Annotated in this window: 42 protein-coding genes, 1 tRNA gene and 2 pseudogenes (2 of these 45 cut by a window edge); 29 read left to right on the top strand and 16 right to left on the bottom strand. The window is 68.0% G+C overall.

Annotated features, from left to right (window positions below; translation table 11 throughout):
- The 7 genes from C9I47_RS10740 to C9I47_RS10710 all read left to right on the top strand — a co-directional run.
- Nucleotides 1–172 carry the end of a chromate resistance protein ChrB domain-containing protein gene (locus tag C9I47_RS10740; RefSeq protein WP_111266737.1) on the top strand. The gene continues 812 nt to the left of window position 1, outside the view, so the window shows 172 of its 984 coding nt (coding positions 813–984); the start codon falls outside the window, past its left edge; its stop codon occupies nucleotides 170–172.
- A 22-nt stretch (nucleotides 173–194) separates the two neighbouring features.
- The gene (locus C9I47_RS10735) at nucleotides 195–914 is read left to right on the top strand and encodes a ferric reductase-like transmembrane domain-containing protein (RefSeq protein ID WP_190238481.1); all 720 of its coding nucleotides are present in this window, start codon (nucleotides 195–197) and stop codon (nucleotides 912–914) included.
- Nucleotides 915–992: 78 nt separating this feature from the next.
- Entirely contained in the window at nucleotides 993–7,430 is a 6,438-nt protein-coding gene (locus tag C9I47_RS10730) for a FlgD immunoglobulin-like domain containing protein (protein ID WP_190238480.1), read from the top strand.
- Between the two features lie 41 nt (nucleotides 7,431–7,471).
- The gene (locus C9I47_RS10725) at nucleotides 7,472–8,356 is read left to right on the top strand and encodes a TolB family protein (protein ID WP_190238479.1); all 885 of its coding nucleotides are present in this window, start codon (nucleotides 7,472–7,474) and stop codon (nucleotides 8,354–8,356) included.
- On the top strand, nucleotides 8,353–9,600 hold the full coding sequence (locus C9I47_RS10720) for a FlgD immunoglobulin-like domain containing protein (protein ID WP_111266733.1): 1,248 nt from the start codon (nucleotides 8,353–8,355) through the stop codon (nucleotides 9,598–9,600). The genes C9I47_RS10725 and C9I47_RS10720 overlap by 4 nt, the downstream gene beginning before the upstream one ends.
- Before the next feature lie 4 nt (nucleotides 9,601–9,604).
- The gene (locus C9I47_RS10715; RefSeq protein ID WP_111266732.1) at nucleotides 9,605–10,081 is read left to right on the top strand and encodes a tetratricopeptide repeat protein; all 477 of its coding nucleotides are present in this window, start codon (nucleotides 9,605–9,607) and stop codon (nucleotides 10,079–10,081) included.
- Nucleotides 10,078–14,364 carry an RHS repeat-associated core domain-containing protein gene (locus C9I47_RS10710; protein WP_111266731.1) on the top strand — a complete coding sequence of 1,429 codons (4,287 nt, stop codon included), beginning with the start codon at nucleotides 10,078–10,080 and terminating at the stop codon, nucleotides 14,362–14,364. The genes C9I47_RS10715 and C9I47_RS10710 overlap by 4 nt, the downstream gene beginning before the upstream one ends.
- A 751-nt stretch (nucleotides 14,365–15,115) precedes the next feature.
- Here the strand turns inward: C9I47_RS10710 and C9I47_RS10705 are convergent.
- Both C9I47_RS10705 and rnd read right to left on the bottom strand, forming a co-directional pair.
- Nucleotides 15,116–15,191: transfer RNA gene (locus tag C9I47_RS10705), tRNA-Ala, on the bottom strand.
- A 144-nt stretch (nucleotides 15,192–15,335) separates the two neighbouring features.
- A complete protein-coding gene (rnd, locus tag C9I47_RS10700) occupies nucleotides 15,336–16,430 on the bottom strand; it encodes a ribonuclease D (protein ID WP_111266730.1) in 1,095 nt (364 codons plus the stop codon).
- Between the two features lie 253 nt (nucleotides 16,431–16,683).
- On the opposite strand from rnd, the gene C9I47_RS10695 reads away from it, so the two are divergent.
- Nucleotides 16,684–18,627 (top strand): SUMF1/EgtB/PvdO family nonheme iron enzyme, encoded by a 1,944-nt coding sequence (locus tag C9I47_RS10695; protein ID WP_407067521.1) that lies wholly within the window; start codon nucleotides 16,684–16,686, stop codon nucleotides 18,625–18,627.
- Nucleotides 18,628–18,680: 53 nt separating this feature from the next.
- Nucleotides 18,681–19,598 (top strand): M48 family metallopeptidase, encoded by a 918-nt coding sequence (locus C9I47_RS10690; RefSeq protein WP_111266729.1) that lies wholly within the window; start codon nucleotides 18,681–18,683, stop codon nucleotides 19,596–19,598.
- A gap of 422 nt (nucleotides 19,599–20,020) precedes the next feature.
- Here C9I47_RS10690 and phaR read toward each other — a convergent pair whose 3' ends face one another.
- The 3 genes from phaR to gluQRS form a co-directional block, all read right to left on the bottom strand.
- On the bottom strand, nucleotides 20,021–20,521 hold the full coding sequence (phaR, locus tag C9I47_RS10685; RefSeq protein ID WP_111266728.1) for a polyhydroxyalkanoate synthesis repressor PhaR: 501 nt from the start codon (nucleotides 20,519–20,521) through the stop codon (nucleotides 20,021–20,023).
- A gap of 374 nt (nucleotides 20,522–20,895) precedes the next feature.
- Nucleotides 20,896–21,636 (bottom strand): acetoacetyl-CoA reductase, encoded by a 741-nt coding sequence (gene phbB / locus C9I47_RS10680; RefSeq protein ID WP_111266727.1) that lies wholly within the window; start codon nucleotides 21,634–21,636, stop codon nucleotides 20,896–20,898.
- Between the two features lie 74 nt (nucleotides 21,637–21,710).
- Nucleotides 21,711–22,628: a tRNA glutamyl-Q(34) synthetase GluQRS gene (gluQRS, locus tag C9I47_RS10675; protein WP_111266726.1), complete on the bottom strand. Its 918-nt coding sequence runs from the start codon at nucleotides 22,626–22,628 to the stop codon at nucleotides 21,711–21,713.
- Nucleotides 22,629–22,706: 78 nt separating this feature from the next.
- Between gluQRS and htpX the strand changes: the two genes are divergently transcribed.
- On the top strand, nucleotides 22,707–23,618 hold the full coding sequence (htpX, locus tag C9I47_RS10670) for a protease HtpX (RefSeq protein WP_111266725.1): 912 nt from the start codon (nucleotides 22,707–22,709) through the stop codon (nucleotides 23,616–23,618).
- 756 nt (nucleotides 23,619–24,374) lie between these two features.
- Here htpX and C9I47_RS10665 read toward each other — a convergent pair.
- Complete coding sequence (locus C9I47_RS10665) at nucleotides 24,375–26,450, bottom strand: EAL domain-containing response regulator (RefSeq protein ID WP_111266724.1); 2,076 nt, start codon at nucleotides 26,448–26,450, stop codon at nucleotides 24,375–24,377.
- A gap of 154 nt (nucleotides 26,451–26,604) precedes the next feature.
- Nucleotides 26,605–27,647 (bottom strand): annotated as a pseudogene (gene epmB / locus C9I47_RS10660) (EF-P beta-lysylation protein EpmB).
- 224 nt (nucleotides 27,648–27,871) lie between these two features.
- Between epmB and efp the strand changes: the two are divergent.
- The 8 genes from efp to C9I47_RS10620 all read left to right on the top strand — a co-directional run bounded on the left by efp (nucleotide 27,872) and on the right by C9I47_RS10620 (nucleotide 36,250).
- Nucleotides 27,872–28,438, top strand: coding sequence for an elongation factor P (efp, locus tag C9I47_RS10655; protein WP_111266723.1), 567 nt, complete (start codon nucleotides 27,872–27,874; stop codon nucleotides 28,436–28,438).
- Nucleotides 28,439–28,597: 159 nt separating this feature from the next.
- Nucleotides 28,598–29,941 (top strand): TRZ/ATZ family hydrolase, encoded by a 1,344-nt coding sequence (locus C9I47_RS10650; protein ID WP_111266722.1) that lies wholly within the window; start codon nucleotides 28,598–28,600, stop codon nucleotides 29,939–29,941.
- Nucleotides 29,942–30,160: 219 nt separating this feature from the next.
- On the top strand, nucleotides 30,161–30,877 hold the full coding sequence (ubiG, locus tag C9I47_RS10645; protein ID WP_223250099.1) for a bifunctional 2-polyprenyl-6-hydroxyphenol methylase/3-demethylubiquinol 3-O-methyltransferase UbiG: 717 nt from the start codon (nucleotides 30,161–30,163) through the stop codon (nucleotides 30,875–30,877).
- A 2-nt stretch (nucleotides 30,878–30,879) separates the two neighbouring features.
- A complete protein-coding gene (gph, locus tag C9I47_RS10640; RefSeq protein ID WP_111266720.1) occupies nucleotides 30,880–31,587 on the top strand; it encodes a phosphoglycolate phosphatase in 708 nt (235 codons plus the stop codon).
- Entirely contained in the window at nucleotides 31,584–32,348 is a 765-nt protein-coding gene (locus tag C9I47_RS10635) for a phytoene/squalene synthase family protein (protein WP_111266719.1), read from the top strand. The genes gph and C9I47_RS10635 overlap by 4 nt, the downstream gene beginning before the upstream one ends.
- 136 nt (nucleotides 32,349–32,484) lie before the next feature.
- Nucleotides 32,485–33,414 carry a GTP cyclohydrolase FolE2 gene (gene folE2, locus C9I47_RS10630; protein WP_111266718.1) on the top strand — a complete coding sequence of 310 codons (930 nt, stop codon included), beginning with the start codon at nucleotides 32,485–32,487 and terminating at the stop codon, nucleotides 33,412–33,414.
- A 145-nt stretch (nucleotides 33,415–33,559) separates the two neighbouring features.
- A complete protein-coding gene (locus C9I47_RS10625) occupies nucleotides 33,560–35,206 on the top strand; it encodes a sensor domain-containing diguanylate cyclase (protein WP_111266717.1) in 1,647 nt (548 codons plus the stop codon).
- An 84-nt stretch (nucleotides 35,207–35,290) separates the two neighbouring features.
- A complete protein-coding gene (locus tag C9I47_RS10620; protein WP_111266716.1) occupies nucleotides 35,291–36,250 on the top strand; it encodes a C40 family peptidase in 960 nt (319 codons plus the stop codon).
- 470 nt (nucleotides 36,251–36,720) lie between these two features.
- Here the strand turns inward: C9I47_RS10620 and C9I47_RS10615 are convergent.
- The 3 genes and pseudogenes from C9I47_RS10615 to yidD all read right to left on the bottom strand — a co-directional run.
- Nucleotides 36,721–37,476, bottom strand: a pseudogene (locus C9I47_RS10615) (M23 family metallopeptidase); the annotation flags it as partial.
- 155 nt (nucleotides 37,477–37,631) lie between these two features.
- The gene (locus C9I47_RS10610) at nucleotides 37,632–39,002 is read right to left on the bottom strand and encodes a dihydroorotase (RefSeq protein WP_111266714.1); all 1,371 of its coding nucleotides are present in this window, start codon (nucleotides 39,000–39,002) and stop codon (nucleotides 37,632–37,634) included.
- On the bottom strand, nucleotides 38,978–39,262 hold the full coding sequence (gene yidD, locus C9I47_RS10605; RefSeq protein WP_111266713.1) for a membrane protein insertion efficiency factor YidD: 285 nt from the start codon (nucleotides 39,260–39,262) through the stop codon (nucleotides 38,978–38,980). The genes C9I47_RS10610 and yidD overlap by 25 nt, the downstream gene beginning before the upstream one ends.
- A 109-nt stretch (nucleotides 39,263–39,371) precedes the next feature.
- On the opposite strand from yidD, the gene dksA reads away from it, so the two are divergent.
- Nucleotides 39,372–40,565 carry an RNA polymerase-binding protein DksA gene (dksA, locus tag C9I47_RS10600; RefSeq protein WP_111266712.1) on the top strand — a complete coding sequence of 398 codons (1,194 nt, stop codon included), beginning with the start codon at nucleotides 39,372–39,374 and terminating at the stop codon, nucleotides 40,563–40,565.
- A gap of 170 nt (nucleotides 40,566–40,735) precedes the next feature.
- On the opposite strand, the gene C9I47_RS10595 is transcribed toward dksA, so the two are convergent.
- From C9I47_RS10595 to cysS, 3 genes are all read right to left on the bottom strand, one after another.
- Nucleotides 40,736–41,974 (bottom strand): MFS transporter, encoded by a 1,239-nt coding sequence (locus tag C9I47_RS10595; protein WP_111266711.1) that lies wholly within the window; start codon nucleotides 41,972–41,974, stop codon nucleotides 40,736–40,738.
- Complete coding sequence (locus tag C9I47_RS10590; RefSeq protein WP_223250098.1) at nucleotides 41,971–42,414, bottom strand: SufE family protein; 444 nt, start codon at nucleotides 42,412–42,414, stop codon at nucleotides 41,971–41,973. The genes C9I47_RS10595 and C9I47_RS10590 overlap by 4 nt, the downstream gene beginning before the upstream one ends.
- A gap of 258 nt (nucleotides 42,415–42,672) precedes the next feature.
- Complete coding sequence (cysS, locus tag C9I47_RS10585; RefSeq protein WP_111266709.1) at nucleotides 42,673–44,046, bottom strand: cysteine--tRNA ligase; 1,374 nt, start codon at nucleotides 44,044–44,046, stop codon at nucleotides 42,673–42,675.
- Between the two features lie 201 nt (nucleotides 44,047–44,247).
- Between cysS and C9I47_RS10580 the strand changes: the two genes are divergently transcribed.
- From C9I47_RS10580 to C9I47_RS10535, 10 genes are all read left to right on the top strand, one after another.
- Nucleotides 44,248–44,715 carry a hypothetical protein gene (locus C9I47_RS10580; protein WP_223250097.1) on the top strand — a complete coding sequence of 156 codons (468 nt, stop codon included), beginning with the start codon at nucleotides 44,248–44,250 and terminating at the stop codon, nucleotides 44,713–44,715.
- Nucleotides 44,716–45,021: 306 nt separating this feature from the next.
- The gene (locus C9I47_RS10575) at nucleotides 45,022–46,026 is read left to right on the top strand and encodes an N-acetylornithine carbamoyltransferase (RefSeq protein WP_111266708.1); all 1,005 of its coding nucleotides are present in this window, start codon (nucleotides 45,022–45,024) and stop codon (nucleotides 46,024–46,026) included.
- A 64-nt stretch (nucleotides 46,027–46,090) separates the two neighbouring features.
- Nucleotides 46,091–47,293 (top strand): argininosuccinate synthase, encoded by a 1,203-nt coding sequence (locus C9I47_RS10570; protein WP_111266707.1) that lies wholly within the window; start codon nucleotides 46,091–46,093, stop codon nucleotides 47,291–47,293.
- Between the two features lie 12 nt (nucleotides 47,294–47,305).
- Nucleotides 47,306–48,418: an acetylornithine deacetylase gene (locus C9I47_RS10565; RefSeq protein WP_111266706.1), complete on the top strand. Its 1,113-nt coding sequence runs from the start codon at nucleotides 47,306–47,308 to the stop codon at nucleotides 48,416–48,418.
- A gap of 8 nt (nucleotides 48,419–48,426) precedes the next feature.
- Complete coding sequence (locus C9I47_RS10560; protein WP_111268088.1) at nucleotides 48,427–49,800, top strand: acetylglutamate kinase; 1,374 nt, start codon at nucleotides 48,427–48,429, stop codon at nucleotides 49,798–49,800.
- A complete protein-coding gene (locus tag C9I47_RS10555; RefSeq protein ID WP_111266705.1) occupies nucleotides 49,797–50,420 on the top strand; it encodes a GNAT family N-acetyltransferase in 624 nt (207 codons plus the stop codon). Before C9I47_RS10560 ends, C9I47_RS10555 begins: the two co-directional genes overlap by 4 nt.
- Before the next feature lies 1 nt (nucleotide 50,421).
- Nucleotides 50,422–51,408, top strand: coding sequence for an N-acetyl-gamma-glutamyl-phosphate reductase (gene argC, locus C9I47_RS10550; RefSeq protein WP_111266704.1), 987 nt, complete (start codon nucleotides 50,422–50,424; stop codon nucleotides 51,406–51,408).
- Nucleotides 51,405–52,700: an argininosuccinate lyase gene (gene argH, locus C9I47_RS10545; RefSeq protein ID WP_111266703.1), complete on the top strand. Its 1,296-nt coding sequence runs from the start codon at nucleotides 51,405–51,407 to the stop codon at nucleotides 52,698–52,700. The genes argC and argH overlap by 4 nt, the downstream gene beginning before the upstream one ends.
- A 108-nt stretch (nucleotides 52,701–52,808) precedes the next feature.
- Nucleotides 52,809–53,954: a glutamate 5-kinase gene (proB, locus tag C9I47_RS10540; protein ID WP_111266702.1), complete on the top strand. Its 1,146-nt coding sequence runs from the start codon at nucleotides 52,809–52,811 to the stop codon at nucleotides 53,952–53,954.
- Nucleotides 53,951–55,240 (top strand): glutamate-5-semialdehyde dehydrogenase, encoded by a 1,290-nt coding sequence (locus C9I47_RS10535; protein ID WP_111266701.1) that lies wholly within the window; start codon nucleotides 53,951–53,953, stop codon nucleotides 55,238–55,240. The genes proB and C9I47_RS10535 overlap by 4 nt, the downstream gene beginning before the upstream one ends.
- On the opposite strand, the gene pgaD is transcribed toward C9I47_RS10535, so the two are convergent.
- The 3 genes in view from pgaD to pgaB are tightly spaced (at most 9 nt apart) and all read right to left on the bottom strand, a layout consistent with a single transcriptional unit that may run on beyond the window.
- On the bottom strand, nucleotides 55,229–55,729 hold the full coding sequence (gene pgaD / locus C9I47_RS10530) for a poly-beta-1,6-N-acetyl-D-glucosamine biosynthesis protein PgaD (protein ID WP_190238478.1): 501 nt from the start codon (nucleotides 55,727–55,729) through the stop codon (nucleotides 55,229–55,231). The two genes, C9I47_RS10535 and pgaD, sit on opposite strands and share 12 nt — an antisense overlap.
- Nucleotides 55,726–56,973, bottom strand: coding sequence for a poly-beta-1,6-N-acetyl-D-glucosamine synthase (gene pgaC, locus C9I47_RS10525; RefSeq protein WP_111266699.1), 1,248 nt, complete (start codon nucleotides 56,971–56,973; stop codon nucleotides 55,726–55,728). Before pgaC ends, pgaD begins: the two co-directional genes overlap by 4 nt.
- Before the next feature lie 9 nt (nucleotides 56,974–56,982).
- On the bottom strand, nucleotides 56,983–57,671 hold the end of the coding sequence (gene pgaB, locus C9I47_RS10520; RefSeq protein ID WP_111266698.1) for a poly-beta-1,6-N-acetyl-D-glucosamine N-deacetylase PgaB. The gene runs 1,219 nt beyond the window's last position; 689 of the gene's 1,908 nt are visible here — the last part of the coding sequence; its start codon lies beyond the right edge, outside the window; the stop codon is at nucleotides 56,983–56,985.

The raw sequence follows: 57,671 nt of genomic DNA, 5'->3' as shown, positions 1-57,671 counted from the left end.
AGCGGGTGTCCAGAATGCGGTCATTCTGCAGCCATACGGAATGAAAGGCTGGTTGTCTCAGGGGCTCCCAATGGCCGGTTCCGAGGCAATGGGCGAGATCGATGCGCAAAGGCAGATGGCCGAGTGCATTTCGGCGCCGGGTCGTTGCCTCTCCAAGGAAAGTACACGGTAGTCACCAAGAGACGATTCTCCATATGTCTGCAGGGAAGCTGAAAAAGGTTCTTGTTTGTATGGTGTTTGCGGCCGTGCTGCTGGCGCCTGTTGTTGTGTGGCTGGTTTCCGTGGGTAATCCACTGGACTATCTGGACCACACGCTGCCGCCAGGTCAGGCCCTCTATGTGACTTCGAAATTCGCCGCGCTGCTGGCGTTGAGCTGCTTCTGGGCGCAGTGCCTGCTTGCGCTTGCGCGGCGCACTCCCGTGCTCAATGGGATCCCGCCGGCGCCGCTCAAGCTTCATCGGCGACTTGGGTGCGCGACACTTGTTCTGGTCTTGGCCCACGTCGGCCTGTTTTTCGTTGCCGCATCTCTTCGCGGTGGCGTGCCGGCATGGAGCCTGCTGCTGCCCAACTTTGGACAGGGCTACTACAACGCCTTCGTGAGCCTGGGGCTTCTGGCCTTCTGGTGCCTGCTCCTTGTTGCATATGCCGGGTGGAGGGTTTCAAGAGGTCGGCAACGTTGGAAGCTTGTGCATATGCTGTGGTTCGTCGTTTTTACCCTGGTATTCCTGCATGCCTATGCGATCGGGAGCGAATCCCGGTTCGGAGCCATGCGTTACGTATTGTTGTTTGTTGCGACAAGCTTGGTGGCCGCCTCCTGGTCAAGGTTGCGGGTGGCCATGAAGGGGCGGCGTCCCGCTATCGAGCAGCCGGCCGGAGTTGCGTTGGAGCAAGTGCGGGAACGAGAGCGTGTCTGAGCTCAATCTCTCTCGTCAGTCACGGGTGGCGATGGTTGCCCATGAAGGTGCAATTAGGCAATGCGGAGATCGAGGACGATGAACAAGCGTTTTTCGCCCGCCGTTATGGCGATCCTGATGATTGCGGCTACATGGGTTGTCGCAAGCATTCCCGCATCGTCGCAGACATCGTCTGGAGAAGGGGAGGTTCTGCTCTATTCATTGCCTGACACGCATTACGAGCCGTTGCTTCGAATCACCGGCATGGCCGAGCCCGATCAGCCGATCCGTGTCGAACTCAATCAGAACACCGTCGCCTGGACCCAGACCAATGGCAGCGGCGATTTTGCCGCGCAGGTCCAGCTTCAGCCGGGCTCCAATGAGCTAAGGGTCTGGGGTGATGAGACGCGTGTGCCGCCTCCATCCTCCGTGGCGCAGAATGTGTTCTATCGTCCGACAAGTGCGCCGTCGCTCAATGCCACCAGCGCGACCGCGACCACTGCCGGGCCGCCTGCACCGGTACTCGATGTTCCACCTTCGACGACGGCCGATAACCCGCTCTCGATCAGTGGCTCGGTGTCTGTTGGAGGCGCCGTCAGCTTTTATGTGAACGGACGCTACACGCGCACGGTAGACGTCGCGACGGGCGGAAATTTTGCCGCCTGGGTACCGCTGGAGGATGGTGCCAACAGCGTCTATGCCGTGATCAGCGACGGAACCGGTCAGAGCCCTGTTTCCAATACGGTCGATACGGTCTACACGAACCAGCTATCGAGAAGCCAATCCGGGACAGTGGTTGCGGATACGGTCTGGACGGCCGGCGATGGAACGCCCTACTCAATCGACGGGCACCTGGTCGTCGACAGCGGGGCGACGCTATGGATACAGCCCGGTGTTCAGGTGAACGTGTCCGGCAGTTACAAACTGACGGTGCAGGGCGAGCTGGTGGTTTCGGGCAGTGCGTTGGAGCCGGTGGTGTTGCGGCCGATCTCCTCGGCTTGCGACGGCGTCTCGGTCAGGCGTCAGGACTGGCAGGGGATCGAGATACAGGTCGGCGCAAGCGCGAACGTCGAGTACGCCGAGATCCACTGTGCAAGCAACGGCTTGCACTTCGACGGTGGGGACGGCTCGGTCCGGCATTCGAAGTTGCTGAACAACTTGGTCGGTATTCGGATGCTGGCGGCGTCGCCGACAGCCCGGATTGCTCCTCAGGTAACGGCGGAGAATGAAGTTCGTGGCAGCTTGTACGGCCTGCATGTCGGTATCAACAGTGCGCCGGTCGTAAGTGGTGGCAACGAGATCACCGACAATCATCGCGGCCTGTACGTATATGGAAACCATGACGCCGCCCAGAATCCGGCACCGGTGGTAACGGGGAACCGACTGTACGGAAATAGCAGCGACAACTATTTCGCAGATTACTTTGGCGATTCGGCTGCGACGGTGCTGGACGCTTCGGGGAACTGGTGGGGAACCGTCGATCCGGCGAGCATCGCGGCGGGCATTCGCGACTGGAACGATGATCCCGGAGATGCTCCCGTTGTGGACTATCACGGCTATCTGGACGGTCCCGGCGGTGCGCCTGTCTACGTGGGTGAGACCTTGAACGGCCCGATAGCCTCGGACCGGACGCTGTCCGCAACGGAGTATCTGCTGCTGGGGCATGTGACGGTGGCCTCGGGGGCGACGCTGACGCTGGATGCCGGCACCCAGCTGAACGTACCGGGCAACTACACACTGACGGTGCAGGGCGGCCTGGTAGTGGCGGGAAGCGTCTCGCAACCGGTGGTGCTGCGGCCGACTGCGTCGGCGTGCGATGGCGTGTCGACCCAGCGTCAGGACTGGCGTGGCATCGAAGTGCAGGCAGGCGCAACAGCGAGTATCGAGTACGCCGAGATTCACTGCGCCAACAAGGGCGTGTACTTCGATGGCGGTGATGGTGCGGTCCAGCACTCGAAACTTCTGAACAACTACACAGCTATTCAGATGTCCGCTGCATCGCCAGAGACGCAGATCGCCCCGCAGATTGTGGCCGGGAACGAGATTCGCGGCAGCAACTATGGTCTATATGTGGGTATCAATAGTGCGCCACTGGTGAGCGGCGGCAACGAAATTGCGGGCAACCATCGCGGCATATATGTGTATGGGAATCGCAATGCAGCCCATAATCCGGCGCCTGTGGTGACCGGGAATCGGTTGTACAACAACAGCAGCGACAGCTATTTCGCGGACTACTTCGGAAACTCTGCCTCGACAGTGCTGGATGCTACCGGGAATTGGTGGGGGTCCACCGATCCGGCGAGCATCGCGACGGATATCCGTGACTGGAGCGACGATTCAGGTGATGCGCCGGTCGTGGATTATAGCCATTATCTGGACGGCCCCGGTGGTGCGCCGGCTTATGTGGGCGAGACATTGAACGGTCCGATCACGGCCGATCGGACTCTATTGGCGACGGAATACTTGTTGCTGGGGCAAGTCGTCGTGGCTTCGGGGACGACGCTGACGCTGGAGGCCGGCACCCAATTGAACGTGTCGGGCAACTACAAGCTGACGGTGCAGGGTAGCCTGGTGACGGTTGGAAGTGCGTCTCAGCCGGTGGTGCTGCGACCGACTGCATTGGCGTGCGATGGCGTGTCGACCAAGCGCCAGGACTGGATGGGAATTGAAGTGCAGGCAGGCGCGACTGTGGATATCGAGTACACCGAGATCCACTGTGCGTACAGGGGCGTGTACCTCAATGGCGGCGATGGCACGATCCAGCATTCGAGGCTGCTGAACAACAACACCGGCATCCAGATGTCCGCGGCATCGCCGCAGACGCAGATCGCTCCACAGATCACAATGGGTAATGAGATTCGTGGTAGCGACTATGGCTTGCATGTCGGCATCAACAGTGCGCCGGTGGTGAGCGGTGGCAACGAAATTACGGGCAATAACCGCGGCATATATGTGTATGGAAATCGCAATGCGGCCCATAATCCGGCGCCTGTGGTGACGGGGAATCGGCTGTACGGAAACGTCAGCGACAATTACTTTTCGGACTACTTTGGTGACGCATCTTCGACGGTGCTCGACGCCACCGGGAACTGGTGGGGAACGGTTGATCCGGCGAGCATCGCCGCCGACATTCGTGACTGGAGTGATGACTCAACCGATGCGCCGGTCGTGAATTACCATGGTTATCTGGATGGCCCTGACGGTGCGCCGGTCTATACGGGTGAGACGCTGAACGGTCCGATCGCCGTCGATCGTACGCTCTCGGCATCCGAATATTTGCTGTTGGGGCAGGTAACCGTGGCCTCGGGGGCGACGTTGACACTGGGCGCTGGCGCCCAACTGAACGTGCCAGGCAACTACAAGCTGACGGTACAGGGCGGCTTGGTCGTTACAGGCACTGCCTCGCAACCGGTCGTGCTGCGACCGACTGCGTCGGCCTGCGACGGCGTGTCGACCAAGCGCCAGGACTGGCTGGGCATCGAAGTACAGGCAGGTGCGGCCGCGGATATCGAGTATGCCGAGATCCACTGTGCCAACAGGGGCGTGTACTTCAATGGCGGTGATGGTGCGGTCCGTCATTCGAAGCTGCTGAACAACTACACCGGCATCCAGATGTCGGCGGCATCGCCGGCGGCGAAGATCGCTCCGCAGATCACCTCTGGAAACGAGATCCGGGGGGGGCAGTACGGCCTGCATATTGGCATCAACAGCGCGCCCGTAGTGACCGGAAGCAATGAAGTTACAGGCAACTTTCGTGGCATTCATGTGTATGGCAACCGCAACCCCGATCACAATCCAGCACCGGTGGTAACCGGGAACTGGTTGTACGGGAACGATAGTGTGGACTACTACACGGACTACTTTGGCGATTCGGCCTCGACGGTGCTGGATGCCACCGGGAACTGGTGGGGAACGGTCGATCCGGCGAGCATCGCGGCGGATATCAATGACTGGAGCGACGACCCGACCGATGCGCCGGTCGTGGACTATCGCAGCTATCTGGATGGCCCCGACGGTGCGCCGGTCTATACGGGTGAGACGCTGAACGGGCCGATTGCGGCCGATCGTACCCTGTCGTCCACGGAATATCTGTTGCTCGGACATGTGACGGTGGCCCCTGGTGCGACGCTGACGCTGAGCCCTGGCACCCAGCTGAACGTGCCGGGTAACTACAAGTTGAAGGTGCAAGGCGGCTTGGTGGCGGCGGGTTCAGCCACACAGCCAGCGGTCTTGCGGCCGAGCACCTCGGCCTGCGATGGCGTGTCGACGCGACGCCAGGATTGGCAGGGCATTGAGGTGGTGGCGGGAGCGACAGCGAGTCTCGACTATGTCGAGATCCACTGCGCCAACAGGGGGCTGTACTTTAATGGCGGTGACGGTACGGTCAGGCACTCAAGGTTGTTGAACAACTACACAGGCATCCAGATGTCGGCGGCCTCGCCGGCGTCGCAGATCGCCCCGCAGATCACGGAGGCGAACGAGATCCGCGGCAGTAACGACGGTCTCTATGTGGGTATCAATAGCGCACCTCTGGTGAGTGGTGGCAATGAGATCACCGGTAACTATCGCGGCATATATGTGTACGGCAACGCAAACGTCGCAAACAATCCGGCGCCGGTGGTGACCGGGAATCAGCTGTATGGAAACAGCGGCGAGGATTACCACGCGAACTACTTCGGCGATTCGGCGTCGACGGTGCTGGATGCCACCGGGAACTGGTGGGGCAGCGTGAATCCAGCGAATATCGCCGCCAGTGTGCGTGACTGGAATGATGATCCCTCCGATGCTCCGGTTGTGGACTACGGTAGCTATCTGGATGGCCCCGGGGGGGCGCCTGTCTACGCAGGTGAATCCGTGCAGGGCGTGATCCTCGCGGACCGCACCCTGCCGGCGGGGGAACACCAGATGCTCGGAAACGTGGTTGTGTCGCCTGGCGTGACGCTCACCCTGGCTGCGGGCGCGCGATTGGACGTCGTGCCTGGTCAAAAACTGCAGGTCGCCGGTACGCTGATCGTGCAGGGGGACATGGCCAACCGCGTGGTGTTCGGTTCAACCGCCCCCACGCCCGCAAAGGGCGATTGGTATGGCATCGAGGTGACCGAAACCGGCGTGCTGGACATGCAGCATGCCCGTATCGAGTACGCCAGCTACGGCGTGGATTTCGATGGTGGTGAGGGCACGATTCAGCAGTCGTTGTTCCGTCACAACACCTACGGCATCTACGTGCGTGCAGGCAGTTCGCCGCAGATCACCAACGGCAACGAGATCACGGCCAACAACTACGGCATCTACGTGCGCGGCAACGAGGCCGAGGCGCAGAATCCCGCCCCGGTGGTTCATGGCAGCAACATCCATGCCAATCAAAACTACAACGTATACGCCTCCTATTTCGGCAATCCTGCTGCTGCCGTGCTCGATGCAACGGGGAACTGGTGGGGCAGCAATGACCCGGCCGTCATCGTGACCACGATCTACACCGGTCATGAAACGTCGCCCAATGTTGACTACGGCAGCTTCCTCTCCGCCCCCAACGGCGAGCTGGCGGTGGTCGTGAGCGATGTCCAGTTGAGCGCGAGCCAGATCCAACCACTGGATGGCGAGTCCGCCCAGGGGGTGTTCACGGTGAGTCGTCCGGCAACGGTGACGGTGCAGATCCGTCGCGAACGCGACAATGCACTGCTGTACACGGACAGCAATGCGATTGCGACGGCGGGGCAGCATGCGTTCTCCTGGAATGGCAAGGACTCCCAGGGGGAGAACGTCGGACCCGGGCTGTATCGGGTCGTCCTGATCGCGGACGACGGCCGTGATCCGTATCTGTTCGATGCCTTTGCCCCAAGCGGAGTGGGCAGCGTGGCCGGATCCGTTCCCAGCCGATATGCGGCCTACAAGAACGAGTTCTACAGGATATCGGTGACGATGACTTACCCGGGGCTGTTGAGCATGCAGGTCACCCCTTCGGGTGAGAATGCCTTCTATGCCTTCCAGGATGTCTATTACGAGGCAGGCCAGCACTGGCTCCATTGGGACGGGCGGCGGCCCGACGGCAGCATCGTCGATGGTCCGGTCTCGATCTACTATCCGGCCCCGGCGCGGGTGCGCCCCACGGCAATCCATGTGCTGGACGACGCGCCGATCGTTACCGGCCCCGGCGCGGCGCCCGACATCGAGGTCAAGGCGGATCCGTATCTGATATCCCACAGCTACGAGCAGGTCACGCGCATGGCGTATCGGATCAGTCAGGAAGCGTACGTGCGGTTCGTTCTGCTGCCTCCAGGTGTGGCCGACCCCAACGATCCGTCGGCGATCGTTCTGGTGGATGACCAGTTACTGCAAGCCAATGACGCCGGTGGCAATCCGCTGGATCACGTGGTCGAGTGGCGCGGCTATGACACGCAGGGTGCCGGCGGCCAACCGACGTCCGTGAATCAGGTGCTGGTTTCCGAAGAGGGCGCGTACACCTTCGCCATTCAGGCCCGATCGGCCGAGAACCAGAGTGCGTCCCTGTATCGGGGCGTGGTGAATCTGTACCGCTAGCCAAGGAATAGCGTTCGATGTCATCGGTTTCGAGAGAGAACATGCGTTCACCCAAACCACGAATCTTGACCCTGGCCGGCCTGTGCCTGGCGCTGATGTCGGGCTGCCGATCGGAGGCGCCGGAGTCGATTGCGTTTCTGGCCGTTTCGGACGGCTACTGGGAGGTCTGGGTGACCGATGACGAAGGCCGCTCGCCGCGCAAGCTCAGTGACTTCAAGGCCGATGTCTCCAGGATTTCCTGGTTTCCGGATGGCAACACGCTGCTGGTCAACCTGCACGACGGCCGAATGTTCAGGCTCGATGCCGACAGTGGCGAAGCCTCCGCAGTCCAGGCGCCGATGCCGGGCATTCTGGATGCCGTGGTTTCCCCCGATGGGCGACAGGCAACGTTCTCGCTCAGTACCGCGGACAGTATCGACAACAACGACATCTGGACCTTCGATCTGTCCACCGGTGGTCTCAACAAGTTGACTTCGATGGCCCGCCTGCAGCACGAGCCGACCTGGTCGAGCGACGGCGCGCAGGTTTACTTTCTTTCCGGACGGGGCGGGCAGACGCACGACATCTGGCGGGCGGATGTCGCGACCCGCGAGACCGAGCAGCTGACCGTCAACGCCCTCTATCACTTCGATCTGGCCGCCCGGCCCGATGGCGCCCTCGCGTATTCGGGCAATCAGACCGGCAATTACGACCTGTGGATCCGCCATCCGGACGGCCGCGCCGAGCAATTGACCGACGATCCCGAGCTCGACGCGCGCCCGACCTGGTCGCCGGACGGGAAGGCGCTGGCATTCGAGTCCACGCGTGACGGCAATATCGACATCTGGCGGTATGACCTGGGATCCAGCGAGCTCAAGCGCCTTACCGAGATGCCCGAGGGCGCGCGACATCCGGTCTGGTCGCCAGTCCACGGAGGCGAGCGATGAGTCGGGGGCGGCTGCGGATCGCGCTGATTCTTGTCACGCTCTGTCTTGCGGGGTGCGCAGAGCAGAAGAACACCGATGGCGCCCGACAGGCCGAAGAGCAGGAAGGCCCGCTCACGCCGGTGGCCGTTCCCGCCGCATCTGACCGGCCCGAGGCCGAGACCGACGAGGCGGCTGAGCCCGCCGCAGTCAGGATTACCCAGGTGCGGGCGGATCAATTGCGCTTCGATCCGGAGCGTGGTGAGACCGCCACTGTCCACTTCAGGATCGATGTCCCGGCGGAGGTGACCCTGGTGATCTACGACGGGCGCGACAGGCGCGTCCGCGAGGTCGAAGGCGGTCGCCTCGAAGCCGGAGAGCACAGCCTGGCCTGGGATGGGCAGGATGGCAGGGGGCGCCAGGTGCCGGCGGAGGCCTACGTCTACACCCTGGAGGCTATTGCCGACAGCGGCGCTCCGGTCATACACGACCTCACCGATCTGACCGGTGGTGAAGCTCTGGAGGTCGCCGACGTCGAATGGGATCCGGAAGCAGGGCTGGTGCGTTATCGCACCGACAAGCCCGCGCGCGTCAATATCCGTCTGGGCCTGCAGAACGGAGGGCCGTATCTGCGAACCCTGATCGACTGGGTGCCCCGAGCTGCGGGCAAGCAGGCCGAGTCCTGGGACGGCCAGGACGCTTCCGGCGTGCTCTCGCTGAGCCGGCATCCGCGTCTGTCGGTGGGCGTCATGGCCTACGGCCTGCCCGACAATACATTGCTGGTCGGAGCCGCTCCTGATCGGGTGAGCTTCGCCGATCTGCCGGAAGAGGCGAGCCGTCCGCGGCAGACGCCGAAAGGGCCCAAGCGCATGTATCACCACGCCGATCAGCCGCTGGAGACGCGGGGCGACGTCAGCGCGTCGCTGACCCTCGACGGCATCACCCGGCGCGACGCGCAGGGGCGCTGGATCGTATCCGGGAGCGTGCCGGTGCGGCTCAACGTCGCCGACGAGGACCGTGAGCTTGTCCTGACCCGCCGCTTCGAGCCGGTGTTCTTCGTGGATGGTATCTATGCCTTCGAGAACGAGGTCGGTTTCCTGCCGATGACCTGGCATTGGGATACTTCGTCGGTCAACGAGGGCGAGCACTTCGTCACCGTCAACGTGCGCGGTTATGACGGCAACTTCGGTACGGCCACCCTGAAGGTATGGGTGGATCGGCCCGGGGCCGGCAGCGCGCCGGCGGGCCAGGAACAGACCAGGGAGTAGGACGATGAGGCAACTGTCTGGAGCCATGTTGGGATTGCTTGTGGTGCTGGCCGGCATGCAGGGCGCGCATGCGCAGCAGCGAGCGTCCGGCGATGCGCATCGCTCGGCTGTACAGAATGCCGAGCGAACGCCGCCTTCCCGGCGTACCGAACGGCAGCACCTGGCTCTGGGGCAGGCGCATTACTCCGCCGGGCGGCTTGACGAAGCGGCGCAGGCCGCCGACGCCGCCATCAAGCGCAATCCCGCCTCGGCGGAAGGTTGGCGTATCCGTGGTGATGTCGCGCGCGAACGCGGCGACTGGCCGGCGGCCCTGAAGGCCTACGAACGTGCGACCCGTTCCGACCCGCGTCGGGCCGATCTGGAGTTGTTGCGGGGGCAGGCGTTGATGGAGCTGGGGCGGGAGCGCGAGGCCGATCAGGCGTTCGCGCGTTATCGGTCTCTGCAGCACATGCAGGTCGTTCCGGCAGGTGACGGGAAATGAGTGCGAATGGACAGCCCGAAGGCAAGGGGACGGTGATGCGCAAGCGTGGCGCGACAGTTTGGGGCTTGCTGTTGTTCCTGTTGATGGGAGCGGCTTCGGCACATGATTTTGGTGGTGGTACGAACGGCGATCCTCCACCGAAGGAAGAAGACTCTCCTGATTGTCAGAAGACCTCAGGACAGGGCTGTACTTGCCCTCTTGTGTCAGAAGCTGATCCGATCGATACAGAAAGCGGCGCACTGTATTTGGAGTATCGCGATCTAGATCATGGCTCGTCATTCCAGATTCGATTGGTGCGACGTTTTGACAGTCGTTCCAGGTTCGACACCGCGCTGGGCTATGGCTGGGCCTTCGATCACGACCGGCGGTTGTTCAAGTATCCGGATGGTTCGGTGGTGATCCGCTCCGGCTGTGGCCGTCGTGATCATTTTGTCAAAACCGGTGGCGCCTATGTCACCCCGCGCGATGCGCCGCAGGGTACTTTGAGTGAGTCTGTCGACGGATCATTCGAATACCGCTTTCCCGATGGTGAGCGCAATCGGTTTGACGTTGACGGACGGCTGGTCGCGATCGTCAACCGTTCAGGTCAGCAGCATGAGTTCCTGTATGACGCGCGTGGTCGGCTCCCCCTGGTCGGTACTTCGCCGCGGGCGGTGAACCCCGATCAGCCGATGGTGGTGGCCTACCAGCCGCGGCTGACACGGATCCAGGAGCGCAGCGCCGATGGCGTGCTGACCGGCTACTGGATCGCATTCGAGTACAGTGAGAGTACGGGCCGGCTGACCCGGGCGGTTGCCAGCGATGGTCGCCAAGTGACCTATGGCCACGACGAGTTCGAGGGTGCGACCCGCGGCAATCTGCGCACCGTCGCCGGCCTTGACGACTATGTGCAGGGGTTCGCCTATACCGATCCGGTCGACCCGCACCGGCTGACCGCCATCGTCAAGAACGAGGGCGCGGCGCCGGTCGTCAATACTTACAACGCCGCGGGCCAGGTGATCCGCCAGGTAGAAGGCGGCAGCACATTCGAGCTCGATTACTCGACGCCGGGCCGCAATGTCACCACCGAAATCGTGACCGATGCCTCCGGGGCGGAGTTGCAACGGCGGGTACGAACCCGCGAGTTCGACGAGGCCGGTTATCTGACCCGCAAGGTCGATGCGGCCGGGCATGAAGAGCGCTACATCTACAACGCCGGCAAGGATCGCATCCGCACCGAGACCTGGGAGAAGCAGGCCGACGGTAGCCTGGTGCTGTTGAAGGCGGTCGACAACACCTACAACGGCCAGGCGCAAAAGCTGACCGAGAGTGTGACCCTGGCCAGTGGCGAAGTCGTGACGGCCACCTGGACCTACGACCACGGCTGGATCGCCAGTGAGCAGAAGGCATCGACCGCGAGTCCGCAGGTGTTCCGGACAGAATACGAGTTCGTCCGCGATGCCCAGGGCGTGCCGATCAATATCGCCGCGGTCAAGCGCCGCAACGACGATGGCAGCTTTGCGACCACCTCCTATTCCTATTGCAGCGCGAGCGAGGCGGCCGCTCCGGGTAGCACTTGTCCGGACACCGCTCTACTCAAGACGGTGGATGGGCCGCGGACCGACGTCAGCGACCTGACCACCTATGTCTACTACGGCACTACCGATGTCAGTGGCTGCGGCAGTGCGAGCGGTCCCTGCCAGCGTCGCGGCGATCTGAAGCAGGTGACCAATGCACTTGGCCAATCAATGGACTACCTGCGCTATGACGGCGCCGGGCGGGCGGTCCAGGTGCGCGACGCCAACGGCGTGATCACCGACATGGTCTATCACCCGCGCGGCTGGCTGCTGGAACAGGCCGTGCGAGGTCCGGACGATGCGGTGACCACTGACGATGCGATCACCAGCTATCAGTACGACTCGCGCGGCAATGTCATTTCCCAGACCCGGCCCGACGGCAGTTTCCTGGAGTTCGAGTACGACGACCGCGATCGCCTGACCGTGACCCGGGACCCGGATGGCAATGAAGTCCGCTATACCCTGGACTCGATCGGCAACCGCTGGAAGGAAGAGACTTTCGCCGCTGACGGCACCCGGGTGCGGACCCTGAGCCGCGAATTTGACATGCTGGATCGCATCGCGCGGCAACTGGATGCGCAGAACCACACCACCGTACTCGTCTACGATGGACGCGGCCGCCAGACGCAGATCACGGATGCCTTGGGCCGACGTGCCGAGCAGAGCTACGATGCGCTGGATCGATTGAAACAGAGCATCACCGACGCCGACGGTCTGCAGGTCGGCACAAGTTTCCACTACGATGCCGCCGGTAATCTGCGCCAGGTGGTCGACCCCAAGGGGCTGGCCACGAGCTATCAGTACGACGCATTGGGCCAGTTGCTGCAGCTGGACAGCCCCGACACCGGTACGACGATCTATACCTACGACCCTGCGGGAAACCACAACAGCCAGACCGACGCCCGCGGCGAGACCTCGACCTACGGCCACGACGCGCTCAACCGGCTGAGCTCGGTGAGCTACAGCGACAGCAGCCTGGATGCGGCCTATGCCTACGACAGCGTCCAGCCCGGCTGTGCCACCGGCGAGACCTTCGCGATTGGTCGCCTGAGCCGGATGAGCGACGGCTCAGGCCACACCGACTACTGCTACGACCGCTTCGGCCAGCTGGTACGCAAGATCCAGGTCACCAATGGCCAGTCCTTCACCCTGCGCTACGCCTACACCCAGGCCGGTCAGCTGAGCCTGATGACCTATCCGGACGGCACCGAGGTCGACTACGTCCGCGACGGTCAGGGCCGCACCAGCGAGATCGGCGTCACCGCGCCGGGCGGCAGCCGGGAAGTGCTGTTGAGCAACGCCAGCTGGTACCCATCCGGCCCAGTCGGCGCCTGGACCTTCGGCAACGGTCGCACGCTGTCGCGCACGCTGGACCTGGACTACCGCCCGCAGTCGATCCTGAGTACCGATACCGGGTCGCCCACCAGTGGCGGTGGCCTCGACCTGGGCTTCCGCTTCGACGCGGTCGGCAACCTGACCAGCCTGCACGGCGCCGATCGTGCTGACCCGCCACGGGTGCGCCTGGACTACGACGCGCTGAGCCGGCTGACCGCGTTCCGCGACGGCCCGACCGACACCGCGATCGAAAGCTACGGCTACGACGCTACCGGCAACCGCACCAGTTTCACCAATGCCGGCGGCACCCAGGCCTACAGCTATCCGACCGACAGCCATCGACTCGGCGCGGTCGCCGGCGTGGCCCGCGGCTACGACGCGGTCGGCAACACCACCGCCATCGGCGGCACGAAGGAATACGTCTACAGCGCTGCCAACCGCCTGAGCGCGGTCAAGCAGGGCGGCGCGGTGACGATGCACTATGGCTACAACGGCAGCGGCGAGCGTGTGCACCGGCACCTGGGCAGCGACGTCACCTACAGCGTCTACGACGAAGCCGGCCACTGGGTCGGCGACTACGACGCCAGCGGCGCACCGAAGCAGCAGGCGATCTGGCTCGACGACCTGCCGGTGGGTCTGCTCAACGGCATCGCGGCAACCGCGAACCGCCTGCACTACATCGAACCCGACCACTTGGGCACCCCGCGCGCGGTGATCGAACCCCAGCGCGACGTCGCGGTATGGACCTGGGACATCGCCAGCGAAGCCTTCGGCAACAGCGCCCCGAACCAGGACCCCGACGGCGACAGCACCGCCTTCACACTCGACATGCGCTTCCCGGGCCAGCGCTACGATGCGGCGAGCGGACTGAACTACAACTACTTCCGGGACTATGAGGCGGGGACGGGGCGGTACTCGCAGAGTGATCCGATCGGATTGCTGGGTGGAATTGGCACATATAACTATGCGCTTGCCCAGCCGGTGCAGGTACACGATAGGCTCGGACTAAATCCAGCTACTATCGGTACAGCGGTGGTCCTTGGCGCAATTCAGGGGTGTGCCGGCGGTTGTGCTGGGGCGATCGTTGGAGATTACACGTCTTGCGTTATCGAGAAGCGAAGAGCGGGAGGTAAGAACCTCGGTCAGTGTAGCGACGAATGCACTCCAAATCCTTGTGATGCTTTGAGGTCCTGTGTTAGCGGTTGTATCGCCGGTGCAGTCCTAGGCGGCGTTACGGCAGGTCAAGGCGTGGCACTCAGTCCAGTTGCGGGGTATCTTCTCAGGAATTATTTCCGTTTTCTCTTCTCGCCAGATTTCTGTCAGAAGTACGGCATACCCGCGCCGCCAGATCCAATTCCGCTACCATTGCCAGACTGGTTGCGTAATCTTTAATCGTGAGGGTTGAATTATGTCAGCTGCTTTGAGAGGGGTCTGGGTCGACATTGTTTTCATTGTTGTAATGCTGGGTGTGCTTTTCGCGGGGATGCGCGGGTTTAATGGTTTTTTTCAAGTTGCCCTAGGGTTGGCTATTCTGTACTTGATTTTTATGGTTTTCAGGTTCCTGGTTAGAAAGAAAAGTGGTTGAGAAAGGAAAGGCGTAGGTGCGGGTGTTTATAATCGCCTGCGCTACGTCGAACCCGATCACATCGGCACCCTGCGCGCGGTGATGGAAAGCAGGGGTGGGTTCATTTTTTTTAGCCATTCAAAATCGAGGGCGTTTCGCAGTCATAAGCACCGACACGGCTCAAACGAGAGCCTCTCTCCGCTAGAGTTCGGGCGGCAAGCGGGGCAGTCCAATCATAGGTCGGAGCTGCCTAGTGTTCCCGAGGCAGTCCAGGTAGCCAGCTTTGCTGGCTGTTCATTGAGGTGCATGACAGGCCTGTTTCGGGCTTTTCGACTGATGCCTACGCCGTCGACTGACGACAGCGCTGGAGCGCACTGGGCCGACATGGCCCGCCGTTTGGCAGCGGTTTGACCGGTTCAAGGTTGAACTAGGTGGCATGCCGCTGTCGTTCGCGATGGGTCAGGAAGTTGCCGGGCGGCATAGCATGCGACTCGATATCAGTGCCCTCATTTTCTCGTAGGCAAACAGCCACAAAAAAGCCGGCGCGAGGCCGGCTTGATTGTCTGTCACTGGATATCGTGGTGGAGCGGAGGAGGATCGAACTCCCGACCTTCGCATTGCGAACGCGACGCTCTCCCAGCTGAGCTACCGCCCCACGAAGGCGGCAATTGTAACGGTCGCGGGCGCGTTCGCCAAGCCCCGACCTGTGTCCTTCCTGTAGATGGGCTCGGCTGGGGCGATGGATCGCCGGCGCCAGTCGCTCTGGCGGTTCCGCCGTAGCGCGCGCCGGTGCCTATCCTCAGCTCTCGGCCAGCAATGGCGCCAGGCTCGGCTCCAGTGCTTCGCGGCGCCAGCCGGCGAGGGCGTCGGGCCAGCGGCCGTGGTCGAGCAGGGCTTCCAGCCACCGGCGCGAGGCGAGCACGCCGTCGGGCAGGCCCAGTTCGGCGCTGCGGGCGGCGACCGCGGCCTGCAGCTTGCGCAGGCGGTTGCGGTCGCGGCGCTCGGCGACGCTGGCGTCGGGGATCTCCGCCTCGTCGTCCAGCGGTGCGTTCAGCACCTCCCAGACGGTCGCCGCGAGCTTGCGCGGGGCCTTGGGATGGCTGTCGAACTCGCGTTGCAGCCCGGCCAGGTCGATCGGCGGGTTGCGGGCGAGGGTGCCGGCCAGTTCGTTGTCGAGGATCCACGACTTCGGACGGTCGCTCTGGCGCGCGTGGGTCTCGCGCCAGCGCAGCAGGCGCAGCAGGCGGCGCTGGGCGTCGAGGTCGAGGAACTGCGCGCTGCGCATCGCCAGGTGCGGCCAGCGCTCGGGGGTGTCGCTGTCGGCCTGGGTCACGGTGCGGGTGGCGTCCTCGGCCAGCCAGTCGCGGCGGCCGAGCTCGCCCAGTCGGTGGTCGAGCACGTCGTGCAGCTCGAACAGGTGACGGACATCGTCGGCGGCGTACTCCAGTTGCGCGGCCGACAGCGGGCGGCGCAGCCAGTCCGAGCGGGTCTCGCCCTTGGCCAGGGTCACGCCGGTCAGCTGTTCGACCAGCTTCTGGTAGCCCAGGCCGCTGCCGATCCCGGCCAGCGCGGCGGCCAGCTGGGTGTCGAACAGCGGTGCCGGCACGGTATTGCAGGCGTGCTTGAACGCGACCAGGTCCTCGCTGGGGCTGTGCATGATCTTGAGGATGGCCGGGTCGGCGAGGATCGGCGCCAGGGTCTCGGCGATGCCGGGGGCGAGCGGGTCGGCCAGCACCACCTCGAGCCCGTCCTCGGTCTCGATCGAGATCTGGACCAGGGCCAGTTGCGGCCAGTAGGTGCGTTCGCGGATGAATTCGGTATCGAGCCCGATCCGGCGGGGACGGGGGCTGAGGCGCGCCTGGAGCGCGGCGGGGTCGGTAATCGGAGCGGGCACTGGCAGGAGTGGGGCGTCGGGGCCGGACAGAAGTTGCTGGAGCGGGCGACAATAGCCTACTTTCAACGGGCAGATAACCGCCGTCGCGGCCCCTTGGGAGCCGCACCGACCGCGCCCCGGCCCCGGCGCGGTCCCTATGTAAGCCTTGTATCGACCTTGCCACCGGCCCGGAGGGCGCTTGCCAGCGACGATCCAGACCAATCCGTGCGTCCTGTCCGCCCGTCCGGCGGCGCGTGTGCCTGCCCGCGCGACGCTGCGGCGCGGTGCGCGTGTTGGTATCGGCCTGTTGCTGCTGCTTGCGGTGCTGGCCGGTTGCTCGCGCGAGCCCGCGCAGGAGGACGCCGGCACCACCTCGGCGGCGGCCGGCGAGCAGGCGGCGCCGAGCGTCACCGTCAGTGCCGATCAGGCGCTGGAGACGATGCCGGACTGGCAGGCTCCGGCCGTCTCGTTGACCGATGAGAACATCGAGGCGCTGCTGGCCCAGGCCGACGAGGCCCTGCAGGCCGGGCGTCTGTACGAGGATGACGAGAGCGCGATCCCGATCTACCTGGCATTGAAGGCGGGTGCCGAGCAGGCCTCCGAAGCGGCCGACGGCACTGAGCCTACTGAAGCCACCGAAACCGCCCAAGCTGTCGATGCCGCCGAGCGCAGCGACACCGAGACGGCGGAGAAGGCCGAGGCGGGGCTGCAGCGCGCACTCACCGCTCTGCTGGCACAGGGCGACGCGGCCCTGGAGTCGATCGACGACGCACCCGAGGCCTTGCAGCGGGCCCAGCAGATCGGCGCGGTGGCGCGCGCGGTCGCCGCCGATGCCGATCCGGTGGTGGCCTACCTGGAGCGCGTGGAGCTGATGGAACGGGTCCAGCAGGCCAATGTCGCCGGCGAGCGGGCGCTGGCCGCGGGCCGGATCGACAGCGGCAAGGACGCGGCGCTGCCGCACTTCCGCCATGCGCTGGAACTGCGCGAGGCCGACGCCCGCGCCTTGCAGGGCCTGGCGGCGTCGGAGAGCGCGTTGATCCGCGAGGCCGAACAGGCGGCGGAAGCCTACGACTACGACAAGGCCGAGGCCGGTCTCGCGCGCGCGGCCAAGGTCCGTTCCGGCGACGACACCGTCGCCCACGCCCGCGAGCGCATCGCCGCGATGCGCGTGGAGCGGATCGGCGACCTGCGCGACCAGGGCATCGCCGCGTTGTCGCGCGAGGACGGCCTGGACACCGCGCGCGAGCATCTGGCCGAGTTGCTGCGGATCGCGCCCAAGGGCGACCCGGCCGCGATCGAACTGCGCGAACGGATCGAGCTGGCGACCCACTACGGCCTGTTCCGCCCCGGCCAGGTGTTCACCGACGCGTTGAAGAACGGCGGCCGCGGCCCGCAGATGGTGGTGGTCCCGCACGGCGCGTTCACGATGGGCGCCGCCGACGACGAGGCGGGCGCCAGCGACAGCGAGCGGCCGACCCGCAACATCCGTTTCGACCGCGGCCTGGCCTTCGCCCGCACCGAGGTCACCGTGGCCGAGTTCCGCCGCTACCTCGAGGCGACCGGCAACGAGCCGCGCGCGGTTCGCCGCGGCTACTCCACCGCCTACGACGAGCGCAGCGGCAACCTGGTCCGACGCAGCGGCGCCGACCCGGACGACGGTTACACCGGCGAGCGTGCCGACGACGACATGCCGGTCATCCATGTCAGCGCCGCCGATGCCGCCGCCTATGCGCGCTGGCTGTCCGAGCAGACCGGGCACGTCTATCGCCTGCCCAGCGAGGCGGAGTTCGAGTACGCGCTGCGCGCCGGCAGCCAGGACCGGTTCCCGTGGGGCGAGGGCACGCCGCCGGCCGGCAGCGGCAACTTCACCGGCGGCGAGGATGTCTCGCCCAGCGGACGCCGCTGGCGCAACGCGTTCGAGGGCTACGGCGACGGTGCCTGGGGCCCGGCCGCGGTCGCCAGCTATCGCGCCAACGCGTTCGGGCTTCACGACATGGCCGGCAACGTCAGCGAATGGGTCGCCGACTGCTGGCACGACAACTACCGCCGTGCGCCCCGCGACGCCCATGCCTGGGTCAATCCGGGCTGCCGCGAGAAAGTGGTGCGCGGCGGTTCCTGGGCCAGTTCGCCGGAGCAGACCCGGTCGGCGTGGCGGCTGTCGGTGCGTGGCGACACCACCAATGCCCGGGTCGGTTTCCGCGTGGTGCGCGAGATCTGAGCGATCGCCGCGTCGATTGATCGTTGATTGAGGCAGCAGATGAGGGGCGTGCGATGAGGGTCGATCCGAGAGGCATGGGGCGGGGCGGTCGCGGCGGCGGGCGCCGTGGCGGCAAGTTCCGCTGGTGGATCCTGTTGCTGTTCGCCGGCTACGCCGCCTGGCAGTGGTTCGGCAGCGCCGAGGTCGACCCGTATACCGGCGAGACCGCGCACTACGGCGCCAGCGCCGACGAGGAAGTGCAATTGGGCGCACAGGCGTTCCGCCAGGTGCTCGGCGACGCCAACGCCCAGGGCGCGCTGCTGCCGGCGGACGCCCAGCTCACCCAGCAGATCCGCAGCATCGCCCAGCGTCTGGTCGCCAAGGTGCCTCAGGTCACCGCCGACCTGGCCGCGATGCACAACCAGGCGGTGCCGACCAGCCACCAGGGGTTCCTGTGGGATGTCGCGGTGATCCAGTCCGACGAGGCCAACGCCTTCTGCCTGCCCGGCGGCAAGATGGCGGTCTACACCGGTCTGATACCGGTCGCGCAGAACGAGAATGCGGTGGCGGTGGTGATGGGCCACGAGATCGCCCACGCGCTGTTGCGGCACGGCTCGCAGCGGATGGCGCAGCAGAAGCTGGTGCAGATGGGGCAGGTCGCGACCGGGATGGCGGTCGGCGACATGGCGCCGCAGCAACAGCAGGCGATCATGGCGGCGCTGGGCGCCGGCGCCCAGTACGGCCTGATCCTGCCCTACGGCCGCAATCACGAGACCCAGGCCGACCGGGTCGGGCTGATGCTCGCCGCGGCGGCCTGCTACGACCCGGCCGAGGCGGTGCCGCTATGGCAGCGGATGGGCCAGCTCGGCGGCGGCCAGCGCCCGCCCGAGTTCGCCTCGACCCATCCCGACCCGGCCAACCGTATCGCCGAACTGCAGGCGTTGATGCCCCAGGCCGAGGCCTTCCGACAGAAATACTGTGGCGGCCAGTGAGCGAACGCGCCGGTCCGTAGGAGCGGCGTAAGCCGCGATGAGGCCTGCTTCCAGATACTTCGGGTCGCGGCTCACGCCGCTCCTACAGGAGCAGGACAAGCGATCGACTTTCGTAGGAGCAGGACAGGCGATCGGCTTTCGTAGGAGCGGCGTAAGCCGCGATGGGCCTGCCTCCAGATACTTCGGGTCGCGGCTCATGCCGCTCCTACAGGAGCAGGACAAGCGATCGGCTTTCGTAGGAGCGGCGTAAGCCGCCGATACCCGGGCTGCGCCCGGGTACCCCCAAAGTTTGCTGCGCAAACCTTGGGCCCCGCCGTTGCGCTTCCACACCCCCATTCGCGCTACGCGCGAATCGCCCCCTGACTCAGGGGGCTGGGGCGACACGCCCCTCTCTGGTGTGGAGTGGCGGTGCGGCGTCGCGATCAGCGGCCGCGCTTGCCGCCTTCGTTCTTGTTGCCGGGACGCGGCGAGGTCGGGGTCTGGCCGACGCTGCCGGACAGGTTCTGCTGGAATTCCTTCCACATCGCCAGGTTGCGCTCGGTCAGCTGGTTCATCATCGCCCACGGGGTCTCGCCCATCAGCCCGCCCATCTGCTTGCGGAACTGCTGTTGCTGGTCGAGGAAAAGCTGCATCGAGCGCTCCAGGTAATTGCCCATGAAGCCCTGCAGCGAATCGCCGTAGAAACGGATGATCTGGCTCAGCAACTGGGTCGACAGCACCGGCTCGCCGTCCTGCTCCTGCTCGGCGATGATCTGCAACAGTACCTGGCGGGTGAGGTCTTCGCCGCTGCGGGCATCGCGGACCTCGAACGACTCGCCATCGACGATCAACTGACGCACGTCCTCGATGGTGATGTAGCTGGAGATCTCCGTGTCGTAGAGTCGGCGATTCGGGTACTTCTTGATGACACGGGTTGCGGCCATGAAGCGTCAGCTCGGGTGTCGTGGTGCCTTGCAGCATGGCGCAGCCGCACGAGGCTTGCAACTGTCGCGCGACCGCGGGAACCGTGGAAACGCTTCCCCGGTCCGGCCGGATATCGTCCACCGTGGGAGCGGCGCAAGCCGCGATTGACCGTTCACCGGGAAAGCCCCGTCGCGGCTTATGCCGCTCCTGCGTCATGCGTTCATCGACTCCAACCCCCAGAGTCTGGGGCGATTCGTGCCGCAGGCTCGAATGGGGGCGGCGTAACGGCGGGGCACAAGGCATGTAGGGCAAGCTTTGGGAGATATCCGGGCACAGCCGGATATCTCCCCGGCGGCCTGCGCCGCGGGCGCCGGGCCTGTCCGGCAAGCGCCGTTTACCAGCCCATATGGTGGCCGCCGTTGATGTCGAGGTTGGAGCCGGTGATCCAGCCGGCCTGGTCGTCGGTCAGGAACGCGACCGCGTAGGCGATCTCGTCGGGCTCGCCGAGGCGTCCGGTCGGAATGTCGGCGACGATCTTGGCGCGGACCTCCTCGGGCACCGCCATCACCATGTCGGTGGCGACGTAGCCCGGGGAAATGGTGTTGACGGTGATGCCCAGGCGCGCGTTCTCGCGGGCCAGCGAAATGGTGAAGCCGTGCATGCCGGCCTTGGCCGCGGCGTAATTGGCCTGGCCGTACTGGCCCTTGAGGCCGTTGATCGAGCTGATCTGGATGATCCGCCCCCACTTGCGCTCGCGCATCCCTTCGATCACCGGGCGGGTGACGTTGTAGACCGAGTTGAGGTTGGTGCAGATCACATCGTTCCACTGGTCCGGCTTCATCCGGTGGAAGGTGGTGTCGCGGGTGATGCCGGCGTTGTTGACCAGGATCTCGATCGGCCCGAGCTGGCGCTCGATGTCGCGCACCATCGCCTCGGCCTGCTCGGGCGAGGTGACGTCGCCCTGGGCCATCGCCACGTCCACGCCTTCGGCCTTCATCTTTTCCTGCCAGGCCCGGGCGCGGCCTTCGTCGCGATAGTTGGTCGCGACCTTGTGGCCGGCCGCGGCCAGTCGCTTGATGATCGAGGTGCCGATGCCACCGGTACCGCCGGTGACCAGTGCAACGCGTGACTGCATGTCTTCCTCTCCTCGGCCGCGACATGCGGCCCCGTTCCAATACTAGCCTCAGGATGTTTTACCGCCGTGATAGTTCAATCGGTTGCCGACAGCGTGGGTGGAATCAGGTGTGGCTGGAACGCCGTTCGCGCCGTGGCCAGCAGGCTTGCCGGGAGGTCGGCACCGGCCAGGGCGTCGCCCGGCTGACCCAGCGCGGCCCAGGCCCGGCGCAGTGCCGGCAACGGGTCGGCGGCGTCCAGCGGCCACGCCGCATCGGATTTGGACAGCTTGCGACCGTGAACATCGGTCACCAGCGGCAGGTGCGCGTAACCCGGCGTCGGCAGGTCGAGTGCGCGCTGCAGCAGGATCTGGCGCGGGGTCGAGTCGAGCAGGTCGGCGCCGCGGACCACGTCGGTGATCGCCTGGGCCGCGTCGTCGACCACGACCGCAAGCTGGTAGGCCCACAATCCGTCGGCGCGACGCAGGACGAAGTCGCCGACGGTGGCGGCGACATCCTGCACGTGGCGGCCCTGGATCGCATCCTCGAAGGCCACGATGCTGCCGTCCGCGACCCGCAGGCGGACCGCGGGTTGCGGCCGCCGGCGCCGGGCGACGCAACGGCGGTGGATGCCGCCGCTGGCGGCCAGGTCGCTGCGGCTGCAGTGGCATTCGAACGCGGCGCCGGAATCGAGCAGGCGTTCGAGCGCGTTCCGGTAGAGGTCATGGCGGCGGCTCTGGAACACCACCGGCGCATCGGGCACGAATCCGAATTCCCGCAGCGCGGTCAGCTGCCGTTGTGCCGCGCCGGCCACCTCGCGCGGCGGGTCCAGGTCCTCGACCCGCAGCCACCACTCGCCGCCGGCATGGCGCGCCAGCAGCCAGCTGCCGAATGCGGCCAGCAGCGAGCCGGCATGCAGGTCGCCGGTGGGCGAGGGCGCGAAGCGGCCGCGATAGGGCGGGTTTGCGCGATTTGCCGGGTCGGGCGCGGGCCGGTCGGAAGCGGGGGCGGGCACGTCGTGCGTTCACTTGAAATTGCGCCGAGCCTGCCACACTTCGGCGGTATCGCGCACGTGGCGCGGAGGAAGCAAGACATGTTCAAGCGAGTCGCCCTGTTCCTGGCCACCAACCTGGCCGTGCTGGCGCTGATCAGCATCGTGCTGGCGGTGCTTGAGAAGTTCTTCGGCATCAATATCGGTACCGGCAGCAACACCGGCCTGCTGGTGTTCGCGCTGCTGTTCGGATTCGGTGGTTCGTTCATCTCGCTGATGACCTCGAAGTGGATGGCCAAGCGCGGCACCGGCGCCCACGTGATCGAACAACCGCGCAACGAGGCCGAGCAGTGGCTGGTGAACACCGTGCGCCGCCAGGCCGAGGCGGCGGGCATCAAGATGCCGGAGGTCGCGATCTATGACGCGCCGGAGATCAACGCGTTCGCCACCGGCCCGAGCCGCAACAATTCGCTGGTCGCGGTGTCGACCGGCCTGCTGCGGGCGATGAGCCGCGACGAGGCCGAGGCCGTGCTCGGCCACGAGGTCAGCCACGTCGCCAACGGCGACATGGTCACCATGGCCCTGATCCAGGGCGTGCTCAATACCTTCGTGATCGTGCTCGCGCGTGTCGTGGGCCGGGTCATCGACGGTTATCTGAGCGGTGGCCGCGACGGCCCGGGCATCGGCTATTACGTGATCGTGTTCGTGCTCGACATGGTGTTCGGGCTGTTCGCCAGCATGATCGCGATGTGGTTCTCGCGTTATCGCGAGTTCCGCGCCGACGCCGGCGGTGCGCGCCTGGCCGGTCGCGACAAGATGGTCGCGGCGCTGGAACGGCTGTCGGTGACCTACGGCGAGAGCACCCTGCCCAAGCAGGTCGCGGCATTCGGAATCAGTGGCGGCGTCGCCCACGGTCTGCGCCAGTTGCTGATGAGCCATCCGCCGCTGGCCGAGCGCATCCAGGCGCTGCGCAATGCCCCGGCCGAACCGGTCGGCGGGCGCGTGGCCGGCTGATCCACCGCCTCTGCCGATGCGGCAACGGAAAAGCCCGCCATCCGGCGGGCTTTTTTCGTCGTGCCGGCAAGCGGCCGCTTTCCCGAAGCACCGCTCCCACCAAACGCGATGCAGCATGGATTTAGCCCCCTGAGTCAGGGGGCGATTCGCATCGCAGATGCGAATGGGGGTGTGGAAGCGCAACGGCGGGGCCCAAGGTTTGCAGAGCAAACTTTGGGAGATATCCGGGCGCAGCCGGATATCGTTCCCCCTGAGTCAGGGGGCGATTCGCATCGCAGATGCGAATGGGGGTGTGGAGGCGCAACGGTGGGGCCCAAGGTTTGCGGAGCAAACTTTGGGAGATATCCGGGCGCAGCCGGATATCGTTCCCCCTGAGTCAGGGGGCGATTCGCATCGCAGATGCGAATGGGGGTGTGGAGGCGCAACGGTGGGGCCCAAGGTTTGCGGAGCAAACTTTGGGAGATATCCGGGCGCAGCCGGATATCGTTCCCCCTGAGTCAGGGGGCGATTCGCATCGCAGATGCGAATGGGGGTGTGGAGGCGCAACGGTGGGGCCCAAGGTTTGCGCAGCAAACTTTGGGGATTCCCGGGCGCAGCCCGGGGATCGCGGCTTGCGCCGCTCCTACGGGGCTTCGGTAGCGTGTCCGGAGGCCAAGCGGGCTTCGTAGGAGCTGCGTGAGCTGCGACCGGGATATTCCCGGCCCAAGGTCCATCGCGGCTTGCGCCGCTCCTGCGGAAGGCCCCTCAAGCCGGCCCTCAGAACTCGTAGTTCATCTCCGGGCCGGCCGGGGCCAGGAACTGGCCCTGCGCGTAGTCGATGCCGGCGCCGAACAGGATGCTCATGCTGGAGGCATCCTGGACGAATTCGGCAATGGTCAGGCGACCGTTCTCGCGGGTCCGGTTGGTGATCTCACGGATGCGCTCCTGGTGCTCCTGGTTGTTCGGCAGGTCGTCCATGAAGCTGCGGTCCAGCTTCACCAGTCCGGCATTGAAGTGGCTCAGCAGCTGGAACGAGTTCAGGCCCAGACCGAACTGCTCCAGGCCGACCCGTACCCCGAGCCGGGCGGCGCCTTCCTGGAAGGTCTGTGCCGCGCGCAGGTGGGTGAACACCTTCGACTCCGGCAACTGCACGACCAGTTGCCTGCCCTCGACGCCATGGCGGGCGAGCTGCTCGGCCATGTGCTTGAGCAGGCTGTCGTCCTGCAGCGACACCTCGGTGATCTTGACCAGGACGGTGGTGTCGTGACCGGCCTTGCGGCGCTCGCCGACCACCGCGATCGCGTGGCCGACGACCCAGCGGTCGATCTCCCACAGCAGGCCATGCTCCTCGGCGATCTGCAGGAAGGTCATCGGCTGGACCAGCTCGCCGTGCTCGTTGAGCAGGCGCAGATAGGCCTCGTAGATCTGGTCCGGCGGGCCATGCAGTCCGACCAGGGGCTGGAAGTGCATGATGAAGCGGTCGTGGTCGATCGCGTCGCGGATGCGGTCGACCCAGGCCTGCACGCGCGCCTCCTCGGCGCGATCGGCGGCGCTGGGGTCGAACAGCTCGATCCGGTTGCCGCCGACGCCGACCGCCGACAGCACCCCCTGGTTGGCCTTGCCCAGCACCGAGGAGACATTGGCGATCTTCTGGCCGATCTGCACGCCGCCGATGCTGACGGTGGCGTTGAGCGAGCGGCTGCCGGTATCCAGCACCGCGGCGGCAAAGGCGGCGCGGATCTGCTCCGCCAGCGCCATCGAGTCGGCATAGTCGCAGTTGCGCCGCAGCACCGCGAACTGGTGCTCGCCGAAGCGCGCGGCGACGTCGTCGGGGCCGAGCACGTCGCGCAGGCGGCGTGCGCAGGCGGCGACCAGGGCGTCGGCCTCGTCCAGGCCGATGTCCTGCAGCAGGCGGGTGTAGTGATCGGGCTCGACCAGCAGCAACGCGTGCTGGCTGGCCTTCTCGCCGGCGTCGGCGACGGTGTCCTCGAGCGCGCGCAGGAAGGTCGGGCGGTTGAGCAGGCCGGTGACCTGGTCGCGCTGGCGCAGTTCCTCGACCTCGCGCGCCAGCTCCGGGTCCAGCTCCTGGCGGCGCAGGACCACCTGCTGGCAGGCTTCGCCCTCGTAGGTCGCGGCGGTGAACTCCATCACCGCCGGGAAGGCGCTGCCATCCAGGCCGCGCGCCTCAAGCTCGTAGCGCGGCGGCGGCGGTTCGCCCCGGGAAAGCTTCTTCAGCAGTTGCTTGAAGTCGTCCACGTGCTGCGGGGCGACCATGTCCAGCAGCGACATGCCCTCGATCTCCTCGAAGTCGTCGAAGCCGAAGGTCTCCAGGTAGGCCGCATTGGCACGGATGTGCATGCCTTCGTGGATATAGGCGATCGGGTCGCGCGAGGACTCGATCAGCGCGTCGCAACGACGCTCGGTCTCGCGGACGTGGTTCTCCAGCTTGCGCAGCGAGCGCCTGGCCTCCAGATCCGACCATTCGCGCATCACCTGCTGGCGCAGCAGGTCCGGCTGCGAACGCAGCACGACCCCGCGCGCACCGAGCGAGGCGGCCCTGAGCAGGCGCGCGGTGTCGATGTCGTCGTGCAGGATCAGCACCGGCAGATCCTTGCCGCTGGCATCGACCCGCTGCATCACCTCCTCGAGCGGAACGCTGGCGGCGTCGTGGGCCACCAGCACGATGTCGAAGGGTTGCGCGGTCAACATCTGCGCCAGCGCGTCGGCGTTCTCGGGCCGACTCGGACGCACCGCGATGCCGCTGTTGCGCAGCATGCTGACGATGGCCTCCGCGGCCTCAACGCTGTCGTCCACCACCAGCAGCCTGAGTGGCAGGTCTTTGCCGAATTGCATGAGTGATCTTCCTCCCCACGCCGTTATGGCATGAATGCGGTCGGCGCGTCCATGCGCAAACAGGTGGATTGCCCATTGGGTCGCAGTGCGGACGGGCGTCGGTCCGGCTGCGTGCCGGTCGTACAGTCGACAGGCGCAAGGTTGCGGTCCGGTGTCAGAGCGGTCGCTTGCCCGTGTCGCCGGCGACCTCGCGGACGAGTTTCGGCACCAGGTAGCCCGACAGCCGCGCCGCCATCGCCGCGTGCAGTTGCCGCGCGCGGGCGTCGTCGACTTCGAAATGGGCGGCGCCCTGGACCCGGTCGAGCTGGTGCAGGTAGTAGGGCAGCACGCCGGCCTGGAAGCCGCGCTCGCTCAGCTCGCACAGCGCCTGGATGTCGTCGTTGACGCCCCTCAGCAGCACCGCCTGGTTGAGCAGGGTCGCGCCGGCGCCGCGCAGGCGCGCCATCGCCGCGTCCACGCTGGCGTCGAACTCGTTGGCGTGGTTGGCGTGCACGACCACGGTGACCGGCCAGGGCAGGGCGGCCAGCCAGTCCAGCAGCGGCGCGTCGACCCGCTCGGGCAACACCACCGGCAGCCGGGTGTGCACCCGCAGCCGTTTCAGGTGCGCAATGGCGGACAGGGCGTCGGTCAGTTCGGCCAGCTTGTGGGTCGCCAGCGACCACGGATCGCCGCCGGACAGGATCACCTCGTCGATGCCGGGGTCGTCGCGGATCAGCTCGACGGTGTGCCGCCAGCCGGCCGCCGCCGCGGCCTCCTCGGCATAGGGAAAGTGGCGGCGGAAGCAGTAGCGGCAATGCACCGCGCAACTGCCGGTCGCGACCAGCAGGGCGCGGCCACGGTACTTGCGGATGACGCCGTCGCCGGCCTTGGCCGCGGTGTCGCCGACCGCGTCGAGGGCGAACCCGGGCATCGGCCGCATTTCCGCGTCCAGCGGCAGGACCTGGCGCAACAGCGGGTCGTGCGGGTCGCCGGGGCGCATGCGGGCGAGGAAGCCGCGCGGAACCCGCAGCGGGAACTGCGCCGCCGCCGCTTCGCTCAGGCCCAGGGCGGCGGGGTCCAGGTCCAGCAGGCCCAGCAGCTCGCACGGATCGCGCAGGGCCTCGCGCCACAGCTGCTGCCAACGCTGGGGGCGGACGGGCCGGTGCCGCCGGCGGGCGGGGGTGGCGGCTGCATGGAGGCCGGAGCTGCGGGTATCATGTGCGACTGATTTCGTGCCTGGAGCGGCCGGCGTGAACCATTCACGCGGCTGCGCAGCCCGACATTCTAGCGCCGACCGGAGGCCGGCGGCCGGCCCGGCCACGGACCGGGGCGGCCTCCCCCGGGACGGCGTGCGGGCGGCGCCCGGGTTTCCGAGCGCCAGTCCCGAAGCATCAGTTCCGAACCATTTCCAAAACCTTACAGAACACTGCAGGAGTTGTGCGATGGCCAGCTATGGCATGAACGACGTCAAGAACGGGATGAAGATCCTCGTCAACAACGAGCCGTGCATCATCACCGATACCGAGTACGTCAAGCCGGGCAAGGGCCAGGCGTTCACCCGGGTGAAGTACCGCTTCATCAAGTCCGGCCGCGTGGTCGAGCTGACCATGAAGGCGACCGATTCGCTGGAGGCGGCCGACGTCGTCGATACCGACATGCAGTTCCTGTACGCCGACGGCGAGTACTGGCACTTCATGAACCCGGAGAACTTCGAGCAGGTCCAGGCCGACGAGGCCGGCATCGGCGATGCGCGCAAGTTCCTCAAGGGCGAGGAGGAGTGCGTGGTGACCCTGTGGAACGGCACCCCGATCGCGGTGCAGCCGCCGAACTTCGTCGAGCTGAAGATCACCGAGACCGATCCGGGCGTGCGCGGCGACACCTCCGGCGGCGGCGGCAAGCCGGCGACCCTGGAAACCGGCGCGGTGGTGCGGGTGCCGCTGTTCGTGAACCAGGACGAGGTGATCAAGGTCGACACCCGTTCCGGCGAGTACGTCGGCCGGGTGAAGTGACCGGTCCGGCCGCGGCCGCGATGCGGCAGGCGGCCGGCCGAGCCGGTGCCGGTCCCGACCGGTGCCGGGACGTGGCTTCGCTTTCGGCCCGCGGCTGAGGGTGAAGCCGGAGACGAACGGACTGCCGCCATGGCGGCAGTCGCGGAGAAAAGGAAGCGAATGTCGATCGAGAATGCCCCCCAGCCCTGCGACCTGTTGATCGAAGCCGGATGGGTGGTGCCGGTCGTGCCGCACGGCGTGGTGCTCGAACAGCATGCCGTGGCGATCAGCGATGGCGCGATCGTCGCGGTGTTGCCGATCCGCGAGGCGCGCGAGCGTTTCGCCGCCGCCCAGGTCGTATCGCGCCCGCAGTCGGCGCTGATCCCGGGCCTGGTCAATGCCCACACCCACAACCCGATGACCCTGCTGCGCGGGGTCGCCGACGACCTGCCGCTGATGGAGTGGCTGCAGGGCCACATCTGGCCGGTCGAGGGCGCGGTGATCGGGCCTGAGTTCGTCGCCGACGGCATCGAGCTGGCGATCGCCGAGATGCTGCGCGGGGGCACCACCTGCGCCAACGAGAACTACTTCTTCCCGGACGTGCAGGCGGCGGTCTACAAGCGCGAGGGTTTCCGCGCCCGGGTCGGTCTGCCGGTGATCGATTTCCCGACCGCGTGGGCGAAGACCGACGACGAGTACTTCGACCGTGCGATCGAGGTGCACGACCAGTGGCGCGACGATCCCTTCATCGCCACCTCGTTCGTGCCGCACGCGCCGTACACGGTGTCCGATGCCAGCTTCGAGCGCATCCGCATGCTGTCCGACCAGCTCGACATGCCGGTGCACCTGCACACCCACGAGACCGCGCAGGAGATCGATGAGTCGCGGCAGAAGCACGGCCAGCGGCCGCTGGCGCGGCTGGACCGGCTGGGCCTGGTCAGCGACCGCCTGGTCGCGGTGCACATGACCCAGCTGACCGACGCCGAGATCGCGATGTGCGCCGAGCGTGGCGTCTGCGTGGTCCACTGCCCGGAATCGAACCTGAAACTGGCCTCGGGCTTCTGCCCGATCGGCCGGCTGGAGAAGGCCGGGGTGACGATCGCGATCGGCACCGACGGCTGCGCCAGCAACAACGACCTGGACATGTTCGGCGAGACCCGCACCGCAGCGCTGCTGGCCAAGGCGGTCGCCGACGATGCCGCCGCCTTCGATGCCGCCAGCGCGCTGCGCGCGGCGACCCTGGGCGGCGCGCGGGCGGTCGGTTTCGAGGACCTGATCGGCTCGATCGAGCCCGGCAAGCAGGCCGACCTGGCCTGCGTCGACCTGGCCCGGATCGAGACCCAGCCGCTGCATCATGTGATCTCGCAGTTGGTCTACGCGGCCGGCCGCCATCAGGTCAGCGACGTCTGGATCGCCGGCCACGCCAAGTTGCGCGACGGCGTGCTGGTCGACATGGACGCCGACGCCCTGATCGCCCGGGCGCGCGAGTGGCGCAAGCGGATCGCCGCGATCCGGATTTCCTGACAGGAGCGATATGAACCCGACCACGTCCCCCGAGCCCGGACGCGATCCGGGCGGCAACTTCAGCCAGGCCGAGCTGGACAAGTTCGGTGCCCTGGCTCAACGGTGGTGGGGTGAGCCGTCGCGCTTGCGAGCCACTGGCTCGCGCGGCGGGGAACGACCGCGCACGGATGCGCGGGCCGGGAGCACGCACCATGGACGGTTCGAAGTGGAGCACTGCCTGTGACTGGCATAGAGGCGAACGATAATTTCCGCCAGGCCGAGCTGGACAAGTTCGGTGCTTTGGCTCAACGGTGGTGGGACCCCAACGGCCCCCAGAAAGCCCTGCATGCGCTGAACCCGGCGCGGCTGGGGTATGTGGCCGAAAGGGCCTCGCTGGCCGGGGCGCAGGCCCTGGACGTGGGCTGCGGCGGCGGCCTGCTCAGCGAGGCGCTGGCCGGCGAGGGCGCCGAGGTCACCGCGATCGACCTGGCGCCGGAGCTGGTCAAGGTCGCCCGCCTGCATCGCCTGGAGACCGGCCTCAGCGTCGACTACCGGCTGCAGTCGGTGGAAGCGCTGGCGGCCGAGATGCCCGCCCGCTTCGACGTGATCACCTGCATGGAGATGCTCGAGCACGTGCCGGACCCGGCCGCGATCGTGAACGCCTGCGCGACGCTGCTCAAGCCCGGCGGCCGGCTGTTCCTGTCGACCCTCAACCGCACCGCGGCGGCGTTCGCCTTGGCGATCGTCGGCGCCGAGTACGTCGCCCGGGTCCTGCCGAAGGGCACCCACCAGTACCGCGACTTCATCAAGCCGTCGGAACTGGCGGCCTGGCTGCGCGCGGCCGGTCTGCAACTGGAGGATGTCAGCGGGCTGGCCTACGAGCCCTGGCGCAACAGCGCCCGGGTGATCGGTCGTACCGACGTCAACTACCTGGCCTGCGCGGTGAAACCCGAATGAGCATGGTCGGAGAACACCGCAGCACGCGTGTCGCGGCGGCGACCGCCGGTTTCCCGAAGGCGGTGCTGTTCGATCTCGACGGCACCCTGGCCGACAGCGCCCACGACCTGCTCGCCGCCGCCAACGCGATGAGGGCGGCGCGCGGCCGGCCCCCGATGTCGCTGCCCGAATTCCGCCCCAGCGTCTCCCGCGGTGCCCGCGCGATGCTGCTGGCGGCGTTCCCGGACCTGCCCGAGACCGAGCGCGAGTCCTGGGTGCCCGAGCTGCTCGATCAGTACCAGCGCCAGATCGGCGCCCACCAGGGCGTGTTCGACGGCGTCGAGGCGATGCTCGGCGCGCTGGAGGCGGCCGGGACGATCTGGGGCATCGTCACCAACAAGCCCGAATATCTGGCCCGCGAGCTGTTGCCGCACCTGGGCTGGGACAGCCGCAGCGCGGTCCTGATCGGCGGCGACACCCTGCCGGTGCGCAAGCCCGATCCGCTGCCGCTGACGGTCGCCGCCGACAGGATCGGCGTCGCCGCGTCGGACTGCGTCTATGTCGGCGACGACGAACGCGACATCGTCGCCGCGCGTGCGGCCGGGATGCGTTCGGTGGTCGCGCTGTGGGGCTACCGCCTGGCCGGCGACGATCCCGCGGGCTGGGGCGGCGACATCATGGTCGAGCATCCGGCCGAGCTGGCCGATCCGGCCCGCTGGCCGCGGTCATGAACACGACCGACGAGCGTGCCGGACTGCCGTCCGCAGGCAACGACCCGGCCGCGCTCGACAGCTTCCTCGCCAAGTGGCGGCAACGCTGGCCGGAATGGGGCGTGGCCGAGGTGTTCGTACCGGCGCCGCAACGCGGGTCGGCGCTGGCCTGGGCGGCGCTGCTGCAGGAGTTGGGCGATGCCGCCTGGGGCGGCCGCGATCCGCGTCCGGGCGAAGCGAAGCTGGCCTGGTGGGGCGAGGAGCTGCAGGGCTGGTCGCGCGGTGCCCGCCGCCATCCACTGGGGATCGCCCTGCAGCGGCAATCGGCGGACTGGGCGGCCTTGGCCGCGGCCCTGCCGACGCTGCAGGCCAGCCGCGAGCGTCCGCGCGACCACGCCGAGGCCTTCGCCGCGCTGGAGCCTTTCGCCGCCGCCGTCGCCGACGTCGAGCAGCGCCTGTTCATCGGTGCCGGCGACGACGATGCCGAGGGTTCGCGCGATGCCGTCGTGGCCGCACTGTTGCAGTCGCGTTTCTTCCATGAGGGCGACGCTCACGTGCCGTTGGCGATCGTCGCCCGCGCCGGCGAGGGCACGCCGCTGGCGATCTGGGCCGAGCAACTGCGCCAGCGCTGGCCGCAGGCGCCGGCACGGACCGTGCCCAGGCGCCTGTGGACCGCACTGGCCCATGCCCGCCTGGGCCATGCCGAGCCGGCCCGCGCATTGAAGCCCTGGCGCTCGTTGGCGATCGCCTGGCGCTCGGCGCGGGCGCGCCCGCGGAACTGACTGTTCCGCCTCCGCTCAGGGCCGCGCCCGGGCGGGCCGTTACAATGGCGGCCCGGTCGGCGCTGTTGCATCGGTCGCCGATGCCCCCATTTCCGACCGGGTGAACGACGTCCCCGCACCGAATCCAGGCCCCACCGTGACTCCTCCAAGCAGCCAGACCCGACAGCTCCCCGACGTAGCCTTCGAGGCCGCCGCCGAGGCCCGCACGCTGGAATGGGTCGGCATGTCGCACATCGCGCTGCCGCTGCGGGTGGCCACGCCGGGCGGTGAGCCGGTCCAGGTCGCCGCCTCGGTCGATGTCGCGGTCAGCCTGGACGACGCCGATGCGCGCGGCATCCACATGTCGCGCCTGTACCTGCGCCTGCAGGATGCCTTCGCCAGCGAGGCGGTGACGCCGGCGGGATTGCGCCGGGTGCTGCAGTCGCTGGTCGACTCGCAGGAAGGGCTGTCCTCGTCGGCGCGGCTGGTGCTGCGCTACGACCAGATGCTGCTGCGGCCGGCACTGGCCAGCGGCAATGCCGGCTGGAAGCGCTATCCGGTCGAGATCGAGGCCCTGCTCGAGGACGGTCACCTGCGGCTGTCGCTGGCGTTCTCGGTCGAGTACTCCAGCACCTGTCCGGCCTCGGCGGCGCTGTCGCGGCAGCTCAATGCCGAGCGTTTCGTCGCCGATTTCGCCGACGCGCGCCCGATCTCGACCTCGGTGGTCGGCGACTGGCTGGCCTCCGAGCGCGGCCTGGCGGCGACCCCGCACGCCCAGCGCAGCCGCGCCAGCGTGCGCCTGCAGCTGCGGCCGCAGTTCGAGGAGCTGCCGCTGGCGGCGATGATCGACGCGCTCGAACAGCGCCTGGCGACACCGGTCCAGACCGCAGTCAAGCGCCAGGACGAGCAGGCCTTCGCCGCACTGAACGCGGCCAACCTGATGTTCTGCGAGGACGCCGCGCGGCGGGTCGTCTCGGTGCTCGCGCACGACCCGCACGTGGAGCGCTTCGAGGCCGAGGTCGCGCACTTCGAGAGCCTGCACCCGCACGACGCCGTCGCCCGGGTCAGCGGTTCCGGTCCCCGCTAGCCTCCAGCCGCCCCTTCGTCGGGCGCTCATCCCCCCCGCGATACCCCCGCCGCGCGCTGCCGATGCGCTGATCGGCTATGCTCGGGCGGTACGTGGCGGACGATCCGGGGGGAAGTCCTTGCGTCGGGGGTGGCAGGCATTCGCATTGCTGCTGTTGCTGGCTGTCGCGGCCGAAGGGCGCGCGCAGGCCCTCGACGTGTCCCGCCTCGACGGCGACCCGGTACCGGCACGGATACTGGCGGGCGATTTCGACGCGGATTTCGTACCGCTCGGCGACGGGCGGGCGCTGTCCGAGCGCGAGACCGGAGTGCACTGGTGGCGGATCACCGCGCTGGAGGCGATCCCCGCTTCATCCGACCCGCTGCTGGTCCTGCATTTTCCGTACCTGAGCCGGGTCGAGGCCTGGCGTCCCGGCGACCGCGCACCGCTGCGGCGGGCGCTGATGGGTGCCGATGCCGACCTGGCCCACTCGGCGCGCGCCTTCTTCATTCCGCTGCCGCAGGGGCTCGAGCGCGGCCAGCATGTCGATGTCCGCCTGCACGCGCCCACCCCGATCACGATCGGGGTCTCGGTGGAGTCGGCGGCCTGGAGCCACCGCCGGGATCTGGCCTATGCCGGCTGGCGGGCGGTGATCCTGTCGACGATGCTGGTGCTGGCGGTGCTCGCACTGGGCTTCTGGGCCGGTATCGGCGAGCGCGCCTACGCCTATCTGATGGTCACCCTGTTGTGCCAGGTGCTGTACCTGGCGACCCTGGGCGGCGATCTGCGGATCTTCCCGGGACTGGCCGGGTTGCTGTCCGGCGACCCCCGGGCCGGTCGCGTGTTCGGGTTCCTGGCGCTGGCGACCAGCAACGGCTTCCTCGGCCATTTCCTGGAACTGCGGCTGCGGCAGCCGCGGCTGCTGCGTGCGCTGCAGGCCTGCAGCGGGGTGGCCCTGCTGTTGGCGGCGCTGGCGGTGTTCAGCCTGTCGCCCTACGTGGCCCTGGTCGGCAACCTGGTGATCCTCGCTTCGGTACTGCTGGTGTTGTTCGCCAGCGTCTCGGGCTCGGTGCGCGGGCAGCGGGCAGCGCGCTTCGTGCTGATCTCCTGGCTGCCATTGATGACCCTGGTCACCATGCGGGTGCTGCAGTTGCTGGGGGTGTGGGACGGCCCCTACTGGCTGGCGTACGCCTATCCGGCCGGGTTCGCGGTGGCCGGGCTGATCATTACCGTGGGATTGGCCGACAAGATGCACGAGCTGCGGCGCGATCGCGACCAGGCCAGCCACATGGCCTCCTACGACGCCCTGACCGGAGCCAGCTCCAGACCGGTGATCGAGGACCTGCTCAAGGCCGGGGTCGACGAGGCCCACAAGTCGGGCATGCCGTTCTCGCTGGTGTTCTTCGACATCGACCACTTCAAGCGGATCAACGACACCCACGGGCACAGGGTCGGCGACGAATGCATCCGCATCGTCTCGCTGCGCGTGCGCAATCGTCTGCGCACCTACGACCAGATCGGTCGCTACGGCGGCGACGAGATGGTGGTGTTGTTGCCATGCACCGGGCTGAGGGAGGCGGTCGGGGTCGCCGAGAACCTGCGCTCGGCGGTGAACAGCCGTCCGATCGCGGTCGATGGCGCGGTCGTTGACGTGACCCTCAGCCTCGGTGTTGCAGAGTTGCAGCCCGGCGAGTCGCCCGGGCAATTGCTCGAGCGGGCCGACGCCGCGCTGTATGCGAGCAAGTCGGCCGGCCGCGATCGTGTCATCGGCCATATCAGGCCCATGCTCCGCGAGCGCGGCGCCCGTGCCTGAGCGCTGGCCGGTGGACGCGGAGAACCGCGTCGACAGCTGAAGAAGCGACATTCACCCAGCAGTGGCCTTCAGGGGGGCACTACGATGAATCTAGATGCGCGCGCGCAGCCGGTCCATCCGGTCGGTCCGGAGGTCGTCGAGCCTGGCGACGTATTGCTGATGCGGGGCCGCAGCGAGCTGTCGACGCTGATCGCCTGGGCCTGCGACAGCGTGTACAGCCACAGCGCGGTGATGGCCGAGGACGGTCAGTTGTACGAATCGGTCACCCACGGGGTGGTGGCGACGCCACTGGCTTCGCGGCTGGGCGAGGGCAGTCCGGTGTTCCTGGTCGATGCCTTCCGTCCGGTCGCCTACGATCGCAATCCGTTGTCCATCGAGGACCGCTCGCGGGTGATCGAGCACGCGGCCGGCCTGCTCGGCCTGCCGTATGCGACCAGCGAGCTGGCGATGATCGGCATCGTCGTCGCGGTGCGCGGGAAGGCGTTCCCGAATGCGCCGTCATGGTTGCGATGGGTGCTGCGGGTGGCCTTCGACAGCCTGCTGGACGACGACGCGCAGCGGATGACCTGCAGCGAATTCGTCTATCGCAGCTTCGCCGAGAACGCGGCGACGCCGAAGGGGCGGCTGGCCCCCGAGATCGTCGTGGTGCCGCCGCTGGATCCACCGGCGCCGTACACCGGCGACATCGGCAGGCTGGTCGCCGAGGTCTGGTCGCTGATGCGGCCGCAGCGCAAGGCGCGGATGTTGCCGGTCGGCGCATTGAGCGAGGCCGCGCCACCGGCCGATCTGGAGCGCCTGTTCGGCGAGGTCGCCGATGCCGAACTGGCGGCGATGGCGGCCGAGGTGAGGGCCCGGCTGGGCGTGAACGACCAGGTGCCGGAACAGTTCAAGGTCGCCGCGCGCTCGGCCCTGATGGGCCTGCCGGAGGCGGTGCTGCCGTTCGCGGCGATCAATCCGAAAGGGGTCAGCCCCGGCGACCTGGCGCGCACCCCCTGCCACCGGCCGCTGGGCCGGCTGATGCAGGCGCCCGACTGGCACGGCTGAGGGCGACGCCGCCGATCCATGAAGTGCGTAGGCCGCGATGGGTTTGATGGGAAGGCTTCATCGCGGCCTACGCCGCTCCTACGATTCCTCCGGGGAGTACGGACGTGGGTGACGGCGACGGGATGATGGGAGGGTTCATCGCCCAGGTTACCGCGTTCGCAGGAGCGTTGTAGGAGCTGCGTGAGCCGCGACTCCCGGGCTGCGCCCGGGAATCCCCAAAATTTGCTTCGCAAGCCTTGGGCCCCGCCGTTGCACTTCCACACCCCCATTCGCGCTACGCGCGAATCGCCCCCTGACTCAGGGGGCTGGGTCACACGCGGCGATGCCGTAGGAGCGGGGGAAGGGTTACTGCCCGTGCTCGACCAGCAACAAAGGGTCGATGCGGGTGGTAAACCGTGCCAAGGTGGACCCCGGCACGGCAGCGATGACGAACGCGCCGCCGCGCGTGGTGATGGCGAACGATGGGAGGGTTACGGTCCGTGCTCGACCAGCAACAAAGGGTCGATGCGGGTGGTGAACCAGTTCATCCCCCAATGCAGATGCGGCCCCGTCGCGCGTCCGGTCGCGCCGACCGCGGCGATCACCTGGCCCTGTTCGACCCGGTCGCCGACCTTCACGTCCAGTCGCGACAGGTGCAGGAAGTTCGAGCTGATGCCGTGGCCATGGTCGATCAGCACGGTGCCGCCGGTCAGGTACATGTCCGGATTGGCATAGGTCACCACGCCGCCGGCGGGGGCCTTGACCGGGGTGCCGTTGGGGGCGGCGATGTCCATCCCCGAGTGCGGCGACTTCGGAGTGCCGTTGTAGACGCGCTGGTTGCCGAAGCGGCCGCTGATCCGGCCCTGCACCGGCCAGATGAAGTCCTGCGCGAAGTCGGCGCGGTCGTCGTCGCGGCGGCGCGCTTCGGTCACCTCGGCCTGTTCGCGGGCGATGCGCTCGGCGATCGCCCGCGGCGGGTTGACCGTCTTCGGCGGTACGCCATTGACCCGTTCGATCGGCCAGTCGCGCGGGGTGATCGCGACGCGTTGCACCAGGGTCTGACCGTTGGCCTGGGTGATGCGGACCTGGGCGGTGCCGCTGGCGTCGCGGGCGATGCCGAACGCGAAGCGCCCCTGCGGCGAAACCCTGAGGGTGCGGCCGTCGTACTCGACCCGGGCCGCCGGGTCGGTCAGGCCGACCACCAGCGCGCCCTGGGGAACCGAGGTCGGCAGGAAGGTGACCCCGGTCGGCCGCGTATGCGGACGCGCCACCGGTGGCAGCGAGGGCGGCCGCTCGGCCTGGGTCGCGGGTGCGGCGTTCGCGCCGGAGGGCTGGCCGGTGCAGGCCGACAGCAGGAGCAGGGCGGAAATCCGGCCGAGGCCGACGGACCTGGAAGTGCCGGTCATCGGCTGAAGGCCAGGCGCTGGCCGTTGGGGGCTCCGACCAGGCGCTGGCCGTCCCAGGCCTGGACGCCGTTGACCCAGGTCGAGGCGATCCGCGAACGGAAGCCGCGGCCCTCGAACGGCGACCAGCCGCACTTGGACAGCACCTGCGAGCGCTCGACGATGAACGGGGCGCCATCGGCGGGAGCGTCGTCGATCAGGACCAGGTCGGCGAAATACCCCTCGCGCAGGAAGCCGCGCTCGGCCACGTCGAACAGCTGCGCCGGCGCGTGGGCGAACTTCTGCACGACCCGGGCGGTGTCCATGTGGCCCTCGTGGACCAGCTCCAGTGCCGCCACCAGGGCGAACTGCACCAGCGGCAGGCCGCTGGGCGCGCGCACGTAGGGGTTGTGCTTCTCCTCCAGGGTATGCGGCGCGTGGTCGGTGGCGAGCACGTCGATGATGTCGCCGGCCACCGCGCGGATCAGCGCTTCGCGGTCGGACGGGTCCTTGATCGCCGGGTTGCACTTGATCAGGTGGCCGAGGGCCTCGTAGTCGCGGCGGTCGAAGCGCAGGAAGTGGATGCAGGTCTCGGCGGTGATCTGCTTGCGGCTGCCGTCGGCGCGGACCAGCGGGCCGGCCTCGAACAGCGCCAGCTCGTCGGCGGTGGAGATGTGCAGCACGTGCAGGCGGGTGCCATGGCGGCGCGCCAGCTCCAGCGCCAGCCGGGTCGACTTGATGCAGGCCTCGCGCGAGCGGATGTCAGGGTGGCAGGCGGCGGGGATGTCGTCGCCGTACTTCGCCTTGTAGCGGGCGGTTTCGGCCTCGATCATCGGGGTGTCTTCGCAATGGGTGATGATCGGGGTCGGCACGTCGCGGAAGATCGCGTCGAGGGTGTCCGGGTCGTCGACCAGCATGTTGCCGGTCGAGGCGCCCATGAACACCTTCACTCCGGGCGCGGTCAGCGGGTCGAGGCTGCGGATCGCTTCCAGATTGTCGTTGCTGGCGCCCATGTAGAAGCCGAAGTTGCCCCAGGCGCGGCCGCTGGCCCGCTGGTACTTGTTCTCCAGCGCGGCCGCATCGAGGGTCGGCGGGGTGGTGTTGGGCATGTCCATGAAGCTGGTCAGGCCGCCGGCGACCGCGGCCGCCGACTCGGTCGCCATGTCGGCCTTGTATTCCATGCCCGGTTCGCGGAAGTGGACCTGGTCGTCGATCATCCCCGGCAGCAGGCGCCGGCCGCCGGCATCGACGACCTGCTCGCCGGAATGGGATGAGAGCCCGGTCCCGATTTCGGCGATGCGGCCGTCGGCAATGCGCAGATCGCCCTCCAGCTCACGGCCTTCGTTCACCAGGCGGGCGTTTACTATCAGTGTCGATGGGGATGTCGGCATGTAGGCGGCTCCGGATTCGTGTCTGAGAGGGCGTCCTGGCCGGGCGCGGGGGGCACCGGGTCGAATCCGCCCGGGTTCAGTGGGTGGCAACGGGCGAGCCGACGAGCGGCCAGCCAGCTGCCCTTCAGCGTCCCGAAGCGCGCGATCGACTGCATCGCATAGTCCGAGCAACTGGGGTAGAAGCGGCAACGGGGCCCCAGCAGCGGACTTATCCACCGTTTGTAGAAGCGTAAAAGGGCGATGAAGAGACGATCGATCACGGCGTGTAGGATGGCGGAAATCCGCAGGGGGCGCGGTTGCCGCGGTAGCCGTGGCAGGGTATAACAGCGCGCTTTCCCGTCACAAGGGAACCAGAAGGACAAGTCGCCCGTGGCAGTGAAAAAGAAACCAGCAAAGGCCGCCAAGCCGGCCAAGAAGGTCGCCAAGCCCGTCGCCAAGAAGGCTGTGCCGAAGAAGGCCGCCAAGAAGGCCGTGGCGGGCAAGTCGTCGGCCAAGAAGACTCCCGTGAAAAAGGTTGCCGTGAAGAAAGCCGCCGCCAAGAAGCCCGCCGTGAAGAAGGCCGCAGCCAAGAAGGTGGCGGTGAAGAAGCCGGCGGCGAAAAAGCCCGTAGCGAAAAAGCCTGCCGCCAAGCCGGTGGCGAAGAAGGCGGTGACGAAGAAGGCGCCGGCGAAGAGGGCTGCGGCCAAGAAGCCCGTGACGAAGAAAGCGCCGACCAAGAAGGCCGTCGCCAAGAAGCCGGCGCCCAAGAAGGTGGCCGCCAAGACGCCGGTCGCCAAGCCGGCGGTCAAGAAGGCGGCCAGGAAGGCGGTCAAGCCCGCCGTCGCCAAGAAGCCCGCCGCCAAGTCCACAGCAGCCAAACCCGCAGTGACCAAGAAGACAGTGACCAAGAAAGTCGTAGCCCAGAAAGCCGTCGCCAAGAAGGCCAGCCCCGCTGAGGCCAAGGCCCCGGTCCGTACCAGCGTGGTGAAGAAGCCGGCGGCCCGTCCGGCGACCAGGACCGCGCCGGCGAAGGCCGAGGCGCCGGCCCCGTCCAAGGTGGTCGCCAAGCGCGCCGCCGGCAAGGTGGCGGTGGCGGTGGCGGCGCGTCCGCAGGCGCCGGCGCCGAAGAGCAAGTTCAAGGTCGTGCCCCACGAGACCGATTCCGCGACCGGACGCCCGATCCTGCCGGAAGGCTACAAGCCCGGTCCCGACGAGGAGTACATGAGCGCGCTGCAACTGGAGTACTTCCGCCAGCGCCTGCTGCAGTGGCGCGCCGACCTGGTCGAAGAGTCCAAGCAGACCATCGAGAACCTGAAGGAAGAGGTCCGCGATGTCGGCGACGAGGCCGAGCGTGCGACCCGCGAGACCGAGAACTCGCTCGAGCTGCGGACCCGTGACCGCTATCGCAAACTGATCAGCAAGATCGACAGCACCCTCAAGCGGGTCGACAGCGGCGACTACGGTTACTGCCTCGACACCGGCGAGGAGATCGGTCTGGAGCGTCTCGAGGCGCGCCTGACCGCCGAGCGCACGATCGATGCGCAGGAGCGCTGGGAGCACCTGCAGAAGCAGATGGGCGACTGATCGCCCTCCGCGAACCGGCACGACGCCGGTCGCCGACGCCCCGACGGGGCGCAAAGCCCGGCCTCGGCCGGGCTTTTTCGTGGTCCGTGCCGACATGCTCCAGCCACCCTCCGGATCGCCGCGCCAGCGTCGGTGCGCCCGGAGGGATGTCGGCAGCGGCGCCGCTGCGGCTAATGCAGCTCGCGCAGGTCCAGCCGACGGAGCTTCGGTGCCAGCCGGGCGGTCGTGGCGGTGATCGCGACGGTCATGCAGCCGCCGAAAATCACCGAAGGCACCAGACCGAGCAGGCGCGCGGCGACGCCGGACTCGAACGCGCCCAGTTCGTTCGACGAACCGACGAAGATGCCGTTGATCGCGGCGACCCGCCCGCGCATGTGATCGGGGGTGGCCAACTGCAGGATCGTCGTGCGCAGCACCACCGAGACGCTGTCGCAGGCCCCGGACAGGGCCAGCAGCGCCGCCGCCATCCAGAACTCGCGGGCGATGGCGAAGCCGATGATGCACAGCCCGAAGCCGGCCACTGCCGCCAGCAGCAGGCGCCCGGCGTGGCGTTCGGGTGGATTGCGCGCCAGCCAGACCGCCATCAGCAGGGCGCCGGCCGCCGGCGCGCCACGCAGGATCCCGAGCGCCTCCGGCCCCTGCGCGAACACCTCGGTGACGAACGCCGGCAGCAGCGCGACCGCGCCGCCGAACAGCACCGAGAACATGTCCAGGGCCTGTGCGCCGAGTACCACCTGGTTGCCGAACACGAAGCGCAGGCCCTCGCCGATGCTGCGCAGTACCGGTCCGCGTTCGGCCGGCAGCGCCGGTTCGGTGACCCGCAACAGGCGTATCGCGACCGCGGCGACCGCCGCCAGCGCGGCGGCGACCAGGTACGAAGCGGTGATGCCGCCGAAGGCGATCAGCGCGCCGCCCAGCGCCGGGCCCGCGACCAGGCCGGTCTGCATCACCACGCTGCCGATCCCGGCGCCCTTGCCGAAGTGCTGGCGCTTGAGCACGCGCGCGAACAGCGAGGCGTAGACCGGTCGCAGGAACGCGCGCACCACGCCGTTGAGCGCGATCGCGGCGTAGATGGCGGCGGTCCCGAACGAGGGCAGGGTGCCGGCGGCGACCGCCGCCAACCACAGGGTGGTGAGCACCAGCCCGATACAGGCGAACATGCCGACCTTGCGTCGCGGCAGGTGATCGACCGCGTAGCCGGCGAACAGCGCCATCGCGATGAACGGCACCACCTCGGCCAGTCCGATCAGGCCGAGGGAAAGCGCGTCGCGGGTGATCTGGTAGATGTGCCAGCCGACCGTCACCGCGACGATCTGGTAGGACAGCATCGTCAGCAGGCGGTAGGCCAGCAGTCCCGAGAAGCCGGGGTTGCGCAGCAGCGCCCAGGTGGTGGGCGCGGGCGCGCTCACAGATGCCTGGCGGCCTCGGCGCGGATGAAGGCCAGCAGCGAGGCCAGGCCGTTGCTGCGGGTCGGCGACAGGTGCCTGGCCAGACCGATGTCGGCGATGTAGTCGGCATCGGTCGCGGCGATCTCGGCGGCGCTGCGGCCCGAGTACACGCGCAGGGCCAGGTAGATCAGGCCCGAGACGATCGCCGAGTCGCTGATGGCGTGGAAGTCCAGCCGCGAGGCATCGCCCTCGGGAACGATCCAGACCATCGACTGGCAGCCGTGCAGGCGGTGCGCGTCGGTCTTCCACGCCTCCGGCAGCCCAGGCAGCTTGCGGCCGAGGTCGATCAGGTACTGGTAGCGCTCGGACCAGTCGCCGAAGAAGGCGAATTCGTCGCGGATCGCGGCCTGCGCGTCGGCGGCGCTGGGCTCGAGCGGAAACGGGGATACGGGAGCAGTCACGGCATTCATCACATGTTCGATTCTACGCCGTTGCCGGCAACGGCCGATGAGGCGGGTGGGCCATGCCCCCGCCGTAGGAGCGGCGTACGCCACGATCCCCGGGCTGCGCCCGGGAATCCCCAAAGTTTGCTGCGCAAACCTTGGGCCCCGCCGTTGCGCTGCCGCACCCCCATTCGCATCTGCGATGGGAATCGCCCCCTCACTCAGGGGAGGGCGGGGCCATGTCGTACCGCATTTCGTAGGAGCGGCGCTGGTGCGTCAGGCGACCTTCCTGACCCAGCGCACGCCCTGCGGCGTGTCTTCCAGCACGATGCCTTCGGCGGCGAGCTGGTCGCGGATCGCGTCGGCGCGGGCGAAATCGCGCGCCTGCTTGGCGGCGACGCGCTCGTCGACCAGGGCCTGGATGCGGGCGTCGTCCTCGCCGGAGGCGCCACGCGCGAACCAGGTGGCCGGGTCCTGCTGCAGCAGGCCCAGCGCCAGGCCGGCGCCGAGCAGCTCCGACTTCAGCCGCGCACGTTCGGCGGCATCGCCGGCCTTGCGCGCCTCGCCGGCGATCCCGGCCAGCTCGGCCAGCGCCTGCGGGGTGTTGAGGTCGTCGTCCAGCGCCGCCTCGATCGCATCCGGAATGCGCGCGTCGGCATCGACGTCGGCGAGGTCGCGCAGGGTGCCGTAGAGCCGGTCGAGGGTGCGCACGCTCTGCTCGATCAGGCCGTCCGACCAGTCCAGCGGGCCGCGGTAGTGCGCCGACAGCAGCGCGTAGCGCAGCGCTTCGGGCGGGTGCGCGCGCACCAGATCGTGGACGCGGGCGATGTTGCCGACCGACTTCGACATCTTCGCGCCGTCGAAGTTGAGCATGCCGTTGTGCAGCCAGAAGCGGGCGAAGGTGCGGCCGCCGTGCGCGCACTCGCTCTGCGCGACCTCGTTCTCGTGGTGCGGGAACTGCAGATCGACGCCGCCGGCGTGGATGTCGATGGTCTCGCCCAGGTGGGCGGCGGCCATCGCCGAGCACTCGATGTGCCAGCCGGGGCGGCCGCGACCCCACGGCGAGTCCCAGCCGGGCAGGTCGTCGCTGGAGGGCTTCCACAGCACGAAGTCGCCGGCGCCCCTCTTGTAAGGGGCGACCTCGATGCGGGCACCGGCCAGCATCTCGTCGGGATCGCGTCCGGACAGCTTGCCGTAACGGTCGAAGCTGTCGACCGCGAACAGCACGTGGCCCTCGGCGGCGTAGGCGTGGCCGGCCTCGACCAGGCGCTGGATCATCGCGATGATCTCGCCGATGTGCGCGGTCGCGGCCGGCTCCAGGTCCGGCGCGGCAACGCCGAGCGCGGCCATGTCCTCGCGGTAGGCGGCGGTGAAGCGCTCGGTGATCACCGAGATCGGCACGCCCTGTTCCGACGCCGAGGCATTGATCTTGTCGTCGATGTCGGTGATGTTGCGGGCATAGGCGAGGGCGCCGAAGCGCCGCCGCAACAGGTCGGCGAGCACGCCGAACACGACCGGCCCGCGCGCGTTGCCGATATGGACGTAGTTGTAGACGGTCGGGCCGCACACGTACATCGTGGTGCGCGCCGGATCGGCCGGCTTGAAGGCTTCGACCCGCCGGGTCAGGCTGTTGTAGAGATGGAGGCTCATGGAAGACGAAACGATGTTTGCAGGCATTCTAGGGGGAGTTGGCGGATCAGGGGTAGGGCGGCGGTGCCGCGGGCTGGAGCGATGAGGTCGCCGGTCGCGGTTGCGACGCCCCGGGCCGGCGAGACCGACGACAGCCGGGGTTCATGCCATCCGCGGGGTCTGCACATACAATTTCACGGTAGCCCCGACCGCCCCCGCGAGATGCCCCGAACCCTGTTGTCGTCGCGCCTGCTGTTGATCGCCGTGCTCGTGGCCGCCTTGCCGGCTGCGCGCGCGCAGGACAGCGTGGTCGTGCAGGCGGAGAACGTGCGCTACGACTATGCGCAGGTGCTGCGGGTGACGCCGGTCTACCAGACCCTCACCGCGACCCGCATGGAGGAGGAGTGCGACCAGTCGCCGCGTCCCCCCAGCGAGAGCGATTCGCGGCTGTCGCGGATGGTCGGCGCGGTCAAGGACGCGCTGACCCGCAACAGCGGCCGCGAGGAGGACGAGCCGGTGGAATGCCGCTCGGTGGCGGTCGAACGCGAGTTCCATCGCCCGATCGCCTACGATGTCGACTACCTCTACAAGGGCGCCAAGTACCGCTCGCGGCTGCGCGACGACCCCGGCAACCGGCTGCGGATCCGGGTCTCGATCACCCCGGTGGTGCCGGTCGCCAATGACCGCTGATTCCCGCCGCCGCGGGCGCGCTTGCGCCCGCGCGCGCGCCGTGCGAGCATTCGCCCCCTGATGAACGCGACCTACGCCGACGCCGAAATCCTGACCTCCGCCTGGATGGCGGCGGGCATGACCTCGCGCGCGCGCCGACCGTACCCGCCACGACTGGCTGGGTAGGCGACATCGCCTGTTTCCATGGAGCATCCGCATCACGCGGATGACACATGAAAAGCCCAGCCTCGATGCTGGGCTTTTTTGCTTTCTGGGCCCGGCAAACCCTCCCGGTACCGCGACAGGTACCCCGCCTTGGAATCCGTGATGAAGCATTTCCTGAATACCCAGGACTGGTCCCGTCCCGACCTCGACGCCTTGCTGCTGCAGGCGACCGAGTTCAAGCGCAGCAAGCTGGGCGACCAGCTCAAGGGCCGCTCGATCGCCCTGGTGTTCTTCAACCCCTCGATGCGCACCCGCACCAGCTTCGAACTGGGCGCGTTCCAGCTCGGCGGCCATGCGATCGTGCTGCAGCCGGGCAAGGACGCGTGGCCGATCGAGTTCGACCTCGGCACGGTGATGGACGGCGACGCGGAGGAGCACATCGCCGAGGTGGCGAAGGTGCTCGGTCGCTACGTCGACCTGATCGGCGTGCGCGCCTTCCCCAGGTTCGTCGACTGGGCCCGCGACCGCGAGGACATCGTCCTCAGGAGCTTCGCAAAGTACTCGCCGGTGCCGGTGATCAACATGGAGACGATCACCCATCCGTGCCAGGAGCTGGCCCATGCGCTGGCGTTGCAGGAGCACTTCGGCACCCGCGACCTGCGTGGCAGGAAGTACGTGCTGACCTGGACCTACCACCCCAAGCCGCTCAATACCGCGGTCGCCAACTCGGCGCTGACCATCGCCACCCGCCTGGGGATGGACGTGACCCTGCTGTGCCCGACCCCCGAGTACGTGCTCGACGAGCGCTACATGGACTGGGGCCGTCGCAATGTCGCCGAGAACGGCGGTTCGCTGACCGTCAGCCATGACATTGACAGCGCCTATGCCGGCGCCGACGTGGTCTACGCCAAGAGCTGGGGGGCGCTGCCGTACTTCGGCAACTGGGCGCCGGAGAAGCCGATCCGCGACCAGTACAAGCACTTCATCGTCGACGAGGCGAAGATGGCGCTGACCAACAATGGCGTGTTCTCGCACTGCCTGCCGCTGCGCCGCAACGTCAAGGCGACCGACGCGGTGATGGACTCGCCCAACTGCATCGCGATCGACGAGGCCGAGAACCGCCTGCACGTGCAGAAGGCGATCATGGCCGCGCTGATCGGCGGCTGATCCGGTCGCTCACTTCCCGTCCCCTTTCTTCTTTCCTCCACGACTTCCCGGAACCCCCAATCCCATGAGCAAGGACATCGTTCTCGCCTTCTCCGGCGGCCTCGACACCAGCTTCTGCGTCCCCTACCTGCAGGAACGCGGCTGGAACGTCCACACCGTGTTCGCCGACACCGGCGGCGTCGACGCCGAGGAGCGCGCGTTCATCGAGCAGCGCGCCGCCGAGCTGGGCGTGGCCTCGCACCTGACCGTCGACGGCGGTCCGGCGATCTGGTCGGGCTTCGTCAAGCCGTTCGTATGGGCGGGCGAGGGCTACCAGGGCCAGTACCCGCTGCTGGTGTCCGATCGCTATCTGATCGTCGAGGCCGCGCTGGCGCGTTGCGCCGAGCTGGGTACCCGCGCGATCGCCCACGGCTGCACCGGCATGGGCAACGACCAGGTCCGTTTCGACCTCGCGGTCAAGGCGCTGGGCGACTACGAGATCGTCGCCCCGATCCGCGAGATCCAGAAGGAGCACACCGAGGTCCGGGCCTACGAACAGAAGTACCTGGAGGACCGCGGCTTCGGCGTGCGCGCCAAGCAGAAGGCCTACACCATCAACGAGAACCTGCTGGGCGTGACCCTGTCCGGCGGCGAGATCGACCGCTGGCAGGCCCCGGGTGAGGGCGCGCGCGGCTGGTGCCGGCCGCGCGCCGAGTGGCCGGCCGCGCCGCTGCGGGTGAAGATCCGCTTCGAGAACGGCGAGGCGGTCGCGCTGGACGGCGAGCGCATCGCCGGCCACGCCATGCTGGCCAGGCTCAACGGTCTGTTCGCGCAGTACGGCGTCGGTCGCGGCCTGTACACCGGCGACACCACGATCGGCCTGAAGGGACGCATCGTCTACGAAGCGCCGGGTCTGATCGCGCTGCTGACCGCGCACCGCGCGCTGGAGGAGGCGGTGCTGAGCAAGCAGCAGAACCGCTTCAAGCCGGAGGTCGCGCGCAAATGGGTCGAGCTGGTCTATGAGGGTTTCTTCCACGATCCGCTGAAGACCGACCTGGAGGCCTTCCTGGCGTCGAGCCAGGCGACCGTCGACGGCGAGGTCACCCTGGAGACCAGCGGCGGCACGGTCGACGCGGTCTCGATCGAGTCCGACCGGATCCTCAATGCCCGCGGCGCGACCTATGCGCAGGCGGCCGACTGGGGCGTGGCCGAGGCCGAGGGCTTCATCAAGCTGTTCGGCATGAGCAGCACGCTGTGGGCCGAGATCAACCGCGGCGACAAGGGCTGAGGAAACCTCGACGTGTTGTCCAAGACTCTCAAGCACCTCGAAGCGTTGGTGGGGTTCGACACCCGCAACCCGCCGCGGCGGATCGGCACCGGCGGCATCTTCGATTACCTGCGCGAACACCTGGACGGCTTCGATGTCCAGGTGACCGACCACGGCGCCGGCGCGGTGTCGATGCTGGCCGTGCGCGGCAATCCGCGCCGCGTGTTCAATGTGCATCTCGACACGGTGCCGTCGTCGCAGGCATGGTCGGCCGATCCGCTGACGCTGCGGGTCGAGGATGAGCGCGCGATCGGCCTGGGCGCCTGCGACATCAAGGGCGCCGCCGCCGGGCTGTTGACCGCGGCATCGATGACCGGCGGCGATGCGGCGTTCCTGTTCAGCACCGACGAGGAGGCCAATGACGCCCGCTGCATCGCGGCATTCCTGAAGCGCAATGCGCAGGCCGGGCGTCATGGCTTCAGCGAGGCGATCATCGCCGAGCCGACGCAATGCGAGGCGGTGCTGGCGCACCGTGGCATCAGTTCGGTGCTGATGAAGTTCCGCGGCGTCGCCGGGCATGCCTCCGGCGCCAACGCGATGCAGGCCAGCGCGCTGCACCAGGCGATCCGCTGGGGCGGGCGCGCGCTCGACCATGTCGAGGCGCAGGCGCACCAGCGCTTCGGCGGGCTGACCGGCCTGCGCTACAACATCGGCCGGGTGGAGGGCGGGATCAAGGCCAACATGATCGCGCCCAGCGCCGAGCTGCGCTTCGGCTTCCGGCCGCTGCCGTCGATGTCGATCGACGGATTGCACGAGACCTTCCGCGGTTTCGCCGATGCCGAGGCGCTGGACAGCTACGAGGAGACCTTCCGCGGTCCGTCGCTGCCGGGCGGCGACGTCGCCGATGCCGAACGCAAACGGCTGGAGGCGCGCGACCTCGCCGACGAGCTGGGCCTGCCGATCGGCAACGCGGTGGATTTCTGGACCGAGGCCTCGCTGTTCTCGGCGGCCGGACTGACCGCCTTCGTCTACGGTCCCGGCGACATCGCCCAGGCGCATACCGCCGACGAGTGGGTCGAACTGGCGCAGCTGCAGCGCTACACCGAGTCCATCGTCCGCATCCTCGACACGGGGGCGTCGGCGTGAACATCGGCATGAACGATATCCGCGAGCACAACCGCGACAAGGCGCACGAGATCCAGACCCGCCAGACCATCGTGCGGTTGCTGTCGAGCATGGCCAGCGCCAAGGAAATCAGCCAGTACCTGAAGCGCTTCTCGCAACTGGACGCCAAGCGCTTCGCGGTGGTCAAGGTCGGCGGCGCGGTGCTGCGCGACGATCTCGACGCGCTGACCTCGTCGCTGGCCTTCCTGCAGGACGTCGGCCTGACCCCGATCGTGATCCACGGCGCCGGCCCGCAGCTGGACCGGGAACTGGCCGCCGCCGGTATCGACAAGCAGACCGTCAACGGCCTGCGGGTGACCACGCCGGAGGCGCTGGCGATCGTGCGGCGGGTGTTCCACGCGCAGAACCTGAAGCTGGTCGAGGCGTTGCAGGCCTTCGATGCGCGCGCGACCTCGATCGTGTCGGGGGTGTTCGAGGCCGGCTACATCGACCGCGACACCTACGGTCTGGTCGGCCAGGTCGAGCGGGTCGAGCTGGCGCCGATCGAGGCCAGTCTGAAGGCCGGCTCGATCCCGGTGATCGCCAGCCTCGGCGAGACCGCCAGCGGCCAGATCCTCAACGTCAACGCCGACTTCGCCGCCAACGAGCTGGTGCAGGTGTTGCAGCCGTACAAGATCGTGTTCCTGACCGGTACCGGCGGGCTGCTCGACGAGCGCGGCAAGGTGATCGATTCGATCAACCTGACCAGCGAGTACGAGCATCTGGTCCGGCAGCCCTGGGTCAATGGCGGCATGAAGGTCAAGATCGAGCAGATCAAGGCGCTGCTCGACACCCTGCCACTGACCTCATCGGTGTCGATCACCAAACCGTCGGAGCTGGCCAAGGAACTGTTCACCCACAAGGGGTCGGGCACCCTGGTGCGGCGCGGCGAGCGGGTGCTCGAGGTCTCGCGCTGGGACCAGCTCGACCTGCCACGGCTGCGCACGCTGATCGAGTCGGCGTTCGGACGCGAGCTGGTGGCGGACTACTTCGACGACACCCGCCTGCATCGCGCCTACGTCAGCGAGAACTACCGCGCGGCGGTGATCCTGACCCGCGAGGACGCCGGCACCTACCTGGACAAGTTCGCGGTGCTTGACGATGCCCAGGGCGAGGGCCTGGGGCGCGCAGTCTGGCAGGTGATGCGCGAGCAGAACCCAAGCCTGTTCTGGCGTTCGCGCAACGGCAACGCGGTCAATCCGTTCTATTTCTCCGAGTCCGACGGTTGCCTGCGGCAGGAGAAGTGGCGGGTGTTCTGGTACGGGATGGACGGCTTCGAGGCGATCGCGCGCTGCGTCGACCATTGCGCCGACCGTCCGGCGACCCTGCTGGATGCGCCGGCGGCGAAAGGCGGTGCGGCATGAACGACATCGGCACCCGCCACTGGACGCCGGTGGTGCTGGAGGGCGAGGGCGTGCGCCTGGAGCCGATGCGCCCCGGTCATGCCGACGGCCTGGCCCGTGCCTGCGCCGATGGCCGGCTGTGGGAGCTGTGGTTCACCGGCGTGCCGCGGCCGGAGGCGATGGCCGCGCACATCGACGCGTTCCTGCTCAAGCAGGCGCGCGGGGAGGCCGTGCCCATGGTCGTGGTCCGTCGCGACGACGGCCAGGTGCTGGGCCAGACCAGCTTCTGCAACATCGACCCGGAGACGCCGCGCGCCGAGATCGGCTACACCTGGTACGCGGCCTCGGCGCAGCGCAGCGCGGTCAACAGCGAAGCCAAGCTGCTGATGCTCTCGCACGCCTTCGAGACCCGTGGCTGCATCGCGGTCGAGTTCCGCACCCACTGGTTCAACCAGCGCTCGCGCGCGGCGATCGCACGCTTGGGCGCGAAGCAGGACGGCGTGCTGCGCAACCATCAACGGCTGCCGGACGGCAGCTTCCGCGACACCGTGGTGTTCTCGATCATCGAATCGGAATGGCCGGCGGTGAAGCGCAACCTGATGCATCGGCTGGGCCGCGAGCCCGGCTCTGGAGACTCCTGAGATGACCGCCACCGTGGGCATCGTCGGCGCGCGCGGCCATGTCGGCGCCGAACTGATCCGGCTGATCGCCGGCCATCCCGGCTTCGAACTGGGCTATGTATCCTCGCGCGAGCTCGATGGCCAGCGCGTGTCCGACCACATCGAGGCCTACCGCGGCGATCTGCGCTACAGCGCGCCCTCGCACGAGGCCCTGCCGGCGCTGGCCGCCGACGCGGTGGTGCTGGCCCTGCCCAACGGCAAGGCCGGGCTGTGCGTGGAGGCCTTCGACGCGGCGGTCGCCGGTGGCGATGCGACCGACCCGGTCATCATCGACCTGTCGGCCGACTATCGCTTCGACCCCGACTGGTACTACGGGCTGCCGGAGCTGACCCGCGGGCGCTATGCCGGCCAGCGCAGGATCAGCAACCCCGGCTGCTACGCGACCGCGATGCAGCTGGCGCTGGCGCCGATGCTCGATCTGCTGGCTGGGCCGGCGCAGTGCTTCGGCGTATCCGGCTACTCCGGCGCCGGCACCACGCCGTCGGACAAGAACGACCCCCTCAAGCTGCGCGACAACCTGATGCCATACGCGCTGACCGATCACGTGCACGAGCGCGAGGTGAGTGCGCAACTCGGCCATGACGTGCAGTTCCTGCCGCACGTCGCGCCGCATTTCCGCGGCCTGACGATCACCGCCAACATGCCGCTGGCGCGGCCGCTGGAGCCGGACGAGGCGGCGGCCCGCTATCGCCTGCGCTACGCGGACGAGCCGCTGGTGCGCATCGTCGAACAGGCGCCCTGGGTCAGCCGCATCGCCGGGCGTCACCACGTCGAGATCGGCGGTTTCACGCTGTCGCCGGACCGGCGCCGGCTGGTCGCGGTGGCCACCGAGGACAACCTGCTCAAGGGCGCGGCGACCCAGGCCCTGCAGAATCTCAATCTCGCCTTCGGCTACGACGAGTGGGCGGGCATTCCCGTGACCGAGCAAGCGATGGAGCAAGACGCATGAGCCAGTTGCTTTGGCAGAAACCCGGCGTCAAGGTCGACGCACGCATCCAGCAATTCCTCGCCGGCGAGGACGTGATCCTCGATCGCGAGTTCTTCGTGTTCGACATCGAGGCCAGCCGCGCGCATGCCGAGGGGCTGGCCGCGATCGGCATCCTCGACGACGACGAGCTGGACGCGCTCAGGCGCGAACTGACCGCGCTGGCCGAGGACTTCCGCGCCGGACGCTTCGTGCTCGACGAACAGTACGAGGATGGCCACTCGGCGATCGAGGCGCGCCTGGTCGATCGCCTGGGCGACACCGGCAAGAAGATCCACACCGGCCGCAGCCGCAACGACCAGGTGCTGGTCGCGACCCGGTTGTGGCTGCGCGATCGGCTGGAGTGCGTCGCCGAGGTCTCGCGCGAGGTCGCCGAGGTCGCGCTGGCCCGCGCCGAGGCCGAGCGCTCGGTGCCGCTGCCCGGCTACACCCACCTGCAACGCGCGGTGGTGTCGTCGCTGGGCATGTGGTGGGCGGCCTGGGCCGAGGGCTTCATCGACAATGCCTGGCGCGCCACGCAGACCCGCGACTGGCTCGACGCCAATCCGCTCGGCAGCGCCGCCGGCTACGGCGTGAACCTGCCGCTGGATCGCGATCACACCACCGCCGCGCTGGGCTTCGGCCGCATGCAGCTGTCGGCGACCTATGCGCAGCTGTCGCGCGGCAAGTTCGAGATGGCGGCGATCGAGGCCCTGAGCTCGGCCCTGCTGGACCTGCGCCGGCTGGCCTGGGACCTGAGTCTGTTCACCAGCGCCGAGTACGGCTTCGTCGAGCTGCCGTCGCAGTACACCACCGGCAGTTCGATCATGCCGAACAAGCGCAACCCCGACGTGATCGAGTTGATGCGCGCCAGCTACTCGGCGGCCGCGGCCGCGCGTACCGAGATCGAGCAGCTGCTGTCGCTGCCGTCGGGCTACCACCGCGACCTGCAGTTCTCCAAGGGCGCGATCTTCCACGCCTTCGGCCGCGGGCTGGCCGCGCTGGAACTGCTGCCGGACCTGTTGCGCAATCTGGAGTGGCGCCAGGACCGGATGCAGGCGGCGCTGGAGCCGTCGATGTACGCCACCGACCTGGCCGTCGACATGGCTCGGCAGGGACTGCCGTTCCGCGAGGCCTACCGGCAGGCGGCCGATCCGCAGCGCTGGGCGCAGGGCGATCCGCACCACAGTCTGCAGGCCCGGGTCTCGCCGGGCGCGGCCGCCGACCTGCGTCTGGAGGTGCTGCACAAGCGGCTGCAAGCGCTCGCCGCGGCATGACGGCATGCTTTTTCGTCATCGCGGCCGCCGCCGGCAGCCGCGAGACTGGAATGGTTCGCCGCCGAGCCTGACCGGCGGCAGGCCCGCCCCCGTTTATGCCCTGAATCGATGAACGCTTCGGACTTCACATCGCAATCCCTGCCTGACTGGCGCCGCGCGGTGCTCAAGGTCGGCAGCAGCCTGCTGGCCGGCGATGCCGGTCTCGACCCCAACCATGCACGGGCGCTGGCCGGCTTCATCGACGCCGCGTTCGAGCAGGGGCGCGAAGTCGTGCTGGTGTCCTCCGGCGCGGTCGCGGCCGGGCGCGCGCGGATCGACGACGGCGGCAGCGGCCTGGTGCCGAAGCAGGCGATGGCGGCGCTGGGGCAGGCCTCGTTGATCGGTTTCTGGCAGCAGCAGCTCCGGCGTCCGGTCGCGCAGGTGCTGCTCAGCCACGACGACCTGCGCAACCGGCGTCGCTATCTCAACGCTCGCGCGACCCTGCGCGAGCTGCTGCGGCTGCGCGCGCTGCCGGTGATCAACGAGAACGACACCGTCGCCGTGGATGAGCTCAAGCTCGGCGACAACGACAACCTGGCCGCGGCGGTGGCCTCGCTGGTCGATGCCGACCTGTTGCTGATCGCGACCGATATCGGCGGCCTCTACAGCGCCCATCCGCGGCTCGACCCGTCGGCGCGACCGATCCAGCGGGTCGAGCGGGTCACCGACGCGCTGATCGACGCCGCCGGTGGCGGCGCCGGGACGCTTGGCACCGGCGGCATGCGCACCAAGCTCGAGGCGGCGGCGAAGGCGGCCACCGCCGGCATCGCCACCGCGCTGTTCTGCGGCCGCGATCCCGCGGTCGTCGCCGCGCTGTCCCGGGATCGCCTGCACGGCACCCTGGTCGAAGCGGCGGACGACCGCCTGCGCGCGCGCAAGCAGTGGCTGCGACACGCACCCGGTAGCGGCGTGGTGTTCGTCGATCGCGGCGCCGCCGACGCCTTGCGCACGCGCGGCGCATCGCTGCTGCCGGGCGGGGTGGTGCGGGTGGTCGGCGACTTCCGTCGCGGCGACCCGGTCGACATCGTGCTGGAGTCCGACGAGCTCGTGCTCGGCCGCGGCCTGGTCCAGTACGCCGCCGACGAGATCAGGCGCATCGCGCGCCGCCGCAGCCAGGACATCGAGTCGGTGCTCGGGTTCCGCTACGGCGAATCGGTGATCCACCGCGACGACCTGGTGCTGACCGGCGCGCACGAAAAGGAGAGAGAGGCATGAGTGGCCATGTACGCAGTCTGGCCGGGTCGGCGCGGGCGGCGCAGCCGGCGGTGGCGGCACTGACCGCGGAGCGGCGCCGGCGCCTGATCGAAGGCATGGCGCGGTCGATCGAGGCCGGACAGGCGCGGGTGCTGGCCGCCAATGCCGAGGATGTGGCCCGCGGCGAGGCGGCCGGGCTGTCGCCGGCGATGCTGGACCGGCTGCGACTGGACGCGTCGCGACTGGCTGCGATCGCCGACGCGTTGCGCGAGCTTGCGGCGCAGCCGGACCCGGTTGGCCGCGTGACCCGTCGCGAAGTGCGCCCCAACGGTCTGGTGATCGAGCGCCAGCGGGTGCCGCTGGGCTTGATCGCGATGATCTACGAGTCGCGGCCGAACGTCACCGCCGACGCGGCCGCGCTGTGCCTGAAGGCCGGCAATGCGGTGCTGTTGCGCGGCGGCTCCGAGGCCCGCGCCAGCAACGCCGCGATCGCCGCCTGCCTGCACGCGGCGCTGCGCGAGGAAGGGGTGCCGGAAGCGGCGGTGTCGTTGCTCGAGGACCCCGCGCGCGAACATGTGCTGGAGCTGCTGCAGCTCAGCGACCTGATCGACCTGGCGATTCCCCGCGGCGGCGAGGGGCTGATCCGCTTCGTCGCCGAGCATGCCCGCGTGCCTGTCATCAAGCACTACAAGGGCGTCTGCCATCTCTACGTCGATGCCGCTGCCGACCTGGCGCTGGCGCGCGACCTGGTGGTCGACGGCAAGGCCTCGCGACCGGGCGTCTGCAACGCCCTGGAGACGCTGTTGGTGCACGCCGACGCGGCCCCGGCATTCCTGCCGCCGGCGATCGACGCGCTGATCGAGCGCGGCGTCGAGGTGCGCGGTTGCGAGCGCACCCGTGCGCTGTGTCCGCAGGTCGCCGCCGCCGACGAAGGCGATTACGCCGCCGAGTTCCTCGACCTGATCCTGGCGGTGCGGGTGGTCGACGACATCGGCGCGGCGCTGGCGCACATCGGCCGCTACGGCTCCGACCACACCGAGGTGATCGCCACCGCCGATCCGGCCGCGGCCGAGGCGTTCGTGCGCGGTACCCGCAGCGCCGCGGTGATGGTCAACGCCTCCTCGCGTTTCAACGACGGCGGCGAGCTCGGGCTCGGCGCCGAGATCGGCATCTCGACCACCCGGCTGCACGCCTACGGGCCGATGGGGGCGGAGTCGTTGACGATCGAGCGTTTCGTCGTCCGCGGCGAAGGACAGGTCCGGCACCCGCAATCGCGGACGCCGGACCTGGGGCCTTCAGCTTCCTGAGCGCTCGGTCTGCTTCGGCGGAATCGGCGCCGCCGGGGTGGGCCGAGGTACCGGCGCCAGGTCGTAGGGACGCGCGTCATCGTCCATCCGCAAGGTGACCACCTTGGCCGACTGCAGCCGTTCCGGCAGGTGCGCGGCGGCGCCGAGGGCGCGTCCGACATCCTGCGCGCCGACGTTCGGCGTCGGCGCGCGCCGCTCCTTGTTCGCGAACCGCCTGCGGTTGATCTCGGCCCAGCCGATCAGCGCGACCGCTGCGGCGACGGCCAGCAGCGGCAGCAGTATCAGCAGCAACGGGTCGACCGAATCGTTGCGCAGGTAGAGTTCGAACGCGGCGACGCGCAGCCCCAGTGTCCACAGCAGCAGGGTCACCACCGGCAGCCACAGGTAGGCGTACACGAGCCAGCAGGCCGCGGTGACCAGGCCCCAGACGGTGCGCACCGCCAGCGGCCGCGAGCGCGGCTTCTCGATCAGCAGCGAGTCGTATTTCATCGTATCCCCCGATCCGGGCTGACCCATACCGCCCGGGTGTTGCGCCGCTTGAGCAGGGCCTTGGGCAGGGCGACGACGGTGCTGGCCATGCCGATCAGCCAGTAGGCGACCGGGTACCAGATCATCCAGTAGTAGTTGCGCCCGACCCGGGTCTCGTAGCGGCGATCGATGATGATGCTGGCGGCGAACTGCAGCAGGCAGACCATCGCCAGCACCACGCCGTGCCAGCGCGGCAGGATGGTGTCGATGTGCAGCGCCGGCGGCAGCGCGACGACCAGGCCGATCGCCCACAACGCGATGATCAGCACCATCGTGTAGGCCCAGGCCACGCTGAACAGGTACTCGCACAGCACCACCCACATCCGCCGTTTGCGCCAGGACAACAGGTCCTGGGTGTGGCGCAACATCACCTCGACGCCGCCCTGGGCCCAGCGCAGCCGCTGCCGCCACAGTCCCCTCAGCGTTTCCGGCATCAGGATGAAGCACAGTGCGTTGGGCTCGTAGCGGATGTCCCAGTGGTCCATCTGCAGCCGCCAGCTGATGTCGATGTCCTCGGTCACCATGTTGTCGGACCAGTAGCCGATCCGGTGCAGGGCGGTGCGGCGGAAACCGGTGATCACCCCGGAGACGGTGAACAGGCGGCCGTAGACCCGCTGGGCGCGCTTGATCATGCCGATGATCGAGGAGAACTCGCCGACCTGGATCCGGCCCAGCAGCGAGGAGCGGTTGCGGATGCGCGGGTTGCCGGTCACCGCGCCGACCCGTGGCCCCGAGGTCAGGTGCCAGACCATCCAGTGGGTGGCGTAGCTGTCGAGCAGGGCGTCGCCGTCGATGCAGATCAGGTACTCGGAGCGGGCCGCCAGCGCGCCCATGCGCAGCGCATTGGCCTTGCCCATGTTGCGATCGAGATGGATCACCCGCAGGCGCTCGTGGCGCTCGGCCAGTGCCTGGAGCTTGTCGGCGGTGTCGTCGCTGCTGCCGTCGTTGATCGCGATCACCTCGAAGTCGGGGTAGCACTGCGCGAGCGCGGCGGCGATCGTCTCGTCGACCTGCTCGCCCTCGTTGAAGCAGGGGATCAGGATCGAGGCCATCGGCGCGTCGGCCAGCGCCGGCGGCGCGGTGCGCGGCGGCGCGTGGCGCTCGCGGCGGAAGTAGTAATAGAGGCCGCCGGAGACCCAGAAGAACGACATCACGATCGGGTAGTAGAAGGCGAAACCGAACAATATTGCGGAAATAGAAGTCATATCCGTCCCTCACGGCTCCATGTACGGGAACGAGCGCGCCGACATCGCTTCACGGGCGTCGTCCAACGCCGGGACATCGTCGATGAAATTGTCCGGATACCAGGCCAGGTGGCGGACGCCTCGGGCCTGCAGGTGGCGGATCTGCGATTTGAGCCGGTCGGCGGGGATCGCCTGGCCGTTGCGCCAGTCGACCGTCTGCAGTTCGAACACGGTGCGCTCGGCGCCCAGCGGATGCCGCATGACCTCGTCGGTGAGGCGGTCCAGCCAGGCCTCCGGCCGGGTGCTGCCCTCCATCCACGGCATCGCCATCACCGCGGTGTAGTCGTAGGCGGCGTGGAACGCGTCCAGCCGCTGCGCGAACCAGGCCTCGCTTTCGGGCTGCAACACGGTGGCCGCGAACAGGTTGCGCGCGGTCAGCAGCTTGGGGCGCCATTTGCCGGCGGCATCGCGCAGCGCGTGGGTGAAGTCGATCAGCGCCCGGGTGCGAGCGGCCGGGTCCGCCGGCGCGCGGCCGGTCAGTTCGTCGTCGCGCAGCAGGGCATCGTCGTGGAACAGCAGACCGCTGAAGATCGCGCTGGCGGCCAGATCCTCGTAGATCTCCGAGACGATCTTGCGGGTCTGCGGCTTGAACGGATCGAGGCGGAAGGTCTCGGCCGGGTTGCTGCTGGCGATCGCCAGCGATTCGCGCAGGGCCGGGT

Origin of the sequence: Marilutibacter maris (genome assembly GCF_003233695.1) — a bacterium.
GTDB lineage: Bacteria > Pseudomonadota > Gammaproteobacteria > Xanthomonadales > Xanthomonadaceae > Marilutibacter > Marilutibacter maris.
The sequence above is the reverse complement of the archived record's forward strand: the minus strand, read 5'-3'. Positions and strand labels throughout refer to the sequence as shown.

Excerpts from the sequence above, each read along its gene's own strand:
- C9I47_RS10580 (WP_223250097.1), top strand. The coding sequence starts at position 44,248 with ATGCCCCGAACCCTGTTGTCGTCGCGCCTGCTGTTGATCGCCGTGCTC.
- C9I47_RS10720 (WP_111266733.1), top strand. The coding sequence starts at position 8,353 with ATGAGTCGGGGGCGGCTGCGGATCGCGCTGATTCTTGTCACGCTCTGT.
- cysS (WP_111266709.1), bottom strand. The coding sequence starts at position 44,046 with ATGAGCCTCCATCTCTACAACAGCCTGACCCGGCGGGTCGAAGCCTTC.
- htpX (WP_111266725.1), top strand. The coding sequence starts at position 22,707 with ATGTTCAAGCGAGTCGCCCTGTTCCTGGCCACCAACCTGGCCGTGCTG.
- C9I47_RS10635 (WP_111266719.1), top strand. The coding sequence starts at position 31,584 with ATGAACACGACCGACGAGCGTGCCGGACTGCCGTCCGCAGGCAACGAC.
- C9I47_RS10535 (WP_111266701.1), top strand. The coding sequence starts at position 53,951 with ATGAGTGGCCATGTACGCAGTCTGGCCGGGTCGGCGCGGGCGGCGCAG.
- phbB (WP_111266727.1), bottom strand. The coding sequence starts at position 21,636 with ATGCAGTCACGCGTTGCACTGGTCACCGGCGGTACCGGTGGCATCGGC.
- gph (WP_111266720.1), top strand. The coding sequence starts at position 30,880 with ATGGTCGGAGAACACCGCAGCACGCGTGTCGCGGCGGCGACCGCCGGT.
- C9I47_RS10665 (WP_111266724.1), bottom strand. The coding sequence starts at position 26,450 with ATGCAATTCGGCAAAGACCTGCCACTCAGGCTGCTGGTGGTGGACGAC.
- efp (WP_111266723.1), top strand. The coding sequence starts at position 27,872 with ATGGCCAGCTATGGCATGAACGACGTCAAGAACGGGATGAAGATCCTC.
- C9I47_RS10735 (WP_190238481.1), top strand. The coding sequence starts at position 195 with ATGTCTGCAGGGAAGCTGAAAAAGGTTCTTGTTTGTATGGTGTTTGCG.
- C9I47_RS10715 (WP_111266732.1), top strand. The coding sequence starts at position 9,605 with ATGAGGCAACTGTCTGGAGCCATGTTGGGATTGCTTGTGGTGCTGGCC.
- proB (WP_111266702.1), top strand. The coding sequence starts at position 52,809 with ATGAACGCTTCGGACTTCACATCGCAATCCCTGCCTGACTGGCGCCGC.
- phaR (WP_111266728.1), bottom strand. The coding sequence starts at position 20,521 with ATGGCCGCAACCCGTGTCATCAAGAAGTACCCGAATCGCCGACTCTAC.
- C9I47_RS10730 (WP_190238480.1), top strand. The coding sequence starts at position 993 with ATGAACAAGCGTTTTTCGCCCGCCGTTATGGCGATCCTGATGATTGCG.
- pgaC (WP_111266699.1), bottom strand. The coding sequence starts at position 56,973 with ATGACTTCTATTTCCGCAATATTGTTCGGTTTCGCCTTCTACTACCCG.
- C9I47_RS10570 (WP_111266707.1), top strand. The coding sequence starts at position 46,091 with ATGAGCAAGGACATCGTTCTCGCCTTCTCCGGCGGCCTCGACACCAGC.
- C9I47_RS10610 (WP_111266714.1), bottom strand. The coding sequence starts at position 39,002 with ATGCCGACATCCCCATCGACACTGATAGTAAACGCCCGCCTGGTGAAC.
- argH (WP_111266703.1), top strand. The coding sequence starts at position 51,405 with ATGAGCCAGTTGCTTTGGCAGAAACCCGGCGTCAAGGTCGACGCACGC.
- pgaD (WP_190238478.1), bottom strand. The coding sequence starts at position 55,729 with ATGAAATACGACTCGCTGCTGATCGAGAAGCCGCGCTCGCGGCCGCTG.
- C9I47_RS10650 (WP_111266722.1), top strand. The coding sequence starts at position 28,598 with ATGTCGATCGAGAATGCCCCCCAGCCCTGCGACCTGTTGATCGAAGCC.
- C9I47_RS10710 (WP_111266731.1), top strand. The coding sequence starts at position 10,078 with ATGAGTGCGAATGGACAGCCCGAAGGCAAGGGGACGGTGATGCGCAAG.
- argC (WP_111266704.1), top strand. The coding sequence starts at position 50,422 with ATGACCGCCACCGTGGGCATCGTCGGCGCGCGCGGCCATGTCGGCGCC.
- C9I47_RS10555 (WP_111266705.1), top strand. The coding sequence starts at position 49,797 with ATGAACGACATCGGCACCCGCCACTGGACGCCGGTGGTGCTGGAGGGC.
- C9I47_RS10560 (WP_111268088.1), top strand. The coding sequence starts at position 48,427 with ATGAACGATATCCGCGAGCACAACCGCGACAAGGCGCACGAGATCCAG.
- C9I47_RS10620 (WP_111266716.1), top strand. The coding sequence starts at position 35,291 with ATGAATCTAGATGCGCGCGCGCAGCCGGTCCATCCGGTCGGTCCGGAG.
- C9I47_RS10725 (WP_190238479.1), top strand. The coding sequence starts at position 7,472 with ATGCGTTCACCCAAACCACGAATCTTGACCCTGGCCGGCCTGTGCCTG.
- C9I47_RS10575 (WP_111266708.1), top strand. The coding sequence starts at position 45,022 with ATGAAGCATTTCCTGAATACCCAGGACTGGTCCCGTCCCGACCTCGAC.
- C9I47_RS10690 (WP_111266729.1), top strand. The coding sequence starts at position 18,681 with ATGAGGGTCGATCCGAGAGGCATGGGGCGGGGCGGTCGCGGCGGCGGG.